The following is a 55,938-nucleotide window of genomic DNA, read 5'->3' as shown; positions in this document are numbered from 1 at the left end:
GCCGAGGCCATCCACGACATCCAGCACTACCTGCGGCCCGCCCACCTCGCGCAGCTGCGCCGGATCATCGACGACCCGGAGGCGTCGGCCAACGACAAGTTCGTCGCGCTGGACCTGCTGAAGAACGCGAACATCGCCGCCGCGGGCGTCCTGCCGATGTGCCAGGACACCGGTACGGCCATCGTGATGGGCAAGCGCGGCCAGAACGTCCTCACCGAGGGCGGCGACGAGGCGGCCCTCTCGCGCGGCATCTACGACGCGTACAAGAACCTGAACCTGCGCTATTCGCAGATGGCCCCGCTGACCATGTGGGACGAGAAGAACACCGGCTCCAACCTGCCGGCCCAGATCGAGCTGTACGCGACCGACGGCGGCGCGTACAAGTTCCTCTTCATGGCCAAGGGCGGCGGCTCGGCCAACAAGTCGTTCCTGTACCAGGAGACGAAGGCCGTCCTGAACGAGTCCTCCATGATGAAGTTCCTGGAGGAGAAGATCCGTTCGCTCGGCACGGCCGCCTGCCCGCCGTACCACCTGGCGATCGTCGTCGGCGGCACCAGCGCCGAGTACGCGCTCAAGACCGCCAAGTACGCCTCCGCGCACTACCTGGACGAGATCCCGGCCGAGGGCTCCGAGCTCGGGCACGGCTTCCGGGACAAGGAGCTGGAGGAGAAGGTCTTCGAGCTGACGCAGCGCATCGGCATCGGCGCACAGTTCGGCGGCAAGTACTTCTGCCACGACGTGCGCGTGGTCCGGCTGCCGCGGCACGGCGCGTCCTGCCCGGTCGCGATCGCGGTGTCCTGCTCCGCCGACCGGCAGGCCGTCGCGAAGATCACCGCCGAGGGCGTCTTCCTGGAGCAGCTGGAGACCGACCCGGCGCGCTTCCTCCCCGACACGACCGACGAGCACCTCGACGAGGCCGCGGACGTGGTCCGGATCGACCTCAACCAGCCGATGGACGACATCCTCGCCGAGCTGACCAAGTACCCGGTCAAGACCCGGCTCTCGCTCTCCGGGCCGCTCGTCGTGGCGCGCGACATCGCGCACGCCAAGATCAAGGAGCGCCTCGACGCGGGCGAGGAGATGCCGCAGTACCTGAAGGACCACCCGGTGTACTACGCCGGTCCCGCGAAGACGCCCGAGGGGTACGCGTCCGGCTCCTTCGGGCCGACCACCGCCGGGCGGATGGACTCCTACGTCGAGCAGTTCCAGGCGGCGGGCGGCTCCAAGGTCATGCTCGCCAAGGGCAACCGGTCCCAGCAGGTCACCGACGCCTGCGGCACGCACGGCGGCTTCTACCTCGGGTCGATCGGCGGTCCGGCCGCGCGGCTCGCGCAGGACTGCATCAAGAAGGTCGAGGTCGTCGAGTACGAGGAGCTCGGCATGGAGGCCGTCTGGAAGATCGAGGTCGAGGACTTCCCGGCGTTCATCGTCGTCGACGACAAGGGCAACGACTTCTTCAAGGACCCGGCGCCCGCGCCGACGTTCACGACGATCCCCGTGCGGGGCCCCGGACTCGGCTAGCCGCGCGCGGGCCGTTTCCGGCCCCTCGCGGCCCGCGAGGGCACCACGAATGGGCGGACGGGGGAACATCCCCCGTCCGCCCCACGCTGTACCGGTTATGAGTGACTACCGCATCGAGCACGACTCCATGGGTGAGGTCCGCGTCCCCGCGCACGCCAAGTGGCGGGCCCAGACGCAGCGCGCCGTGGAGAACTTCCCGGTCTCCGGGCAGCACCTGGAGCGCGCCCACATCGAGGCACTCGCCCGGATCAAGGCGGCCGCCGCGAAGGTGAACGCCGAACTGGGGGTGCTCGACAAGGACGTGGCCGAGGCCATCGCGGACGCCGCCGCCGAGGTGGCCGAGGGACGCTGGGACGAGCACTTCCCGGTGGACGTCTTCCAGACGGGCTCCGGGACCTCGTCGAACATGAACACCAACGAGGTCGTCGCCACCCTCGCCACCGAGCGGCTCGGCCGGGACGTCCACCCCAACGACCACGTGAACGCCTCCCAGTCGTCCAACGACGTCTTCCCCTCCAGCATCCACATCGCCGCCACCGCCGCCGTCACCCGCGACCTCGTCCCCGCCCTGGAGCACCTCGCCGCCTCCCTGGAGCGCAAGTCCGGGGAGTTCGCCGACGTGGTGAAGTCCGGGCGCACGCACCTGATGGACGCGACGCCGGTGACGCTGGGCCAGGAGTTCGGCGGTTACGCGGCGCAGGTGCGGTACGGCGTCGAGCGGCTGCGGGCCTCACTGCCGCGGCTGGCCGAACTGCCCCTGGGGGGAACGGCGGTGGGGACCGGGATCAACACCCCGGTCGGGTTCGCCGCCGCCGTGATCGAGGAGGTCGCCCGCACGACGGGACTGCCGCTCACCGAGGCGCGCGACCACTTCGAGGCGCAGGGCGCGCGGGACGGCATCGTCGAGACGAGCGGGCAGCTGCGGACCATCGCGGTCGGGCTGACGAAGATCGCCAACGACCTGCGGTGGATGGCGTCCGGGCCGCGCACCGGGCTCGCCGAGATCAACCTGCCCGACCTCCAGCCGGGGTCCTCGATCATGCCGGGCAAGGTGAATCCGGTCATTCCCGAGGCCGTGCTGATGGTCGCCGCCCAGGTGACGGGGAACGACGCGACCGTGGCCGCCGCGGGCGCCGCCGGCAACTTCGAGCTCAACGTCATGCTCCCGGTCATCGCCAAGAACGTGCTGGAGTCCGTCCGGCTGCTCGCCAACGTCAGCCGCCTGCTCGCCGACCGGACCGTCGACGGCATCACCGCGAACCGCGAACGGGCCCGCGAGTACGCCGAGTCGTCGCCGTCCGTCGTGACCCCGCTGAACAAGTACATCGGGTACGAGGAGGCCGCCAAGGTCGCCAAGAAGGCCCTGGCGGAGCAGAAGACGATCCGTCAGGTGGTGCTGGAGTCGGGCTACGTGGACCGCGGCGACCTCACGGGTGAGCAGCTCGACGAGGCCCTCGACGTGCTGCGCATGACGCACCCGTGACACCGTCAGGCCCGCGCGAACCGTGACGCCCGCCGCAGCGTCGTATGCCTGTGGCACCTAATATCTGGTCATGGCGGACGGTGGAGCGGTGAGACGGGAAGAGGACGGACCGACGGCGCGCTGGGCCCCCGGCAGCCGCATCCTGTGGCGGTACCGGGAGAACGCGGGCGAGCGCTTCCACATCTGCCGGCCCGTGACGGTCGTGCGGGACGACGAGGAGCTGCTCGCGGCGTGGATGGCTCCCGGCACGGAGTGCGTGCGGCCGGTGCTCGCCGACGGCACGCCGGTGCACTCCGAGCCGCTGGAGTCGCGGTACACCAAGCCGCGCGCGGTGCGCCGCGACCGCTGGTTCGGCACCGGCGTTCTGAAGCTGGCGCGGCCGGGCGACCCGTGGTCGGTGTGGCTCTTCTGGGACCAGGGCTGGCGGTTCAAGAACTGGTACGTGAACCTGGAGGAGCCGCTGGCCCGCTGGTCCGGCGGCGTCGACTCCCGGGACCACTTCCTGGACATCTCGGTCCATCCGGACCGGACGTGGCGTTGGCTGGATGAGGACGAGTTCGCACAGGCGCAGGCGGCCGGTCTGATGGATACTCAACTCTCGGAACGGGTGCGGGAAGCGGGTCGCTCCGCGGTAGAGGTGATCCGTGCCTGGGGGCCGCCGTTCTCGGACGGCTGGCAGCACTGGCGCCCGGACCCGTCGTGGGGCGTACCGTCATTGCCGGACGACTGGGACCGTACGCCCGCGCACGTGTCCACGTGAGACCCTTGATGCGCCCCCGTGGTACAAACGTAGGATCGTCCTCCGCATCAGATCGGGTCAAGGCCGGTGCGCGGCACCGACGTTGAGGGGTGGTGGCCGGGTGACGGGAGGGTGCACAGCAGCAACTCCCGCAGCACACGCTGGGCTTGGCCATACGTCACCGAGGGGCGGCAGGACGTGAGCGAGGGGTACGAGGGCCACACGGGTACGGCCCGGCGCCGGCCGGACGGGCTGTCCGCGCCGATCGCGGGCCGGTCCGAGGCTCATGACGCGGAAATCCCGTTCCCGGGACACGTATTCCGGGTATCGGCACTTCTGCGGGACGAACTGCACGCACGGCGCGCAGCCCCGGACGGATGGATTCGACACGCGTGACGGAGCACCCGACCTCGCACGAGCGCCACCGGCCCAGCGCCGGCCGGCCGCCCACCCCCGCGGACCCCCGCGGGGCGCTTCTGCGTACCCCCGAGCAGGTGAGCACTCCCCCGGCCGCGGCGTTCGACCGCGGCGACCCCCACGGCCCCGTGGCGTTACCTGCGCAGGCCCGCACGGGCGACGGTCCGGCCGGTCCCGGCACGACCGCCCAGTGCGCCAAGCAGGGCCCCTCCGGCGGCACCGGCACGCCCGCGTCCGGTCCGGGCGCGCCCGCCTCCGCGGGCCCCGAGCACGCGCAGCCGACGGCCGCCGAGCAGGACCCGCACCGGCCGCGCCCCGCCCCGGAGAGCATTCCGGTCCAGCCGGGCGGCGAGCAGGAGCGGACCCCGGCGGGCAAGGACCGGCGCACCGGCCAGGGGCTGCCGCCGAGCGGCCCGATGCCGATGCGCCGCGACGGCGACCGGCTGCGCTTCGTGGGCGCCGCGACCCGGCGGATCGCCCGCGGCATAGACCTGGACGAGATCGTGATGGGCCTGTGCCGGGCCACCGTGCCGACCTTCTCCGACGCGATCCTCGTCTATCTGCGCGACCCGCTGCCCGTGGGCGACGAGCGGCCCACCGGGCCCGTCGTGCTGCGGCTGCGGCGCACCGACCGGATCCCCGAGGAGCGGGACACCGAGGGCGGCTTCATCGCCGCGCTCCAGCCCGAACCGAGCGACCTGTCGGCGATGACCGCCGAACTGTGCGAGGTCCGCCCCGGCGGCGCCCTCGCCGAGGTGCTGCGCGGCGTGCGGCCCGTCTTCGCGGACGCGCCCGCCGCCCGGGCCGCGCTGCCGGAGCTGCTCGGCGACGACCTGTCCGTGCCGAACGGCCAGCGCGCCATCCTGGCCCCGCTGCGGGGCCGGCGCCGGGTGATCGGCGCCGCCCTGTTCCTGCGCCGCCCCGAGCGCCCGGCCTTCGAGACCGACGACCTGCTGGTGGCGGCCCAGCTCGCCACGCACAGCGCGCTGGGCATCGACAAGGCGGTGCTGTACGGCCGCGAGGCGTACATCGCCGACGAGCTGCAGCGCACGATGCTGCCCGAGACGCTGCCGCGCCCCACCGGCGTACGGCTGGCGTCCCGCTACCTGCCGGCCGCCGAGACGGCCCGCGTGGGCGGCGACTGGTACGACGCGATCCCGCTGCCGGGCAGCCGCGTCGCCCTCGTCGTCGGCGACGTCATGGGCCACTCGATGACGTCCGCGGCCATCATGGGCCAGCTGCGCACCACCGCGCAGACCCTCGCCGGACTCGACCTGCCGCCGCAGGAGGTCCTGCACCACCTGGACGAGCAGGCCCAGCGGCTGGGCACCGACCGCATGGCGACCTGCCTGTACGCCGTCTACGACCCGGTCGCGCACCGCATCACCATCGCCAACGCGGGCCATCCGCCGCCCGTCCTGCTGCACCTGGGCGGCCGGGCGGAGGTGCTGCGGGTGCCGCCGGGCGCCCCGATCGGCGTGGGCGGGGTCGACTTCGAGGCCGTCGAGCTGGACGCGCCCGCCGGAGCCACGCTGCTCCTCTACACGGACGGCCTGGTGGAGTCCCGGCTGCGGGACGTGTGGACCGGGATAGAGCAGCTGCGGGAGCGTCTCGCCGCCACCGCGCAGCTGACCGGACCCGACCATCCGCCGCCGCTCGAAGCCCTCTGCGACGAGGTGCTCGACATGCTCGGCCCGGGCGACCGGGACGACGACATCGCCCTGCTCGCCGCCCGGTTCGACGGGATCGCGCCGAGCGACGTCGCCTACTGGACCCTGGAGCCCGAGGACTCGGCACCCGGGCGGGCCCGGCGGCTCGCGCGCCGCGCGCTGTCCCGCTGGGGCCTGGAGGACATGAGCGACTCCGTGGAACTGCTCGTCAGCGAGGTCGTGACCAACGCGGTCCGCTACGCCTCGCGGCCGGTCACCCTGCGCCTGCTGCGCACGGACGTGCTGCGCTGCGAGGTCGGCGACGACGTGCCGCAGCTGCCGAGGCTGCGCCAGGCACGCGCCACGGACGAGGGCGGCCGCGGCCTCTACCTGGTGAACCGGCTGGCCCGGCGGTGGGGCGCGACCAGGCTGAGCACCGGCAAGGTCGTCTGGTTCGAGCTGAACCGCAGCTGACAGGCGCCCCCAGGGACCGCGGGAAGCACGCACGAACGAGGAGGGCGCCCGGCCGGCCGGCGGGGCGCCCTCCTCGCGTGCTCAGCGTTCCTCGCCGCCGGGACGCAACGGGTTCTCGGGCAGCCCGTCGGACGCCGACGGGCTCGGCGAGACGGACGGCTTCGTCGGCGGCTTGGTGGTCGGCTTGTCCGTGGGCGTCGCACTGTCGCTCGTCGGCGGCTCGGTGGTCGGCTCCTTGGTCGTCGGCGTCGACGACGGGGTCTCGCTCGGCGACGGCGTGGCCGACGGGGTCTCGGTCGGCGCGACCGCGGCGCCCTGGGTGGTCTCCAGGTCGAACCGGGTGACCTTGCCCATGGCGTCGAAGGTGTACGAGGCCCAGATCTGGGCCGGGTAGCCGCCGCCGTTGATGCGGCCGGTGCCCGGGATCAGTCCGGTGGCGCCCTTCAGGGAGACCTGGGTGTGCTTCTTCGCGTCCTCGCCGAAGAGGCCCACCGAGGTGACCAGGTTCGGCGTGTAGCCCGTGAACCAGGCCGACTTGTTGTTGTCGGAGGTACCGGTCTTGCCGGCGACCTGCTGGCCGTTGCGGTGCACCGCCTGGGCCACCGACACCCGGGCCGTACCGTCGTCGACCACGCCGGTCAGCACGGAGGTGACGGTGTCGGCGGCCTCCCGGCTGATCACCCGCTCGCCGATCGCGGCCGGGAACTCGACCCCGTAGTCCTTGTGCTCGGCCGTCTTCACGACGGCCGGGGTGACCTTCTTGCCGTGGTTGTCGAGGGTGGCGTAGACGCCGGCCATCTCCAGCGGGCTGGCCCCCATGGTGCCGAGGGTCTGCGCGGGCACCGCCTGAAGTCCCTCGGTGTCCATGCCGAGGTCGCCCGCGGTCTCCAGGACCTCGTCCATGCCGACGTCGACGCCCATCTGCGCGAAGACGGAGTTGACGGACTTGTTCATCGCGGTCTGGACGGTGACGTCGCCGTAGCTCTGGTTGTCCTCGTTCGGCGGGGCGAACCCGACCTTGGCGCCGTTGTCCACGACGGGGCGCCTGCTGGTGCCGTCGTAGACCGTGCTCGCGTTGATCGGCTTGCCCGACTGCGTGGTGGCGCCCTGGTCGAGGGCGGCGGCGAGGATCAGCGGCTTGAAGGTGGACGCCGGCTGGTAGTCGCGCCGGGTCGCGTTGTTCACGAAGTGCTTGACGTAGTTCTTGCCGCCGTACAGCGCGAGGACCTCGCCCGTCTTCGGGTCCACGGACGCGGCGCCCGCCTGGACGTCGCCGTCGACCGGGCGCTTCTTGGCGTTCAGCTTGCTGGTCAGCTCGGTCTTGACGGCGTCTTCCAGCTGCTCCTGCTTCTTCTTGTCGATGTTCAGGGTGAGCGTCCAGCCGCCCGCCTCGACCTTCGCCTCGGCGTCCTCCAGGCTGCTGGCGGAGCCCTGGGCGACGAGCTGCTTCATGAGCGCCTTGTTGGCCGCGTCGACGAGGTAGCCGGTCTGGCCCTCCATGCCGGGCGCGCCCTTGGGGTCCTTCGGCACGGGGAACGTCATGTCCTGGCGGTCGCCCGCGTCCAGCCAGCCCTGCTCGACCATGTTGTCGAGGGTGTAGTTCCAGCGGTTCTTGACCAGCTTCCTGCCGGTGTCCGTGGCGACCGTCCAGTCGTACTGGCTCGGTGCCTGGAGGAGCGAGGCGAGGTACGCGCCCTGCTCGACCGACAGGCGCTTGGCGTCCACCTGGTAGTAGGCCTGCGCCGCGGCCTGGATGCCGTAGGCGCCGCGGCCGTAGTAGCTGGTGTTGATGTAGCCCGCGAGGATGGCGTCCTTGGACTTCTGGCGGTCCACCTTGAGCGAGATGACCAGTTCCTTCAGCTTGCGCGTGACGGTCTGGTCCTGCGTGAGGTAGTAGTTCTTGACGTACTGCTGGGTGATCGTCGAGCCGCCCTGCTTGCCCTTGCCGGAGAGGGTGTTGACGATGCCGCGGGCGGTGCCCTTGAGGTCGACGCCCGAGTCGTTGTAGAAGGACTTGTTCTCGGCGGCGACGAAGGTCCGCTGGACCTTCTTGGGGACCTTGGCGAGGTCCACGATCTCGCGGTTGATGTCGCCCGTGCGGGCCAGGACCGAGCCGTCCTCGTACTCGTAGACGTTGCTCTGGAGCTTCGCGGCCGCGTTGCCCTCGGGGACGTCGACGACCAGGTACAGCACGACGAACGCGCCCATGCCCAGGAGGCACAGGCCGAAGAACGTGCCGACGATCTTCTTCCAGGTGAAGAAGCGGCGTATGCCTCCGCGGGTGCCCTTGGCCCCGGACGAGCTCCGGGGCGCCGCGCGGCGGCCACCACGCTGCCGCGCTCGTCTCTCTTCCGCTCGTCCCATGGGTCCGATCCGCTCCGCTTCGGTCTCGTGGCGCGTGGTCGTGCCGCGCTCGTGTGGCGCGTTCACTCTCGTGCGTCACACAGGTTCGTCGCTCAGGTCAGCTCAGAAAGCTAACACCGCGCGGTATGACAAAGCGCTGCCGATCCGGTCTTTTACGGACGTGAGAATCAGCACCCGCTTCTCACTCAACCGACGATTCAGGGGTGCGGAAGGTTGCCGGACGCGTTAAAGTGATATCACTTAGCTAGACCGAAGCTTTCACATCTGCGCCGTACGGCCACGGCCGCGCGGCGCGAGACGGGGGGACGACCATGTCCGCACACGACACCGCACAGGGCGCGCCGGCCGACGCCGACCTGCCCGACATGCCCGCGCCGCGGGTCCGGGAGTTCGCCGCGCACAGCATCGGGGGCGGGCTGGCCCTGCTGCTGGGGTTGCTCGGGCTGCTGGCGGGCGCCGGGGCGATCGCCGGCGGGGCGGCGGTCACGGACACCGGCGCCAAGGCCGCGCTGATCACCGGCGGCATCGTGATCGGCATCGCGGCCTTCTTCGCCATGTGCGGTCTGAACACGGTGGCACCGGGCGAGGCCCGCGTGGTCCAGCTCTTCGGGCGGTACCGGGGGACGATCCGGCAGGACGGGCTGCGCTGGGTGAACCCGCTGACGTCGAGGACCAAGATCTCGACCCGGGTACGCAACCACGAGACCGCCGTCCTCAAGGTCAACGACGCGTACGGCAACCCGATCGAGCTCGCCGCGGTCGTGGTGTGGAGGGTGGAGGACACCGCCCAGGCGAGCTTCGAGGTGGACGACTTCCTGGAGTTCGTCGCCACCCAGACCGAGGCGGCCGTGCGGCACATCGCCATCGAGTACCCCTACGACGCCCACGAGGAGGGCGGCCTGTCGCTGCGGGGCAACGCGGAGGAGATCACCGAGAAGCTCGCGGTCGAGCTGCACGCGCGCGTGGAGGCCGCCGGAGTGCAGATCATCGAGTCGCGCTTCACGCACCTCGCGTACGCTCCCGAGATCGCGTCGGCGATGCTCCAGCGCCAGCAGGCGGGAGCGGTCGTGGCGGCGCGCCGGCAGATCGTCGACGGCGCCGTCGGGATGGTCGAGGCGGCGATCGCCCGGATCAGCGAGAGGGACATCGTGGAGCTGGACTCGGAGCGCAAGGCGGCGATGGTGTCGAACCTGATGGTGGTGCTCTGCGGGGACCGCGCGGCGCAGCCGGTCCTGAACACCGGGTCCCTCTACCAGTGACGACTCCCGCGGAAGGGGCCCCCGGGGAGGGGGCGCCCCGGCGTCGGCCGCAGCAGCGCAAGCAGGTGCTGCTGCGGCTGGACCCGCTCGTGCACGACGCGCTGGCCCGCTGGGCGGGCGACGAGCTGCGGTCCGCCAACGCGCAGATCGAGTTCCTGCTGCGGCGGGCGCTGGCCGAGGCGGGCCGGCTGCCGGGGGCCGCGGGCCCGATCCCCCGCAGGGGCCGGCCGCCGGCCTCCCCCGAGGAGCAGCCGGAGGAGTAGACCGGCCGCAGCGAGCGCCGCCGCCCACCGGCCGGGGCGGGAGCCCCACCGCATACCGGCCGACCCGCGCGCGGGAGCCCAGCGACAGACGGGCCGGAACCCCTGACCCCTCAACGCGGAAGCAGCGGGCGCCCTCCCGTGCACCGGTGGCGGGCGCCCCTCAACGGGCCCCGGCGCCCCGCGGCGGGCAGCCTCCCGGTACCGGCCGCCCGCTATTGCAGAACCGTGACAACAGCCTCCGACCTGCGCCTCACCACACCGATCCATGATCTATTCGCCGCATGTATACGCGGGGTGTATACGCACTGTGTAGAGTGCTCCGCATGTCCATCGGTCACACACTCCTGGGACTCCTCGAGTCCGGGCCCCGCCACGGCTACGACCTCAAGCGGGCCTTCGACGATAAGTTCGGTCACGACCGGTCGCTGCACTACGGCCAGGTCTACTCCACGATGTCCCGCCTGCTGAAGAACGGCCTCGTGGAGGTCGACGGGATCGAGGCGGGCGGCGGGCCGGAGCGCAAGCGGTACGCCATCACCGAGGCCGGCGTCACCGACGTCCAGCGCTGGCTCGCGACCCCCGAACCGCCCGAGCCGTACCTCCAGTCGACGCTGTACACCAAGGTCGTCCTGGCCCTGCTGACCCACCGCGACGCGGCCGGGATCCTCGACACGCAGCGCGCCGAGCACCTGCGCATGATGCGGATCCTGACCGACCGCAAGCGCAAGGGCGACCTCGCGGACCAGCTGATCTGCGACCACGCCCTCTTCCATCTGGAGGCCGACCTGCGGTGGCTCGAACTCACCGCCGCACGCCTCGACAGGCTCGCCGAGGTGGTGACCCGATGACGCCTCCCCCCGGTTCCCTGCTGACGGCGTCGGAACTCCGCAAGACGTACGGCTCCACCGTCGCCCTGGACGGCGCCGAGTTCTCCATCCACCCGGGCGAGGTCGTCGCCGTGATGGGCCCCTCCGGCTCCGGCAAGTCGACCCTGCTGCACTGCCTCGCCGGCATCGTGCCGCCGGACTCCGGCTCGATCAGGTACGACGGCCGGGAGATGGCCGGCATGAGCGACGCCGAGCGCAGCGCGCTGCGGCGCGGCGACTTCGGGTTCGTCTTCCAGTTCGGCCAGCTCGTCCCCGAGCTGACCTGCGTCGAGAACGTGGCCCTTCCGCTGCGGCTGAACGGCACCGCGCGCAAGGAGGCCGAGCGCACCGCCCTGTCCTGGATGGAGCGCCTGCAGGTCGACGACCTGGCGGGCAAGCGTCCCGGCGAGGTCTCCGGCGGCCAGGGACAGCGGGTCGCCGTCGCCCGCTCGCTGGTCACCGGCCCGCGCGTGCTGTTCGCCGACGAGCCGACGGGCGCGCTCGACTCGCTCAACGGCGAGCGCGTGATGGAGCTGCTCACGGACGCGGCCCGGTCGACCAACGCGGCCGTCGTCCTCGTCACGCACGAGGCTCGCGTGGCCGCCTACTCCGACCGCGAGATCGTCGTCCGCGACGGCAGGTCCCGCGACATGGAGCGCGTCGTATGAGCGCCCGCCAGTGGTGCCGGGACCTGGCCATGGGCGCCAGATTCGCGGTCACCGGCGGCCGCGAGGGCTGGGGGCGCGTCCTCCTGACGGCCGTCGGCGTGGGACTCGGCGTGGCTCTGCTGCTGCTCACGACGGCCCTGCCGAGTGCCCTCGGCGCCCGGCACGACCGGGAGCGCGCCCGCAACGACATGACGTACAGCTCGGTGGTCCCGAGGAAGAGCGACCGGACGCTGCTCGTGGGCACCGCCGACACCACCTTCCGGTCCGATGACGTACGCGGCCGGCTGCTCCAGCCCGAGGGCGTACGGGCGCCCCTGCCACCCGGGGTGCGTGCGTTCCCCGGGGCCGGCGAGATGGTCGTCTCGCCCGACCTGAACCGGCTGCTGGCGTCCGACGAGGGCCGGCTGCTGCGCGAGCGGCTGCCCTACCGGATCACCGGGACGGTCGGCGACAGCGGTCTTGTCGGCCCGCACGAACTCGTCTACTACGCCGGCTCCCGGGACCTGGCCGGGGCGGACCGCACGAGCGGTGTCCGCGTCGAGCGCATCGACTCGTTCGGGTCGGTGAACCAGAACGGCGAACAGCTCGACCCGGTCCTGCTGCTGCTCATCCTGATCGTCTTCGTGGTGCTGCTGATGCCGGTTGGCGTCTTCATCGCCGCGGCCGTACGGTTCGGCGGCGAGCGGCGCGACCGCAGGCTGGCGGCCCTGCGCCTGGTGGGCGCCGACGGGCGGATGACCCGCCGGATCGCGGCGGGCGAGGCACTGGCGGGCGCGCTCGTCGGGCTCGTCCTCGGCGCCGTCTTCTTCCTGGCGGGCCGCCAACTCGCGGGGACGATGGAGCTGTTCCGGATCAGCGTGTTCCCCGGCGACCTGAACCCGACGCCCGCGCTGGTGGCGCTGGTCGCCGTCGCCGTCCCGGCCGCGGCGGTCGCGGTGACCCTCTTCGCGCTGCGCGGGGTCGTCATCGAGCCGCTGGGCGTCGTCCGCACGGCCAGGCCCGCACGGCGCCGGCTGTGGTGGCGGCTGCTGCTGCCGCTCGGCGGACTGGCGCTGCTCTACCCGATGGTCGGACAGGGCCGGGACAACGGGGACTTCAACCAGTACATGGTGGTCGGCGGTGTCATCCTGCTGCTGGTCGGCGTCACCGCGCTGCTGCCCTGGGTCGTCGAGTCCGTCGTGGCCCGGCTCAACTCCGGCGGAGTGGCCTGGCAACTGGCGGTGCGCAGGCTCCAGCTGAGCAGCGGCAGCGCGGCGCGCATGGTCAACGGCATCGCGGTGGCGGTGGCCGGCGCGATCGCCCTGCAGATGCTGTTCGCCGGGGTCGAGGGCGACTACACCAGGGAGTCGCGCAACGACCTCTCGCGGGCGCAGATGCAGGTGACCGTGGAGCACGGCGTCCCGCTGGCCGAGGCCGCCGGCCGGTTCGAACGAACCGAGGGCGTACGGCACGTGACGCCGCTGGCCTACGCCGTCATGGGCGACCGCGCCAAGGACCCCGAGTCGTCCGTGAACCTGACCGTCGGCGACTGCGCGTCGCTGCGCGAGGTGGCGCGGCTGCCCTCCTGCCACGACGGCGACGTCTTCGCCGTCAGCGACGCCGAGTACGACAGCGGGACCCTGGACCTGGGCAAGCCGGGCCGGACCCTCTACATCGACCCCTCGTACGACGGCGGTCCCCGGCAGCACCAGGTCGCCTGGACCGTGCCGAAGGATCTCTCGAAGGCGGGGTCGCGCGAGGACCCGACGGGCTGGGAGCGCGGCGGCATCCTGGTCACCACGGGCGCCCTGCCCGCGAAGGCGGCGGCGGCCGTCGAGGGCCAGCTCTTCCTGAAGATCGACGGCTCGGTGCCGGACGCCCGCGAGCACGTCCGCAACACCGCCGCGAAGCTCGGACCGCTGACCAACGCCAACTCCTGGTCGTCCAGCGAGCGTTCAGGACGCTTCACGTCGATCCGCACGGGCCTGTTCGTCGGCGCGACCTGCGTCCTCTTCCTGATCGGCGCGAGCCTGCTGGTCTCGCAGCTGGAGCAGTTGCGCGAACGCAGGAAGCTGCTGTCGGCGCTGGTCGCCTTCGGCACCCGGCGCCGGACGCTGAGCCTGTCGGTGCTGTGGCAGACCGCGATCCCGATCGCGCTGGGACTGCTGCTCGCCACCACGGTCGGCCTGACCCTCGGCACCGTCCTGCTGAAGATGACGAACACCTCGGTGGCCGTGGACTGGTCGAGCGTGCTGTCGATGGCCGGTGTCGGCGCGGGCGTCGTCCTGCTGGTGACGGCGCTCAGCCTGCCGCCGCTGCTCAGGCTGATGCGGCCGGACGGCCTGCGCACGGAGTAGCGCGGCCGGGCCCGTCCGGGGTCAGAGCACCCGGACGGGCAGGGGCCGCAGCGCGTCCCGGAGCGCCGCGGCCAGCTCCTCGTACTCGGCGCCCCGCGCGGCACCCGCGCGCATCGCGAGCGCGATCCGCCGGGTGGGCGCCGGGTCCGCGAAGTACCCGGTGAGGAGCTGGTTGCTGCGGCTCGTCTCGACCTTGACGGCGGTGCGCGGCAGCAGGGTCACGCCGAGTCCGCCGGCCACCAGCTGGACCAGCGTGGAGAGTCCGGCGGCGGTCGTGGTGACGGGCGCGTCGGCGCGTCCGGCCTCGCGGCAGATGTCGAGCGCCTGGTCACGCAGGCAGTGGCCCTCGTCCAGGAGCAGCAGGTTCAGCTCGCGCAGCGCCTGGCGGGGGATGCCCTCGCGGCCGCCGAGCCAGTGGTCGAGCGGGGTGACGAGCACGAAGTCCTCGTCGAACAGCGGGAGTTCGACGACGCCGGGCACGCCGAGCGGCACCGCGAGCAGCAGCAGGTCCAGCCGTCCCACGGCCAGGCCCTCCAGCAGGCTGGCCGTCTGCTCCTCGTGGACCTGGAGGTCGAGGTCGGGATAGCGGTCGTGGACCAGCTTCAGGACGGTCGGCAGCAGGTACGGCGCCACGGTCGGGATCACGCCGAGCCGGAGCACGCCGGTGAACGGGGCGCGTACCGCCTCGGCCTCCTCCATCAGCGCCCCGACCGCGTCCAGCACGGCCTTGGCGCGTACGGCGAGACGCTCACCCTCGGGCGAGAGCAGCACCTTGCGGGTCGTGCGCTCCAGCAGGGTCACCCCGAGGGTCTCCTCCAGGGCCGAGACCGCGCCGGACAGGGCGGGCTGGCTCATGCCGATCGCGGCGGCGGCGTCCCGGAAGTGCAGGTGCTCGGCGACGGCGGCGAAGGCCCGCAGCTGCGCCAGGCTGGGCTGCCGCCGCCCGTTGCCCTTGGCGCCGAGCGCGCCCTTCGCCCCCAGGGAGCCCTTGGCGCCCAAGGGCACCGCGGCACCGGCCGCGCCGCCGAAGACCCCGGGACCCGTCGAGCTCTTGGCGCCCGCCATGGCCATACCCCTTACTCATCGCTACTGATAGCCCACACCGATCAACACGACCGAGTGTAGCTATTTCACTAATCAATGCAGCCTGTGCCAACATCATCAGCGTCCAACCCATGGGAAACATCCCCAAAAGGGGTGTCTCCTCGCTGCAAGGAGAGCGCGTGCTCACTGTCGGTGACAAGTTCCCCGAGTTCGATCTGACCGCCTGCGTCTCGCTGGAGAAGGGCCAGGAGTTCCAGCAGATCAACCACAAGACCTACGAGGGTCAGTGGAAGGTCGTCTTCGCGTGGCCCAAGGACTTCACCTTCGTGTGCCCGACCGAGATCGCCGCCTTCGGCAAGCTGAACAGCGAGTTCGCCGACCGTGACGCCCAGGTCCTCGGCTTCTCCGGCGACTCCGAGTTCGTGCACCACGCCTGGCGCAAGGACCACGAGGACCTGCGCGACCTGCCGTTCCCGATGATGGCCGACTCCAAGCACGAGCTCATGCGCGACCTCGGCATCGAGGGCGAGGACGGCTTCGCCAAGCGCGCCGTCTTCATCGTCGACCAGAACAACGAGATCCAGTTCTCCATGGTGACCGCCGGCTCCGTCGGCCGTAACCCCAAGGAGGTCCTGCGGGTCCTGGACGCCCTCCAGACGGACGAGCTGTGCCCGTGCAACTGGACCAAGGGCGAGAACACCCTCGACCCGGTCGCGCTGCTGGCCGGTGAGTGACCCTCATGGCCCTCGATGAACTGAAGTCCGCCATACCGGACTACGCCAAGGACCTCCGGCTGAACCTCGGTTCGGTGATCGGCAACTCCGAGCTTCCGCAGCAGCAGCTGTGGGGCACGGTGCTCGCCTGCGCCATCGCCTCCCGCTCGCCGCGCGTGCTGCGCGAGCTGGAGCCCGAGGCGAAGGCGAACCTCTCGCCGGAGGCGTACACGGCCGCCAAGTCGGCCGCCGCGATCATGGCGATGAACAACGTCTTCTACCGGACGCGGCACCTGCTCTCCGACCCGGAGTACGGGACGCTGCGGGCGGGTCTGCGGATGAACGTCATCGGCAACCCCGGTGTCGAGAAGGTCGACTTCGAGCTGTGGTCGCTGGCCGTCTCCGCCGTCAACGGCTGCGGACAGTGCCTCGACTCGCACGAGCAGGTGCTGCGCAAGGCCGGCGTCGGCCGCGAGACGATCCAGGAGGCGTTCAAGATCGCCTCGGTGATCCAGGCGGTCGGCACGACGCTCGACGCCGAGGCCGTCCTCGCCGAGTAGTCCCTCCCCCGGCTTCGGAGCCCCGCTCACCTCTGTGGTGGGCGGGGCTCCGGCCGTTCCCGCCGCCGGTGCGCCGTTCCCCGTCTCCGGGTCCCGGTGTCGCGCCCCGCGCCGGACGGGCTCGGCTCCGTCGGTCTCAGGCGTCCGGTGATGGCGGCGGCGTCTGCCGCAGGGCCGTTTCCTCGGCGTAGGAACGGAGGTAGCCGACCACCGTGTTGGTGACCGCGACCAGGGGCACCGCGACGACCGCGCCGCCGATCCCGGCGATCATCCCGCCCGCGGCGACGGACAGGACGACGGCCAGAGGATGCACCCGCACCGCGCGCCCGAGGATGAACGGCTGGAGGATGTGGCCCTCGATCTGCTGCACCGCGAGGACCACGGCCAGCACCATGACGGCCGCGAACACGCCCTGGGTGACGAGCGCGACGACGACGGCGAGCGCTCCCGACACCACCGCGCCCACCAGCGGGATGAACGCGAACAGGAAGATGAACACGGCGAGCGGGACGGCCATCGGGACGTCGAGGAAGTAGATGCCGAGGCCGATGAAGATGGCGTCGATCAGCGCGACGATCACCGTGCCGCGGACGTAGGCCGTGAGCGTGCGCCAGGCGCGCGGTCCGGCGCCGGCGACCCCCGGACGGGCGGCGGCCGGGACGAGCTTGAGCGACCACTCCCAGATCCGCTTGCCGTCGTACAGCAGGAACAGCGTCGAGAACATCGTCAGCAGGATGCCGGTCAGCGCCTCGACGATGACCGTGACGCCCTCCAGGCCGGCGGAGGTGATCTGGTCGGTGTTGGCGCCGACCGCCTCGCGCAGGTTCTTGGCGATCTCGTTGATCTGCTTGTCCGTCACGTGGAACGGGCTGTTGAGGAGCCACTTGCGCAGCTCGTCGATGCCGTCCTGGATCTGGCTGGAGAGGTTGTCGATGTTCTCCATGACCTGCCAGACCACGAACCAGCCGACCAGGCCCATGACGACGAAGCCGAGGATCGCGGTGAGCGCCGTGGCCAGTCCGCGCGGGACGCCGTGCCGGCGCAGCCGCCCCACCGTGGGCTGGAGCAGCGCCGTGACGAGCAGCGCCGTCACGAACGCGAGCACCACCAGCTGCACGGCGCTGATGACCCGCATCAGCACCCAGACGGTGCCCGCGAGGACGAGCAGCCGCCAGCCGGCCTCGGCAGCGACCCGCATGCCCCACGGCACGGCCGCGGCGGGGTCGGGGCGGGCGGCCACGGCGGGGGCGTACAGCGGTGGCGGCGGGACCTGCTCGGGAGCGGAGACCTCGGCGTCCTCGGCTTCCTCCGCTCCGGGAGCGGCCGGCTTCTCGGCGTCGGCTGCCGCCTGGCGGGCCCGGCCGGCCTCGCGGGCGCGGGCGGGCGCCACGACGGCACGCGGGGCGTCCGGTTCGGCTTCCCCCTGCGTCTCCCGCTCCACCTCGGCGCGGCGCTCGTCCAACCGCTCCCCCAACTCGGTCAGTCCCGCACCGATCCGACCGAGCCATCTGGGCACTCGCGACATGATCCGTCCTCTTCCCCCGTTGCTCCCCACCACTCCCCCCGGAGTCGTTCCGTCCGACCGTACAGGGCCGGGCCTCGGCACAGCCGAAGCCCCTCACCCAAGGACGGTGAGGGGCTTCGTGAGGTTGAGCCGCGTGTGCGGCCACCGGCTAGTACCAGTGGTTGGCCTGCCAGAAGGTCCAGGCCTCGCACGGGCTGCCGTAGCGGCTGTCCATGTAGTTGAGGCCCCACTTGATCTGGGTGGCCGGGTTCGTCTGCCAGTCGGAACCGACGGACGACATCTTCGAGCCGGGCAGCGCCTGGAAGAGACCGTAGGCACCGGAAGAGGCGTTGACCGCCTTGTAGTTCCAGCTGGACTCGTGGTCCACGATGTTGCTGAAGCACTGGAACTGGGCGCTCGGCACCATCTGCCGCGCCATCGCCTGGATCTGCGCGATGGTGTACGAGCTCTGGACGGAGAAGCTGCTGACGTCCCGCGTGGCCGAACGGCTGGCCTTGGCCTCGGCCTCCTTGCGGTCCTTCGCGTCCTGCTCGGCCTTCTCCGCGGCCTTCTGCTTGGCGATCGCGTCCTCGGCGGCCTGCTTGCGAGCCGCTTCCTCCGCGTCCTTCTTGGCGCTGGCGTCCGCGGCGATGGCCTGTGCGTCGGCCTGCTGCGTCAGGGATGCGGTCTGCACCTGAGCCTGCTGACCCGCGGGTATGTCCGCGAGGAGCGTGGCGTCGCCGACCGTCGCCTCGGCGTCGTTGGGGGACTGCGCGGTGCTGCCCGCGGCAACACCGGTGACGGCGCCAACAGCGGTGACCGCGGTGGCAGAAGCCACTGCGAATCCCCGGACCGAAATCCGGCTCACTCGGTTTCCTTCCAGCATCGCCCGCTTAGGTGACCCTCGCGGACGCAATCGTGCCCCTTGGCACTGGCCTCCCAACTGCGGGGTCACGGGAGGCGCGGGCCCGGTGGGCAACTCCCTTGCGGGGAGCGCCGCGTGGTGCTCGGGCGGCATACGACGGCTCTATGGAGTTCTGATGTTTCCTGTTGTGCCGTACCGCTGGGGGTACACGTGTGTCGTATGCGGGGCCTGACAGGAGTGAGACTCTGCCGTACCCCGACGCGCAAGGCAATTCTGTCTTGCGTGTGAAAGCTCACACCTCGTTTGCCTCCCGCGTTTCCCGGAAACGTGCACGCGCCAAGACGCCGCCCGGCTAGGCTCTTGGCCTTTGCCGGACGGCGCCAACTGATGTGCGGTCACCCCGGGTTGGTGCTATCGGGGCATGGAGCCCTAGATGTGTCCGTCCTCCAGCATTTCGGTCACAAGGGCGGCAATCTGGGACCTCTCGGACCGGTTCAGGGTGACGTGCGCGAAGAGCGGATGGCCCTTCAGTTTCTCGACGACGGCGACCACTCCGTCGTACCGGCCGACCCGCAGATTGTCCCGCTGTGCCACGTCGTGGGTCAGTACGACCCGCGAGTTGGCGCCGATACGGGACAGGACGGTCAGCAGCACGTTCCGTTCCAGCGACTGCGCCTCGTCCACGATCACGAAGGCGTCGTGGAGGGAGCGGCCGCGGATGTGCGTGAGCGGCAGCACCTCCAGCATCCCGCGCGCGGTGACCTCCTCGATGACCTCGCGGCTGGTGACCGCGGAGAGCGTGTCGAACACCGCCTGCGCCCAGGGGCTCATCTTCTCGGACTCGGAGCCGGGCAGATAGCCGAGCTCCTGCCCGCCCACCGCGTACAGCGGCCGGAAGACCATCACCTTCTGGTGCTGGCGCCGCTCCAGCACGGCCTCCAGACCCGCGCAGAGCGCGAGCGCGGACTTGCCCGTGCCGGCCCGGCCGCCCATGGACACGATCCCGATGTCGGGATCGAGCAGGAGGTCGAGAGCGATGCGCTGCTCGGCGCTCCTCCCCTTGATCCCGAACGCCTCACGGTCACCGCGGACGAGCCGGACGTTGCCCTCGGGCGTGACGCGTCCGAGTGCCTTGCCGCGCTCCGACTGGATCGTCAGACCCGTGTGCACCGGCAGCTCGGCCGCCTCGGGCACGTAGGCGTGCCCCTCCTCGAAGAGGACGTCCACCTGCTCGCCGGGCAGCGTCAGCTCGGACATCCCGGTCCAGCCGGACGAGCCGGTGATGGCGAGTTCCGCCCGGTACTCCTCGGCCAGGAGCCCGACGGAGGACGCCTTGATCCTCAGCGGCAGGTCCTTCGACACGACGGTGACGTCGTAGCCCTCGGCCTGGAGGTTGCGGGCCACCGCGAGGATGCGGGAGTCGTTGTCCCCCAGGCGGTAGCCGCTGGGCAGGATGCTGGGGTCCGAGTGATTGAGCTCGACGCGTACGGTCCCGCCGAGGTCCCCGACCGGGATCGGGGCATCGAGCCGGCCGTGCCGGACCCGGAACTCGTCGAGCAGCCGCAGGGCCTGCCGGGCGAAGTAGCCGAGCTCGGGATGGTGCCGCTTGGCCTCCAGTTCCGTGACCACGACGATCGGCAGCACGACTTCGTGCTCGTCGAAGCGGTTCATCGCGTGCGGATCGGCCAGCAGGACGCTGGTGTCGAGAACATAGGTGCGCCGGTCTGGCTTGTGGCGCTTTGCGCTGGTCACCACGGAAGGACGTACCCCCTCGGATGAGGTCGGGGAGCGACGAAGGAGATCTGGACCGGTCTCGGCCACGCTGCGCGGGCCGGGAACCGGCCCTCCGCTTCGTCCGTGCTGACCGCACGATCGGGCTGGTGCAAGGGGCCTCCCGGGCGGACGGCCCCGTGCCGCCCGCTGAGATCCGACACCCGTGGTTCGGGTGTCGACCTGGAAGCTTTATGCCCTGTAACGAGCGCCGCCATGCCAAAGGGCATGACGGCGCGTTCGTTAACTCCTGGTGACGTACGTCCCTGACGTGCTCGGGGGTCAGCCGCCGTAACGCCGATGTCGCGCCGCGTAGTCGCGCAGCGCCCGCAGGAAGTCCACCTTGCGGAAGGCCGGCCAGAAGACCTCGCAGAAGTAGTACTCCGAGTGGGCCGTCTGCCACAGCATGAATCCGGACAGGCGCTGCTCCCCGCTGGTGCGGATCACGAGGTCCGGATCGGGCTGGTCACCCGTGTAGAGGTGCTTGCCGATGAGGTCGACGTCGACGGAGTCGGCGAGGTCGGTGAGGGCGGTGCCCTGGTCGGCGGCCTCCAGGAGCATGGAGCGCACGGCGTCCGCGATCTCCTGGCGTCCGCCGTAGCCGATGGCGACGTTGACCACTATCCCGTCGACGTGCGCCGTGGTCTCCTCGGCCTCCTTGAGGACCGTCTGCATCTGCGAGGGCAGGATGTCGGGCGTGCCGACGTGGTGGACGCGCCAGCGGCCGTCGGCGGCGAGGGTGCGGACGACGCCCTCGATGATCTCCAGGAGCGGGACCAGCTCCTCCTTCGGACGGTCGAAGTTGTCCGTGGAGAGCAGCCAGAGGGTGACGACCTCGACGTCGGTCTCGGAGCACCAGCCGAGGAACTCCTCGATCTTGTCGGCCCCGGCGCGGTGACCGTGGGCGGCGGTGCTGCCCGCGGCCTTCGCCCACCGGCGGTTGCCGTCCATGATGACGCCGATGTGCTTCGGCACCTGGTCGTGGTCGAGGTGGCCTTCCACCCTGCGTGTGTAGAACCTGACCAGCAGACGGCGCAGGTTGTCGCGCAAGGTCACGTGTTGTCAGCCCCTCCGTGCGGATCAGACAGGCGCGAGCGGGCGCAATCCCTGTCCATATGGCGGTCCCCGGAGGCGAAGCCTACCCCCGCGCAACTGGGGCCCGGCCCACGGGCGTCGGCGCCCGGCCACGGGAGGAGGGGCGCCGGGCGTCCGCGGCCCGGTGGTGCGAGGCGCCCGATGCGGGCCGGAGCGGGGCGCCGGGGCCTACCGGTGCACGGAGGGGCTTGGAGGGCGCCAGGGTCACCCGGGGGTGGAGGGGACCCGAAGGGCGCCACGGCCCGCCGGGCGGGGACGCCGCGCGAGGGCACAAAAAAACGGGCCGGTCCGTGGGGGGGAGACGGACCGGCCCGAGGGGGGGTTTCCACCATAACCCTTCGTAAGTGATGCTGCGTGCATCGGCGTGCGACAACTACTCTCCGGAGTCGTCCAGCAACGCCGCGATTATCGCGGAACCCCTTATTCAGGGGCCGTTCATGGCCGGATCACAGCGGATTCCAAGGGAACTGGGGGGAATGCATGGAGGTTTCGGAGGTCTCAGGGCGTCTGTGAGGTGCCTGGTGCCCGGACGGCGCTGTCCTCCAGGTGGGTGACGCGCGCCGGACGTCCGCTTGACGCCGCCGCTACCTTCACGGCCATGGCGACCTTCACGACCCCTTCCACGCCCGCACCCGTGCCGCTGGAACGCGCGGAGTCGGCGCGGGCCCGACGGCGGGGGCTGCTGGGACGGGACGGCGTCGAGGGGGCGCTGATGCTGAGCCCGGCGAACTCGGTGCACACCATGGGGATGCGGTTCGCCATCGACGTGGCCTATCTGGACCGGACGCTGCGGGTGATCGCGGTGCGGACGATGCGTCCGGGCCGGGTGGGACTGCCCCGCCCGCGAGCCCGGCACGTCCTGGAGGCCGGGGCCGGAGCGATGGAGCGGTGGGGGGTACGGCGCGGGGTGCGCGTCGTCGTACGGGAGGATCCGGCGGACTCGGGGGACCCGATGGACTCGGACGACCTGGACTCGGAGGACCCGACCGGGCCGGTAGGACCGTAGGAACCGAGGGGTCGGCCGGGCCCCGAGGGGATTGGGCGGGCCCCGAGGGCCGCCCGGCTGAGGCCGGAGAAACGGGGTCGGCACCGCGCAGCCCCCTCCACTGCGCGGTGCCACACGCGCAGCTTTGCTCACGCGAATTACCTTGGTCCGAACCTACGTTAGCCGGACAGCCGGGCGCGAGCCGCCCCCGGTAACGATGTGGACAACCTGTGCGGATGTCCGGGATACGGACGGGCGTCTCGCGCAACGGGCGCTCGGTGATCTCGGCTCCGCTGCCCGTACGCGGGGCCGGTCAGCGCTCCGGCCTGCGCGCCTCGATGAGGAAGCGGGTGCTGTGGGAGACGAAGGGGCCGTCGCGCACGATCTCTTCGTGCAGGGTCAGCAGGCGGTCCCGGTACTTGTCGACCGTGAAGCCGGGGACCATCCAGATCACCTTGCGCAGGAAGTGGACCACGGCCCCGATGTCGAGGAACTCGATGCGCAGCCGGGCCGTGCGCAGGTCGACGACCTCCAGTCCGGCGGCCTCGGCGGCGGCGCGGGCGCGGTCGGGGTGCCGTGCCTCCCTGGTCTCCCGCGGCTGCCGCCCGACGAAGTACTCGACGAGTTCGAAGACGCTGGCGGGACCGACCTGCTGGGAGAAGTACGTGCCCCCCGGGCGCAGGACGCGGGCGATCTCCGCCCAGTGCGTGGTGACCGGATGGCGGCTGGTGACCAGGTCGAAGGCGGCGTCCGCGAAGGGCAGCGGCGCGTCCTCCGGGGAGGCCACGACGACGGCGCCGCGCGGGTGCAGGAGGGCGGTCGCCTTCGCGACGTTCGGCGGCCAGCCCTCGGTGGCGACGGTGATCCGGGGCAACTCGGGTGCGGAGGCGAGGACTTCGCCGCCGCCGGTCTGCAGGTCGAGCGCGGCCTCGGCGCGTGCGAGGCGCTCCCCCATCGCGTGCGCGTATCCCCAGGGCGGCCGCTCCTCGGTGGCCCTGCCCGCGAACCAGGAGAAGTCCCAGCCGTCGACGGGGGCGGCGTCCGCCTCGGCGACGAGTTCTTCGAAGGAGCGGTCCTCGGTCATGGACCGATCCTGCCAAGCGGGGGCCGTATCGGCGACCGGGTTTTCGCGGGGCCGGCGGGGCGGCGGGACGCCGGGGCGATGGGAAGCACGGGACAGCACGGACGCGGGGCAGTCCGGGGCGGCGGGGACGCCGGGGCGCTGAGGAGGGCGGGGCGCCGGGGGGGGCGGGGCAGCGGGCCGGTCGGTGTCGGTGCCCGCTGCTACGTTCCGGGGATGACGACCGAATCGGGTGCCGTACCGGTGCCGTACACCGCCGGCGAGAAGGACATCCTGCGCGCGAGCCTCGACCGGCACCGGGACGCGGTCCTGTGGAAGCTGGCCGGGCTCGACGACGAGCAGGTGCGGCGGGTGATGACGCCCTCGGGCACCAGCCTGCTCGGCCTGGTGAAGCACCTGGCGTCGGTGGAGTACGGCTGGTTCTGCCGGGCGTTCGGTCGGGAGGTCGAGCCGCTGTGGTTCGACCCCTACACCGACGAGGACATGAGCGCGGGGCCCGGCGAGACGACGGGGCGGATCACCGACTTCTACGGCCGGGCCCGCACCGCCGCCGACCGCACGATCGCGGAGCTGTCCCTGGACGATGTGGGTACGGCGTGGAGCGGCACGGCCGTCTCCCTGCGCTGGGTCATGGTCCACATGGTCGAGGAGACGGCACGGCACGCGGGCCACATGGACATCTTGCGCGAACTCGTCGACGGCGCCACGGGAGACCACCGCCCTGCCTGAGCGGACCGGCACAGGCCCCGCACCCGGCGGGACCGGCGGCCGCGTACCGGGGTCAGCTCTGCTTGCCCGACTCCGTGGAACCGCTCCTCGGGAACGACACCTCCACCCGGCGGTTCTTGCGCCGCCCCTGCTCGCTGGTGTTGTCGGCGATCGGATAGTCCTCGCTGTATCCGCGCACCTCGAACGTGACGTCGCCTCCGAGGTCGCCCGCCAGTTCGTCGTGGACCACCTCGGCGCGCTTCTTGGAGAGGGTCAGGCCGTGCGCGTAGGAGCCGAGGTTGTCGGTGAAGCCGAACACCCTGACGTTCGTGGCGTTCTGCGCCTTGATCTCGTCCGCGATCGCCTGGATACGGGAGCGGGCCTCCGGGTTCAGCTTCGAGCTGTCCTTGGGGAACAGCACCTCCGCCTGGAGCGCGAACGTCACGTTCTCGTTCGTGTCCTCCCGGCGCTCCTCACCGCCGAGGTCCTCCACGACCGACTTGATGTCCAGGACCTTGGCGGGGGCGAGCGTGGCACCGTCCGCCAGTTTCAGGCCCGGACTGTTGGCGTCCACCTCGGGAGGCGGGGACGTCGTCACGCTGCCCGGCGGGGCGCTCGGATCGTCGTCGTCCGCGTGGGCCGGCCCCGGAAGCCCGAGGGTGACCAGCACGACCAGGGCCGTGAACGTCGTCGCGGTGGTGCGGCTGGGGAGCGGCATGGGTCACTCACCCTCGGAGAGTTCGACGGTGGCGGGGGGCATGGCGCCGACCTGGAAACTGACCTTGGTGGTTCCCTCGGGCGGGGCGGGGAACTGGGCGTACCAGTCGGCGGACTCACCCGAACGGAGGGCCGTGGAGAACCGCGTACACAGGCACCGGCCCGCCGTGTCGCGGAGGATGAGGTACTTCTTCTTGCCCGCCTGGTCCACGAGGCTCGCACCGGCAATGGATCCGCCGTTCTTGGAGAGTTCGCGTTCGTCTCCCCGCCAGTCGGCAGCCACCCAGGACCTGCTTCCACCGTTCGTCACCGACCCCTCGACGGTGACGAACCCTCCGTCGTCACGTGTCGCCGAGGTGATCTTGAGAGTCAGCCCGTCTCCCTTGACTTCCGCCAGGACCTGGTCCGTGGAAGGGGATTCGGACGGCTGCTCCTCGTCGCCGCTGTCACCGTCGTCCTTCGTGGACGCGGACGCCTTGGGCGTTTCGGCCTTGTCGTCGCCTCCCCCACCGCAGCCGGCCACCGTGAGGAGCAGCCCAGCCGTGATCGCCACCGCGCTCAGCGCCCTGCGGCCCTTCATGGTGTGCCGGAGATCCATCGGTACGGCTTCCTCTCACTCGGCCAGATGCACAGAGAACATCACGGACGCGTCGGGAAGGTCGTCCGGATCGAAATCTTCGGGGTCGATGTTCACGTTCTCGCCATCGCAGTCCAGTTCCACGGGCTTCTCGGGGTCCGCTTCGGGGTCGAAGTCGCAGCGCGGTTCGATCACCGCGGTGGCATGGGCTCGCGCCTGCATACTCTCCGTCCCGGGGATGATCGATTCGCCGACCGTGTAGTTGGTCTCGATCTCGGCCTCGTACCCCGGATACCCGTTCACCACAGTGGACTGGATGCCCAGAAGTGCGGAGTCGTTCTCGGCGGCCAACTGCTCGGCCGCGGCGGTGACTCCCGCTCCCGGCGGGGGGTTGTCACCCAGCCAGTCCAGCCAGTCGCCGCCCTCACCGATGGCCACCAGCAGCTCGTCGATCATCTCGTCCCTGGCATCCTGCGCGGCCGCCAACGCCGCAGCGTCCGCCGCGGACTGGGCTCCATTGCGGGCGGACGCTGCCTGCGCGAACGCGAACAGGGCGAGTGCGGCGAAGAGCAGGATCGCCGTCAGCCATATGTAAATGGGGAGGGTCTGCCCTCGGTCTCCGAACCGGCCTTCGCTCAGCCGCCGATGACGTCGTTCACCGCGTCGAATATCGCCTGGGAGATCAGCCCGTCCAACCCCAACCCGTCGATCAGCGTGAAGATCCCCGCGATGATGATCATCAGCCCCGCGTACTCCACGAACCCCGCGCCCGCGTCCCGGTTCTCGTCCCGCATTCGGGAGATCACCGTCCGCGTCCAGTCGTCGAATCCGCTCATCGTCACTGCCCTCCCACCCGACGCCACTTCCGACCCGAGCACCGTACGTGAGAACACGCCTACTCCGGGTGGGTCCAGGGACCCAACTTCCGGTGGACGGACTCACCGGTTCCACCCCCCGGGGGCGGTGCCCAGCCAGTGGGCGATCGCTTCGCTGCGCGAAGAAGCGTGCAGCTTCGCGAAGATGCGGTTGATGTGGTTCTTCACGGTCTTCTCGCTGATGAAGCAGGCGGCGGCGATCTGCTGGTTGTTCATGCCGGACGCGATGAGATCCATGACCTCCACCTCCCTTGAGCTCAGGCCGTGTCGAGCCCGGTCGGGGCCACGGCGGGGCGGCCCGGCCGGGGCCGGCGTCCGCGCCTCCGACGAATGTGTCACAACCGGTTGCATCTGCGAAGAGATTTCGTCCGGTTCGTAGGAAACACCGAGCGATTCCGTGACAGTGGCCCGTCCGTGCCTCATGTCCCGTACGGCGGTGATCAGTTCGGCCGCCGTGAACTCCCCGTGGACGAGGTAGCCGACGGCGCCCCGGCGCAGCGCCTCGGCCACGACCTCGGGTTCCCGGCTGTAGGTCAGCATCATCACGGGGGCCAGACGGGCCAGTTGGGGAAGCGCGGTGAGTCCGTCGGTGCCCGGCATGCGGACGTCGAGCAGGACGACGTCCGGGCCGTGGAGGCTCGCGGCGGTCACGGCTTCCCGGCCGTCCGCGGCCTGCGCGACGACGTCGATGTCCGGATGGGCGCCGAGCAGGGCGGTCAGTCCGGCGCGGACGACCGGGTTGTCGTCGGCCACGAGCACACGCAGGGGCCGTCCGGAGAGTGCCTGGTCAGGCATGGGCTGCCTTCTCTCGGGGGAGGGAGCGGGCCGGCGCGGGCAGCGGGCACGTCAGGGCGATCTCGGTGCCGCCGTGCGCGGGGACGGACAGGTGCAGGCGTCCGCCGAGGGAGGCGGCCCGCTCCACCATGCCGAGCAGGCCGAAGTGGCCGGATTCCGTCAGTTCGTCGAGGACGGCGGTGGGCGGCAGGCCGACTCCGTCGTCCCGGACGGACAGCCGCAGGACCCCGGCGGAGGTGTCGGCGTCGAGGGAGAGGACGACGCGGCGGGCGCGTGCGTGCCGGTGGGCGTTCTCCAGCGCCTCCGAGACGATCGCCAGGAGGTGCTGTGCCGTCGTGCGCGGCAGTACGGGCACGGTGCCCGTGCGGCGCAGCTCCGCCGTGATCGCCGTACGGGCCTCGAAGTCGGCGACGCGCTGGGCCAGTTCGGCAGCCAGGTCCCGGCGGGCCGTGCCGAGGTCCGTGTGGCGGCGCAGGTCCGACAGCAGCTCGCGGGACTCCGTCGCGGCCCGGCGTGCGGCGCCCGCCACCAGGGTCGCCTGCCGCTCCAGCGTGGCGGGGTCGCAGGAGTCGGCGGACGCCGCCAGCGCCTCCGCCGCGAGGGCGAGGCCGTGCAGGGTCTTCGCGACCGAGTCGTGCATCTCCCTTGCCAGGCGCGCCCGTTCGGACTCCACGGCCTCGGCCACCGCGAGGCGTGAGGTGGCCTCCGACAGCGCCTGGCTCGCCGCGCCGAAGCGGAACATGAGGTTGCGCAGGGTGACGCCGATGATGCCGGCGCCGACGCAGAACCCGGCTACGAGCAGGGTGCTGGCGCCGGTGCCGGGCCGGTGCTCCCAGGCCCGGAACACCGTCAGCAGGACGACCAGCTGGAGGCCGGTGAAGATGCCGGAGCCGCGCCAGCCGTACAGCAGGCCGGCGAGGAGCGGGGTGCAGACGGTCGCGTAGGCCAGCGGCGAGGCCGGGGACGCGGTGAGGAGCAGGACCGCGCCGAAGACGAGGTCGACGGCCAGCAGGCTGGGGTGGGCGAGGAGGCGGGGGCCGAAGCGGTCCCAGTCGCGGAGCATGGCGTACGAACCCATGACGCCCAGTACGGCGGCGGCCAGGACCGTGTACCGGGCCGGGCCGTCCGTGGCGTTGGCCATGGCGAAGGGCGCGCCGACGGCGACGGTCGCGAGGCGTACGGCGAACGCCTGGCGGCACAGGGCCTGGAGGGCGCTCAGCTGGAGGCGGACGCTGCCCGGGGCGGGGGCGTCGTCGGCGAGATACCCGGCGCCGGTGCCCCGGGCCCATCCCGCACCCGGTCTCCCGGCCGCGGGCTCGCCGGGGCGGGTGCCCGCGCCGGCGCTCTCGGGGCGGCGCGGCGCCCGGTCGTGCCGGCCGCCGGGACACTCCCGTCCGCGTCCGAGCCGGAGGCTTCTCATCAGCGCCCCAGGATCGAGCCGAAGTTCGTGCCGGAGCCGAGGAACATCCCGGTCGCGATCAGGATCATCGTCGCGGGGAGCATGAAGACGAGGGTCACCATCGTCGCCTTGGGGATGGTCTTCGCGGCGCGGCGGCGGGCGTTCTGCGCGTCGGTCCTGCGCATGTCGGTGGCGAGCTGGATGAGGGTCTCGGCGATCGGGGAGCCGAGTTCCTCGCCCTGCTGGAGCGCGGACACGAACTGGGCTACCGATTCGGAGGAGTTGCGGCGGCGCAGCTCGTCGAAGGCCTGGCGGCGGCTGACGCCCATGTCCATCTGGCGCAGGGTGATGCGCAGTTCGTCGGCCCAGGGTCCCTCGTACTTCTCGGCGACCCGGTCCAGGGCCTGCCGGAAGCCGAGGCCCGCCGAGACCACGACCGCCAGCACGTCGAGGAAGTCGGGCAGCGTGCGGTCGATGACGTCCTTGCGCTCCCGGATGGCCTGCCAGATCAGCGCGTCGGCGGCCAGCAGCCCGAAGGCCAGGGTCGCCACGGCGAAGAGGGGCCGCCCGTTGGAGAGGAAGACCAGGCCGAGTACGAGGCCGAAGGCGCCGTAGACCGCGCGGCGGGCGGCGTAGCGGCTGAGCGTGAGGCCGCCGGGGTTGCCCGCCATGTCGATGCGGCGGCGTTTGGCGTCGACGCGGCGGGGGCCCATCAGGCGCAGCACGGCGGGCGCGAAGCGCATGCCGAGGCGGTCGACGGCCGAGTCCGCCTTGGACACCCGGGTCGCGCCGACCTCCAGGGCGAGGACGAGGTCGCTGGGCAGCTTGGCGTCGGCGCGGATCATGCGGACGCCGAGGAGGACGCCCGCGACGGCCGCGCCCATCAGGACGGCGAGCAACAGGGCCTGCAAGGGAATCTCCTCCTCACACTTCGATCTTGCCGAGGCGGCGGATGACGAAGAAGCCGACGGTGTAGAGCCCGAGCGAGAGCAGGACGAGGGCCTGGCCGAGCGGGGAGCCGGTGACGCGGGCCAGCGCGCCCTCGTTCGAGGAGTTGATCAGGAGCAGTGAGCCGAGGCCGAGCAGCGGGACCGTGAAGGCCGTCGCGTTGACCTCGGAGAGCATGGTGCGGACCTCGCGGCGGGTCTCCTTGCGGTCCTCCAGCGTCTGGGTGAGGTTGCGCAGCGAGCTGACGACCGAGCCGCCCGCCTTGTTGGCGAGGACGAGGGTGGTGACCAGGACGACGAGTTCGCGGGACGGGAGGCGTTCGGCCAGCTCGCCGAGCGCGTCGTCGATGGATCGGCCCAGGGTCAGATGGTCGGCGACCCGGGCCAGCTCCTCGCCCGCGGGCGCCTCCAGTTCCTCGGCGGCCATCGCGAGCGCGGTGCGCAGGGCGAGTCCGGCGGCGGTGGCGTTGGCCAGCAGCCGCGCCACGTCGGGGAGTTGGTTGATGAACGCCTCGATGCGCTTCTGCCGCTGCCAGTTGAGGAAGATGGCCGCGCTCCAGACGCCGACGAGTCCGGCGATCGGGCCGAAGAAGGGGGCCAGGGCCGCGGCGGCGATGAGCCACAGCGCGACGACGACGGCGGTGACGTAGGTGAAGAACTCGCCCGCCGTGAGGTCGAGTCCGGTCGCCGACAGCCGCAGGTGGATGGAGCGGCCGAGCCGGGTGCGGCGCAGCCTGCGGTCGACGGCGGCGAAGCGGCGGACGCGGCCGGACGCCGTACGGACGGGTCCGCCGCCGGAGAGGCGGTCCTCCAGTGCCTGGCGCTGGGCACGGCCGGCGGCGTACGCGTGCACGCCCGCGACGGCGAGGGTGCCGCACAGGAGGGTGGCGCCGAGGGCGGACAGGGCCGGGTTGTTCATTCCTGGCTCCCGTGCGGGGTGGGGGCGGTCATCCGATGGCCCGCCTGGTGTTGAGGACGTCGATGGCCTCGGCGACGCCGAAGGCGGGGGGCAGCGGTTCGCCCGCCACGTACAGCTTCTCGGCGATCTGGCGGGGCAGCGGGAGGTGCTCGAAGCGGCCGTGGACGACCCGGTCGGGGCCGGTGGGGCGGGGGACGAAGCGGGAGACGGTCGCGATGCGGAACTGCTCGCGGCCGTGCGAGACGAGCAGGGCGACCTCGGCGATCTTGCGGGAGCCGTCGGCGTGCCTGGCGAGCTGCACGACGACCTCGACGGCCGAGTTGATCTGGTCCTTGAGCGCCTCGAAGGGGATCTGCACCTCGGACATCGAGCCGAGGGTCTGGAGCCGCATCAGGGCGTCCTCGGCGGAGTTGGCGTGGACGGTGGCCAGGGAGCCGTCGTGGCCCGTCGACATCGCCTGGAGCATGTCGAGGGTCTCCCCGCCGCGCACCTCGCCGACGATGATGCGGTCGGGGCGCATGCGCAGGGAGTTGCGGACCAGGTCGCGGATGGTGATCTGGCCCTTGCCCTCGACGTTCGGGGGCCGCGACTCCAGGCGGATCACGTGCTCCTGCTGGAGCTGGAGTTCGGCGGAGTCCTCGATGGTGATGATGCGTTCGTGGGCCGGGATGAGTCCGGACAGCGCGTTGAGCAGGGTCGTCTTGCCGGTGCCGGTGCCGCCGCTGACGATGACGTTGAAACGGGCGCGGACGAAGGCCGCCAGCAGCATGAGCATCTGCTCGTCGAGTGAGCCGAGGTCGATGAGCTCCGGGAGCGTGTAGGCGCGCGGGAAGCGGCGGATGGTGAGGGTGGGGCCGGTCAGGGCGAGCGGCGGGATGATCACGTTGACGCGCTCGCCGGTGGGCAGGCGGGCGTCGACCATCGGGTTGGACTCGTCGACCCGGCGGTTCACGGTGGAGACGATGCGCTCGATGGTCTGCATGAGCTGCTCGGTGGACGCGAAACGCAGCGGGAGCTGTTCGACGCGGCCGGCCCGTTCCACGAAGATCGAGTCGGGGCCGTTGACCATGATCTCGGTGATGGACGCGTCGGCGAGGAGGGGTTCGAGGACGCCGAGGCCGAGCGCCTCGTCCACGACCCGCCGGATCAGCTGGGAGCGCTCGGCGGAGGACAGGACGGGTCCCTCGCGGCTGATGATGTGGCCGAGGACGCGCTCCAGCCGGGCGCGCCGTTCGGTGGCGGCCAGGCTGGACATCTCCGCGAGGTCGATCTCCTCCAGGAGCTTGGCCCGGTAGACGGCGACGAGGTGTCCGTCCTCGCGGGCGGGGCCCCCCTCCTCGGGGGCGGCGGCGATACGGGAACGCAGGCTCATGTCTTCGGCTCCTCCCGGTCAGTCGTCCTGGTCGTTCGGCATGGTGGCCCGGCGTTCGGCGGTGAAGCCGTCCATGAAGGGGATGACCGAGGGGATCTCGACCTGGACGGTGGCCACCACGGTGTCTCCCCCGCCGCCGACCGAGACGCTCGCGCCGAAGCGGCCGTCCATCGCCGCCTGGCCCGCGGCCTGGCCCGCCGCGGCGTCCTTCTGGGCGGCGACCCGGGCCGCCGCCCGCGCTCCGGACCCGGCCTGGTTGATGCCGTAGCCGACCAGGCCGAGCTGGATGGCGGCCATGCCGATGACCAGCAGGATGGGCAGGAATCCGGCGAACTCCAGCATGGAGACACCGCGGTCGCCCCAGCGCCGGGCCCGCGCCGGGCGGGAACGGGGCAGGACGGCACGACGCCGGCGGGCCCGGACGGCCGCCTCCCGCCGGCATCGGGGCCGGCCGGACGCCCGTCGCCGGCCGGACGCGGGACGTGGCACCGGCCCGTGCGCGGGCGAGGGGCACCGCCGGTCCGGCGCGGGCCGCGCGGACGGCGAGTGCGCCCGTGACGCCGGGTGCGGGGCCGCCGGTCCGCGTCGGCCGGGACGTCCCGGGGCACGGTGCGAGCGTACGAACAGGCTCATCCGTCGTCCCCTTCCACGGCCGCGCCCGCCTCGCCGTCGACCTGCCAGCCGGCGTCGAACCCGGGGAAGAACAGCGGTACTTGGGCGGTGACGCGGGCCTTCCACACGTCGCCTTCGAGGGTGCAGCCGATCTGAGCGCCCTGCCAGGCCCCCGGCAGGTGCTGCTCCCCGGCCGACTGGCAGGCGCCGGCCGCGTCGCCGTCCACCGCGTACGCCGCCGTCGCCGCCCGGGCGGCCTCGTCGGCCGCGTTCCCGGCGAGGGACCAGGTGTAGCCGTAGAGCACGCACTGCCACAGGATCGTCATCACGACGAGCAGCAGCGGGAACATCCCGGCGAATTCGAGGGTCACCGCTCCCCGGTCGCCGCCCTTGCGCCGCAGGGCCAGCGCTCCGCGCTCCTGAGCCGGTTTGCGGCGGCGGCCTCCCCCGCCCTCCGGCGCCGGGACGGCGAGGCCCAGCTCACCGGTGAGCGCCCACAGGGCCTGTTTCACCGTGGAGCGGGCGTCGAGGTCCTGGAGCCGGCCCGCGTCGACCACGGACTGCAGTTCCTTGAAGGCGGCGGGCACCGTGGAGCGCGCGACCCGGGTGCCGGTGACGCGCTCGACCAGCGACGGCTGGATCTCCGTACCGCGCGAGTGCCGGTTGACGACCGTCGTCGTCTCCTCGGCCTTGCGGATCTGGAGGCGGTCCCACATCCGGACCATGCGCTTGGCGGCGCGGACGGCGACCACGTCCGGGGTGACGAGGAGCAGCGCCTGGTCGGCCATCTCCACGGCGGCGGCCGTCGCGGAGGTCATCTGGGAGCCGCAGTCCACGACCACCACGTCGTGGCGGGAGCGCAGGGCTGCGACGACCTGGCGGGCGACCCGGTCGGTGACCTCCTCGCCGCGCTCGCCCTCGGCGGGGGCGAGCAGCAGGCCGACGCCGCTGTCGTGGGTGTAGACGGCGTCCTGGAGGACGCGCGGGTTGATGTCGCTGATCCCGGCGAGGTCGGCGATGGACCGGCGGAACTGGACGTCCAGGTAGGAGGCGACGTCCCCGGACTGGAGGTCCAGGTCGAGCAGGGCGACCGTACGCCCGGACGCCTGCGCGGCGAGGGCCAGGTGGACGGCGGTGACGGTGGCGCCGACGCCGCCCTTGGCGCCGGTGACCGTGACGACGGTGCCGCCGGGGCCGGTGTACAGCTCGGGTGTGCTGCCGAGGTGGCGGCGCATGCCGAGGGACCAGGCGGCGGCGGCCTGGACGCGCTCGGCGAGGGCGTCGTAGCCGAGCGGCAGGCCGACGATGCCGCGGGCGCCGGAGTCCATGGCGGCGGTCAGCACGCCGTTGCCGGTGTCGGCGGTGATGAGGACGACGCCGACCGCCGGGAAGCGCATGACGACGTCGCGGATCAGGTCGAGGGCCGGCACCGGGCCGATCCGCTCGTGCACGAGGACGACCTCGGGCAGCTCGTCCAGGGACTCCGCCGCGAGGCGGGCGAGGGTGTCGAGGAGGGCCGTCGAGTCGGGGACGGGCGGGGCGGGTTCGGTGTCGGCGAGCTGGCTCAGCAGCGTGGTGAGCGCGCGGGCCGAGTCGATGTCACCGACGGCGGGGAGGATGCGGACGGTCATCGGCGGCACCTCTCACGACGGGCCCCGGCGGGAGCGGTCGGCATGCGCGGCCTCCTACTTGTCCTCGTCGAGGGTGTACGTGCGGTCGCCGGGGGCGACGGCCGTGTCGGAGCCGCCCGCGACCAGGGCGAGTCGGACGTGGGTCGCGAACGACTCGGCGTAGGCGACCCGTTGGGCGTCGGCGGTGTCGAGCGCGAAGGTGATGGGGACGGCCTCGCTCGCGGTGCGGCGCCGGTCGTCGCTCGACTGGCCGGGCTCCAGGGCGGTGAGCTTGCCGACGTCGATGACGCGCGCGTTGGCGACGATGACCTTGGACTGGTTCCTGCCCTTGTCGTTCTCCGCCTTGAAGGTGGCGTAGATGTTGACCCGGGCACCCGGGTTGATCTTTCCGGCGACGCCGGTCGCCGCGTCGATCATGATCGCGATCTCCTGCTGGCCGGCCTCCAGCGAGGGCCGGTCCACGATCATGTCGGCCTGGAGCAGCGATCCCTTCTCCAGCCGGGTGACCGCGATCTTGCCGCGGATCTGCGAGAGGTCCGTGACGGCGGTGGACGACAGCCAGCGCTCGGGCATCGAGACCTTCTCGAACTGGTCGGCCGACAGCTCCCGGTAGGGGGCGACGTCGCTCTTGAGGCGGTACGCCGCCACCTCGGGGCCCACCTTGGAGTTCACGTCGCGGATCACCGAGAGGACTCCGGCGAAGGCGCCCAGGGCGCACAGGACCGAGAGGACCAGCAGGATGACGCCGCGGCGCTGGCGTGAGTTCATGACGCGGACAACCTCGATCGGGGGCGGGGACAGCGGGGTCGGGCGGTCGTGCCTGGTTCTCCGTGCTGTGCGGTGGTGCCGGCGGTGCCTAGGTGACGCCCGGGGGCAGGGCGCGTACGGAAGAGGCTGCCCGCGCGGGAGCGCCGGGAAGCTCCCCGGGCGGTGGCAGCGCGGCGGCGCAGAACCCGCAGCGGTCGCCGATGAGTTCGAGGCCGCACCAGTGGCAGGTCTCGCGCCGGACGGACGAGACGAGCTGGTAGAGCACGGACACGTCGTACAGCCCGGCGGCGAACTCGGCGAGTTTCGCGGTTCCCCACCAGCGCGCGGACTGCTCGGGCAGCGGGACGGTCGCGACGCCCTGCACCTGCCAGGCGGGGGCGAGGGTCGTGGTGACCCAGTCGGACGGCGGCTGTTCGGCCGCGACGAGCAGCCGGGTGCCGAACTCGGGGCCGGCCAGGTCCTCCTGGCCGACCCTGACGAGCTGCGGGCGCGGGTTGGCGAGGACGGCGAACTGGGCGCCGGGCACCCAGGACTTGGCGTGCGACTTCAGGGACACGGGGACCCGGTCGAGCTTGGCGACGGAGCCGAGCAGGGCGCCCGCGTAGATGTAGTGGGCGAGGAGCCGGGCGGCGGACGCGAGGACGCCGGGGCTGAAGTCGCAGACGGACAGTTGCCGCAACTGCTGCGCCAGCAGGGCGATTCCGAGCGGCGGGAGGTCGATGCCGAGCAGGGCGATGCGGTCGCTCTCCAGGACCGAGCGGACGGTGTGCAGCCGCCGGGTGAGCTCGCCGGGGGCGGCGGACGGGTACAGGGAGATCACGTAACCGTGCTGCTCGATCAGCGTGTGCATGCCGGTGAGGGAGCTCTCCAGGGTCTCCAGCGGCTGGACCACGGCGGGCGGTGTCTGCCGGTCGTGCGGCGGGAGCACCAGGTCGGGACTGGTGACGGCTATCGCGGTCGGCACGCTCGACACCACCCCGTTCACCGGGGCGGGATGGTCGGTCGCCGCCCTCGGATCGCCCCTGTTTCGCCATGGACCGTCACAGATGGCCACACATCGTCACTGTGACGTCCTCCTGCATCTGCACCATATCCACGGCATGCCCCGCTCAACACCGACTTCGGCAGATCAACTCACCGAAGGTACGGGCTTGATCCACACAGAGTGAATCGCCCGTCCGCAACTCCGCGCCTCCGCAGGGACGTTGGCGGTGACCGGCGACCGGCAGAGGTCTTGACAACCGTATTGGTCTGGACCACCTTGGACCTCCAGCGGTGGCCACCGTTCCGCAACCTCCCCGCCCTCTCCCCCTCACCGGAGGCACCAGTGGACCGCGCACCAGGCATGCCCAGACGCAGACGGACGTGGGCGGCTTTCCTCGCCGCCGCACTGGGGGCGTCCGCCCTCACCCTCACCGGACTCGCCACCGAGGCGCAGGCCGCGGACGTCAACAACGCCAGGAACGGCGGCTTCGAGTCCGGCCTCGGCAACTGGACCTGTACCGCGGGCAGCGGTACGACGGTGTCCTCGCCCGTGCACGGCGGCTCGGCCGCGCTGAAGGCGACGCCCGCCGGGCAGGACAACGCCAAGTGCACGCAGACCGTCGCGGTCAAGCCCAACTCGACGTACACGCTGAGCACCTGGGTCCAGGGCGGGTACGCCTACCTCGGCGCGAGCGGCACGGGGACGACGGACGTCTCCACCTGGACGCCGGACTCCTCCTCCTGGAAGCAGCTGACGACCAGCTTCACCACGGGTTCCTCGACGACCTCGGTGACGGTCTACACCCACGGCTGGTACGGGCAGGCCGCCTACTACGCGGACGACCTGTCGGTGTTCGGCCCCGACGGCGGGGGCGGCACCGACCCGGCGCCCACCGTCCCGGCGGCCCCGGCCGGCCTGAAGGTCGCCTCCACCACGTCCTCGTCGGCGTCCCTCGCCTGGAACACCGTCTCGGGCGCGACGGGTTACAACGTCTACCGGGACGGCACGAAGGTGACGGCGGTGTCCGGCACCTCGGCGACCGTGACCGGCCTGGCCGCCTCCACCTCGTACTCCTTCCAGGTCACCGCGACCAACGCGGCCGGTGAGTCCGTGAAGTCGGCGGCGGTCACCGGCACGACGACCGCCTCGGGCGGCGGCGGGGGCGGCGGAACGGTTCCCGCGCACGCCGTCACCGGCTACTGGCAGAACTTCAACAACGGCGCCAAGGTCCAGAAGCTGTCCGAGGTCCAGTCGCAGTACGACATCATCGCCGTCTCCTTCGCGGACGCCACGAGCACGCCGGGCGCGGTCACCTTCAACCTGGACTCGGCCGGGCTCGGCGGCTACACCGTCGACCAGTTCAAGGCCGACGTCCGGGCCAAGCAGGCCGCGGGCAAGAAGGTCATCATCTCCATCGGCGGCGAGAAGGGCACGATCTCCGTCAACGACGCGTCGTCCGCGACGAACTTCGCCAACTCCGTCTACTCCCTGATGCAGACGTACGGCTTCGACGGCGTCGACATCGACCTGGAGAACGGCCTCAACGCCACCTACATGACGCAGGCGCTGCGGTCCCTGTCGGCGAAGGCGGGCTCGTCGCTCGTCATCACGATGGCCCCGCAGACCATCGACATGCAGTCGACGTCGAACACCTACTTCCAGACGGCCCTGAACATCAAGGACATCCTCACGGTCGTCAACATGCAGTACTACAACAGCGGTTCGATGCTGGGCTGCGACGGCAAGGTCTACAGCCAGGGCACGGTGGACTTCCTCACCGCCCTCGCCTGCATCCAGCTGGAGGGCGGTCTCGCCCCGTCCCAGGTGGGCCTCGGCGTCCCCGCCTCCACCAGCGGCGCGGGCAGCGGCTACGTCTCTCCCACCATCGTGAACAACGCCCTCGACTGCCTGGCCAAGGGCACGAACTGCGGCACGTTCAAGCCGTCCAGGACCTACCCGTCCCTGCGCGGCGCGATGACCTGGTCCACCAACTGGGACGCGTCGGCGGGCAACGCCTGGTCCAACACGGTCGGCCCCCACGTCCACGGCCTCTGACCCCGGCCGACACGGACGCCCTCTTCCGGGAGTTTCCGGGGGAGGGCGTTCGGGGTACGCGTTCACATCATTTCGGGTCGAAGGACCAGACCATCCCGACCTCCGTCCCGGACACCAGGACCAGACCGAGATCCCAGTCGTACGAAGAGACGGTCGAACAACCGCTGATTCGCTGGTAATAGTCCATGCTCCGGCTGTTCCGACCGGTGTTGGCGTAGAAGGCCGACCCTTCCGGGAACCGCGACAGGATGACATCGGCGTTGTCCTCCAGCCCCGGCCTGAGTTCCTCGAAATCCGGAACTTTTTCAACATTGAGCCACAGCGTGGAAAGTGCGACGAGAAAGTGACGAGCGGAGGTCCGTGAAATTTCGGTCATGCGGATCTTGAAGCTATCGACCGCACCGTCCACCGGAACTTCGACGAACGGGTAGAAGGGATCGTCGAGCCTTTCGAACTCCTCCGCGAAGGCATCGTTGACGTGCCAGCCGCGAGCGTCCGGCACGTCTCCCCGCATCAGAGTGCCCACGTCGAGCGCCCAGTCCTCGTGCTCTCTGCGCGTCACCTTGGCGATGGTCAGTCGGCGCGCGTACATGCTCAGGGCGTCGGCCCACGCCCTCTCGTGGAGAGCTGCCATCGGTTTCTCCTAGCTCCTCAGTCCTGTCACCAGGCGTGGAACGACCACACCATGCCGACCTCTGTCTCGGAGACCAGGATCAGACCGAGATCCCAGACGTGGACCGAGATCGGGTCGCAACCAGAGATCCGCTTGTAGTAGTCGAGGTTCTTGCTGTGGCGGCCGGTGTTGGCGAAAAAGCGGGAACCGTCCGGAAAGCGGGACAGGATGACGTCGGCCTTGTCCTCCAGGCCCGGCCTGCGTTCCTCGAAGTCCTCCTCGTTCTCGACGTTGAGCCAGAGCGTGGAGAGGGCCACGAGGAACCGCATGGCGGAGGCGCGCGGGATCTCGGCCAGGTGGGACCTCCAAGCGCCCGTCGTAGCGGGGTCGTCGGGCCGTAGGGCGAAGGGGTAGTACGGATCATCCAGCCTCTCGAACTCGCCCACGAGGCAGTCCTCGGTACGCCAGCCGCGGTTGTCGGGTGTATCGCCATGCATCAGGGTGTTCACGTCGAGCGCCCAGTCGTGGTGCTCCCTGCTCGTCACCTTGGCGATGCTGTACCTGCGCGCGTACATGCCGATGGCCTCGGACCACGACCGCTCGGTGAGCTCGGCCACCCCTGTTCTCCTCACACATCCGCTGCCACGCGCGTCGATACGACGAACGGCACGCGAAGCAGCGCCCGTCCACGTTCCGGCAGTTGCGCCGAGGCCACCTTGTCACTGGTCGAAGGCATCCGGCACGTGAGTTGCGCGCCGCCGCTCCGACAGTGGCCCCCTGGTCCGGGTGAGCGGCGCCTCCACCTCCCCGTACGCCGTCGCGCCGACCCTCGGCAGCGTCGCCCACCTGCGGGTTCCACCGCCCGGTTCGCGGGCCTTGCCGAAGCCCCGGTCGCCGTCGCAGACCCGGCAGACGCAGGCCAGGACGCGCAGGGCCGCCCGGCGCCGCGTGGCGCACTCCTCCGCGAGCCGGGGGTGCGCCTTTTCGGGTGCCGGACAGACGGTCCTCTACGCGGAGGGACCCGTGCCGCAGCTTGACACCGTGCAGATCGACAACTCGCACGGGCCCGATTTTCTGCATCTGGACAGCCAGTTGGCCAAGTACCGTGCCCACCTGGACTGGATGGAGCGCATCGCCCTGTCACCAGCGGCGTCACGCGACTTCATCCGCGGTATCGCCAACGAGCTGTGAGGAGAGGTCCGATGGACGACATCACGTGGGAGGAGCCGTTCTGCGGTGAGGGAAACTCCTGCTTCCGCCTCGGCACCGACGGCCACGACAACGCCTACATCGCCATAGCCGGTGCCGAGGACTCCTACCTCACCGACTCCCGCGAAGCGCTCCGTACGCTCATCCGGGACATCAAGGCCGGCAAGGCCGACCACCTGCTCTGAGCCGTCCGGCCCCGTCAGAAGAACTCCGACCACGGCTGGTCCCAGACCTGCTTCACGCACAGCACCAGGAAGAGCAGCCCGGCGACGGACAGCATGGCGTTGCTCAGCATCCCGTTGCGCCATTCGGCGGGCGTGCGCGGCGAGTTGAGCAGCCACAGCAGGGTCAGGGCCAGGAAGGGAAGGAACGCGGCGCCCAGGACCCCGTACAGGATGATCAGGCGGAAGGGCTGGCCTTCGAACAGCAGCAGCATCGGCGGGAAGGTCAGCCAGAGGAGGTACGCCCGGAAGGGCCAGGACTTCTCCCGGGCACCGGACGCCACCTCCTCCGCCGAGGCCCGACCGGCCGGGGACACCGCAGAGGCCGGACCGGCCGGGGACACGGCGGAGGTCCCGGAGCCGGAACCGGCGGCCATCGGGGGCGCCGGGGCACCCGACGCCTCCGGTGAGGTCGACGCCCGTCCCGCCCGGTCCCGCCGGTCCTTGCGGAAGCGTTCCACGAAGTCCGCGAACATCAGGCTCACCCCGTGCCAGACGCCGATCAGCGAGGTGAACGACGTGGCGAAGAAGCCGATCAGGAAGAACTTGGCCGTCGCCGTCCCGTACTCGTCCTCCAGGATGTCGCCGAGCTGGACCAGGCCCTTGTCGCCGGAGGCGATGGCCACGTTCGCGGAGTGCAGCAGCTCCGCGCCGACGAAGAGCATCGCGACGACGAAGATGCCGGTGGTGATGTAGGCGACGCGGTTGTCGAGCCGCATCACCTTCATCCACCCGGTGTTGGTCCACCCCTTGGCGTTGACCCAGTAGCCGTACGCGGCGAGCGTGATCGTGCCGCCGACGCCGCCGATCAGGCCGAGGGTGTTGAGCACCGAGTCCTTCTCGTCGGGCAGGACCGGCAGCAGGCCCGCGAACGCGTCGCCCAGGTTCGGGGTGACGCGGACCGCCAGGTAGACGGTGACGACGAACATGACGCCCACCAGGACCGTCATGACCTTCTCGAACACGGCGTACTTGTTGAACCAGACGAAGACGAGGCCGACCAGCCCGGTGAGGATGGCCCACCACTTGAGGTCCATGACGTCCGGGAACAGCGCTTGCAGGGGCAGTCCCGACGAGGACATCGCCGCGGCGCCGTAGACGAACCCCCAGACGACGACGTACACGACGAAGAACCAGGACGTCCAGCGGCCGAGGCTCGACCAGCCGTCGAAGAGGGTGCGGCCGGTGGACAGGTGCCAGCGGCCCGCCGCCTCGGCCAGCGAGATCTTGACCAGGCAGCCGACGACGGCGGCCCACAGGAGCGTGTAGCCGAAGTTGCTGCCCGCGATGAGCGTCGCGACGAGGTCACCGGCGCCCACACCGGTCGCCGCGACGACGATGCCGGGCCCGATGTACGTCCAACTCGACTTCCGGGGGCGGGAGGTGACCTCCCCTGACGCTGTCTTCCCAGTGGTCTCCGACATGACGTTCAAGGAAGCGCAAAGCGGCCGGGGGCACAAGAGGGCGTGCGGTGAAGAGACGCGGTCGGGCCTGTGCGGCCACCGGGTCCGGCAGTGCCGTCCGCGGGCGGGACGGCCGGGGCGCGGCGGTGCCTTCGAGGGACGGGCGTACGGGGCGGGGCGGGGCCCTCGGCGGGGGTCGCACGGGAGTCGGCCGGGGTCCGCGGGACCGGGGCGCGCCTGCGTCGCCCGGCTGTTCCCCGCGCGTACAGTCCCGGGCCGAGCGTGCCCCCCGCGTACAGTGCCCGGCTGATTTTCGGCCGGTTCCCGACACCGGCCCACCCGACCTTCTTGACCTGCGCATGCCACACGCCCACGATGAGCGCCACACCCGCACCGAGCACGTCGCCATGAACCACCCCCCGCTCCACTCCCCACATCCGGAGACCCCGGACTCCCTGGAGAAACTAGGAGACTTCATGCGACTTCGCATACGAGGCAGCGGCGCCGGCAGAGGCCGCCGCGGCGCGGCACTGGCCACCCTCCTCGCCCTCGCGCTCGCCGCCCCCCTCACCGCCACGGCCACCGACGCCACGGCCACCGGCGGGCGGGCCGCCTCACCCTCGGCGGACGACATCCGCCAGTACGAGATCCACCAGAGCACCACCCCGGTGACCCGGACGGCCATCCAGCGCACCGGCGTGACCGTGGACGAGGCCGACGAGGAGACCGTCGTCGTCTCGGGCCGCGCGGACCAGATCAAGAAGCTGCGGCAACTCGGCTACGACGTCTCGCTGCTGGGATCGGCGCCCGACCGGACCGACGGCTCGGACGTGCGGCTGCTCGACTTCCCGTCGGCGGACTCGAAGTACCACAACTACGCCGAGGCGAACACGGAGATCAACCAGCGGCTCGCCGCCTACCCGGGCATCATGAGCAAGCGCGTGATCGGCAAGTCCTACCAGGGCCGGGACATCGTCGCCATCAAGGTCAGCGACAACGTCGCGAGCGACGAGGCCGAACCCGAGGTGCTGTTCACCTTCCACCAGCACGCGCGCGAGCACCTGACCGTCGAGATGGCGCTCTACCTGCTGCGCGAACTCGGCGCGGGCTACGGCTCCGACTCCCGCGTGACGAGCATGGTGAACAACCGCGAGATCTGGATCGTCCCGGACCTCAACCCGGACGGCGGCGAGTACGACATCGCGTCCGGCTCGTACCGCTCGTGGCGCAAGAACCGCCAGCCGAACAGCGGCAGTTCGTACGTCGGCACCGACCTGAACCGCAACTGGAACTACAAGTGGGGCTGCTGCGGCGGCTCCTCGGGCTCCACCTCGTCCGAGACCTACCGCGGCTCCGCGCCCGAGTCGGCTCCCGAGGTGAAGGTGGTCGCCGACTTCGTGCGCGGCCGGGTCGTCGGCGGGAAGCAGCAGATCACCGCCGGGATCGACTTCCACACGTACAGCGAACTGGTGCTGTGGCCCTTCGGCTACACCTACTCCGACACCGCCGCCGGCATGACGGCGGACGACCGCAACGCCTTCGCGGCCGTCGGCCAGAAGATGGGCGCCAGCAACGGCTACACGGCCGAGCAGTCCAGCGACCTCTACATCACCGACGGCTCGATCGACGACTACCTCTGGGGCAGCCAGAAGATCTTCGCGTACACCTTCGAGATGTACCCGAGGTCCGGTGGCGGCGGCTTCTACCCGCCCGACGAGGTCATCGAGCGGGAGACGTCACGCAACCGGGACGCGGTGCTGCAACTCCTGGAGAACGCCGACTGCATGTACCGCTCGATCGGCAAGCAGGCGCAGTACTGCGCGAGCTGACGGTTCATCAGTCCTGGAAGTAGGCGTCCAGGACGGCATCGAGCTGCTTCTCCCACTCCGGGAAGCGCGACCGGGCCGCCGCCTCGATCTCCAGCGGGTACCAGCGGCGGTCCGGCGTGTGCACGGTGACGGTGAACCGGCGTCCCCATCGGGGCGACTCGGTCTCGACGGCGCCGATCTCGTCCCAGCGGAACTCGGCCTCCTGGTCGTCCAGCCGCAGCACCACGCCGCGGCGGTCGGCCCGGACCGAGGCGCGCCGGTCGGAGGCCTCGAAGACGGGACCTCCGGCGTCCCCGTCCTCGTCCTCGTCGGCGGGGGCGTCGCCCGTCGTCACCGCCTCGGCCGAGGGGACGTCCGCGGCGGCCGTCTCCTCGGGAGCGGCCTCCTCGGACTCCTGCTCGGGCGTCGCGTCGACGGGGTCCGTCCCGGCCTCCTCGGCCGGGTCCTCGGACGTCACGGGCGCGGGTGACGTGATCCCGGGGACGTACGCCGGATCGACCGCTGCGGCGGGGACGACGGGCACGACGGGCACGTCCGGGGACTGGCTGCTCGAACCTATGCGCTGCTCCACAGCGGGCAGTATGGTCGAAGATCCTGTGCCCGGCACAGCCAGCCCCCGTTTAGCTGCACGGCTGTTATACGAAGAGGCTGAGAACCGCCGCCACCGCGAAGCCGGCCACCGACAGCACCGACTCCAGCACCGTCCACGACTTGAGGGTGTCGCGCTCGGTGATGCCGAAGTACTTGGCGACCATCCAGAAGCCGCCGTCGTTCACGTGCGAGGCGAAGATGGAGCCCGCCGAGATGGCCATGATGACCAGCGCGACGAACGCCTGCGAGTGGTCGCCCCCGGCGAGCAGCGGTGCCACGATGCCGGCCGTGGTGACGATGGCGACGGTCGCCGAGCCCTGCGCCACCCGCAGCACCACGGAGATCAGGTAGGCGAGGAACAGCACCGGCAGACCTACGTCGTTGAAGGTGTCCGACAGCGCCTGGGCGACACCGCTCGCCTTCAGCACGGCACCGAAGACGCCGCCCGCGCCGACCACCAGCAGGATGTTGCCGACCGGCTTCAGGGACGAGGTCGACACCCGCTCCAGGGACTTGCGGGACCAGCCGCGCCGGATGCCCAGCAGGTAGTACGCGAGCAGCAGGGCGAGGGTCAGGGCGACGAACGGGCTGCCGAAGAACTCCAGGACCGAGCGGCCGGTGGACGGGTCGAACGCGATCGAGGAGAACGTCGCGGCGAGGATCAGCACCAGCGGCGTACCGATGATGCCGAGGACCGTGCCGAGGGGTACGGGCTTCTCCTGCGGCTCGACGCCCGCGGCGCGCTGCTCCTCCGCCACGGCCCGCTTGGCCTCGTCCGCGGCCTCCACCATGTCCTGCGGTACGGCGACGAAGATGCGCCGGCCGATCCAGGCCGAGAACACCCAGGCGGCGAGGACGGCCGGGATGCCGCAGACGACGCCCATCAGGATGACCCAGCCGAGCTGCACGTGCAGCAGTCCGGCGGCGGCCACCGGGCCGGGGTGCGGGGGCAGGAACGCGTGGGTCATCGACAGCCCGGCGAGCAGCGGCATGCAGTAGAGCAGGATCGATTTGCCGGAGCGCTTGGCGGCGGCGTAGACGATCGGCGCGAGGACGAAGATGCCGACGTCGAAGAAGACCGGGATGCCGAAGATGAGGCCGGTCAGGCCCATGGCCAGGGGCGCCCGCTTCTCCCCGAAGAGGTTCAGCAGGCGGGACGCCAGCACCTCGGCCCCGCCGGAGACTTCGAGGATCGCGCCGAGCATGGTGCCGAGCCCGATGATGATCGCGACGTGGCCGAGGATGCCGCCCATGCCCGACTCGACGACCGAGACGGCCGTGGACTTCTGGACGGTGCCGAAGAGTTCGGTGACGGACAGTCCGGCGGCGAGGCCGACGGCTATGGAGACGGCGAGCAGGGCGACGAACGGCTGGAGTCTGACCTTGATGATCAGCAGCAGCAGGAGGGCGATGCCGAGGGCGGCGACCGTGAGCAGGCCGGCGGTGCCGTCGAGGAGCAGGAGCAGGCCGCCGGTGTGCGGTGGGGTCTCGGGAGCGGGGGGTGCCGCGGCGAGCAGGGGGGACGACATGGTGGTCCTCTGTTTCGTAAGTGCATGAGGCTTTCGGGCAGGGGGTATCGCGGTGCGGCGCCCGGGGATGACGGGCGCCGCACCGTGACGGCGTACGGCGTGCGGGGAGTTGGGGGAGCGTCAGCCGAGGACGGCGAGCGCGTCGATCTCGACGAGGAGTCCGGCCGGCAGTCCGACGTAGACCGTCGTGCGGGCGGCGGGGGGCGCGGTGAGGCCCTGGTCCTCGAAGTAGGTGTTGTAGATGCCGTTCATCTCGGCGAAGTGGTCCACGTCGGTGAGGTAGACGCGGATCATCATCACGTCGTCCCAGCTCGCGCCGCCCTCTTCGAGGATGGCCTTGACGTTGTCGAGGGTCTGCAGGGTCTGCTCGCGCAGGCCGGGGCCGACGGGCGTCGGGGGCTGCCCCTCGACGGCGGGCAGGAAACCGACCTGGCCGGCCACCTGGAGGATGTTCCCCTTGCGGACGCCGTGCGAGAACCTGGCCGGCGGGGTGGTGTGGGTCTTCGGGGTGAGCGCGGTCTTCTCGGTCATGCGGGGTCCTTTGCTGGGGTCTTGCCGGAGTACTCGCGGCTGATGGCGTCCGCGGTACGGCGCACCAGCGGGAGCAGCGTGAGGAGTTCGTCGGCGGTGACGACGACGTTCGGGGCGGACACCGACATCGCGGCGACGACGCGTCCGTCGGCGCCCCTGATGGGGGCGCCCACGCAGTTGATGGACTCCTCGTGGCCACCGAGGTCGGTGGCCCAGCCCTGTTCGCGCACCGTCGCCAGCTCCTTGAGGAAGGCGGGCGCGCTGGGCGTCGAACGGGCCGTGTACATGGGGTAGTCGAACTTCTCCGCGAGCTGGCGGCGTTCGGCCTCGGGCAGGTCGGCGAGGAGCAGCTTGGCCACGGCGGCGACGGTGATGGCCACCGGCTTGCCGATCCGCGAGTACATGCGCACCGGGTAGCGGCTCTCCACCTTGTCGATGTAGAGCACCTCGCTCTCCTCGTACACGGCGAGGTGGACGGTGTGCCCGCAGACCTCGTTCAGCCTGACCAGGTGGGGGTGGGCGATCTCCCGGATGTCCAGGTTCTCGACGGCCTCCTGGGCGAGCGCGAAGAGGCGGGCGCCCAGGCGGTAGCGCTGGTCGGACTGGCGGTAGACGAGACCGTGCTCGTGCAGGGTGCGCAGCAGCCTGAGGGCCGTGGACTTGTGGACGCCGAGGCGGTCGGCGACCTGCCCGAGGTCGGCGGGTCCCTCCGCGAGCAGCGGCAGGATGCTCAGCGCTCGGTCGACGGTCTGGCTCATGGGGTGCGTACCTCCTCGTCGGCCCACGCGACGGCTTCGGTCCAGCCGGGGCCGAGTCGAAGTGTCTCCCATGCCCGGTCGTCCAGAGCGGCCAGCCGGTCCGCGTCCGCGCGGGCGCAGGGCGCGGCCAGGTCGCCGGGGACGGTGAGGGCGGCGGCGGCCGTCAGGTGGCCGTGGCGCAGCCGCTCGCGGGCGGGCAGTCCGCGCAGGGTCGCGGAGAGGAACCCGGCGGCGAAGGCGTCGCCGGCGCCGACGGAGGCGACCACGTCGACGTGCGGGGAGGGGACGAAGGCGGCGGTGTCGCCGTCGAAGAGGGTGGCGCCGCGCTCGCCCTGCTTCACGACCAGGGCGGCGGGCTCGGGCAGCGCGGCGCGCACGGCGGCGGGCCCGCCGGTGACGCCCCAGGCCGCCTCGGCCTCGTCCTCCCCGACGAAGACGAGGTCGCTGCCGCGGGCGAGGTCCAGCAGGACGGCGCCGGCCTCCTGCCGCTGCCACAGGTGCACGCGGTGGTTGACGTCGAAGGAGACGAGGGGGCGTCCGGGGCGGGGCGCGGTGAGTTCGCGGAGCAGGGCCAGGCAGTCGTCGGAGAGCGCGGCGGTGATGCCGGAGAGGTGGAGCACCCGGCCCGAGCGGGCGGCGTCCAGGTCGACGGTGTCGACGGCCATCGCGGAGGCGGCGGATCCGGCCCGGTAGTACGCCACCTCGTGGGCGTCGGTGGCCCGGTCGCCGGCGGTGCGGAAGTAGACGCCGGTGGGGCGTTCGGGGTCGCGCCGTACGGCGGAGGTGTCGACGCCGTAGGAGGCGACGGCCTCGACGAGGTGATCGCCGAAGCCGTCGGAGCCGACCCGGCTGACCCAGCGGGTGCGGTGCCCGGCCGAGGCGAGGACGCAGGCGACGTTGGACTCGGCGCCGCCGATCCCGCGTTCGAAGGAGGGGACGTCCGCGAGGCGGCCGGGGCGGGAGGGCAGGAACGTGACCATGGACTCGCCGAGCGCGACCACCTCGGCCGGGCCGTCGAGGCCGTCGGCGGCGCGGTGCTCGGCGGTTGCCGGTCCGTTGGTGGTCACGTGGGATCAGACTCCTCGCATGCTCCGGGTCCACGGCACCGTTGACCCTGCGTTGGCTGGGATGTTAGACAGCAGCAAGCGACATACGCAATGACCGTTGCAAGTAATGCAACGGAACCCGAGGAGGAGGCTCCATGGCCGCCGACACCACCGCCGCCGAAGCCGTCGCCCGCCTGGCGGCGGAGCGCGTCGACCACCGCTTCAAGGGCCTCCCCCCGGACGCCGACGGCCTGACCGTCGGCGAGCTGGCGGCCCAGCGCCGCAACCTCTTCACCGACGGCTTCACCACCCCCGTCCTCGCCCTCTCCGCCGAGCGCCTGCGGCACAACCTCGCGCTGATGGAGACGTACGCCGCCCGCCACGGCCTGGCCTTCGCCCCGCACGGCAAGACCTCCATGGCACCCCAGCTCTTCCGACGGCAGATCGAGCACGGCGCCTGGGGCATCACCCTCGCGGTGCCCCACCAGGTGCGCGTGGCACGGGAGTTCGGCATCCGGCGGATCTTCCTCGCCAACGAACTCGTCGACACGCCCGCCCTGCGCTGGATCGCCGCCGAGCTGGCCGCCGACCCGTCCTTCCGTTTCGTCTGCTACGTCGACTCGGTGCGCGGCGTCGAGCTGATGGACGCCGCGCTGCGGGGCACGGCGCGTCCCGTGGACGTCGTGGTCGAACTCGCCGCCGGGGAGGGCGCCCGCACCGGCGCCCGCACGGAGGCGGACTGCGCGGCGGTCGCCGACGCGGTGGCCGCCACGTCCACGCTGCGGCTGGTCGGCGTGGCGGGTTACGAGGGCGAGGTCCCGGACGCGACCCCGGACCGCGTGCACGCGTGGCTGCGCCGGCTCACCGCGCTCGCGGCGGACTTCGACCGGGCGGGCCGCTTCGAGGACCTCGCCACGGGCCGCGGCACCACCGGCGAAGGGGACGCAGACCGCAACGGCATCGACGGCGTCGACGGCATCATCGTCAGCGCCGGGGGCAGCGCCTGGTTCGACGCCGTGGCCGACGTCTTCGCCGAACTCCCCGAGTTGTCCCTGCCGGTGCTCAAGCTGCTGCGCTCCGGCGCGTACGTCTCCCACGACGACGGCCACTACAGCAGGCTCACCCCCTTCGGCCGGGTCCCCGAGGAGGGCGCGCTCCAGCCCGCGTTCCGCCTGTGGGCGCAGGTCGTCTCCCGCCCCTCGGCGGAGCAGGCGTTCGCCAACGCGGGCAAGCGCGACGCCGCGTACGACCTGGACCTCCCGACGGCCCAGGTCATCCACCGCGACGGCACCGAGCACCCGGCCACCGGCGTCACGGTCACCGGCCTCTCCGACCAGCACACCTGGCTCACCACGACCCCGGACGCGAACGTGCGCGTCGGCGACTGGCTCGGCCTGGGCCTCTCCCACCCGTGCACGTCCTTCGACAAGTGGCAGCTGATCCCGTTGGTGGAGGAGGACGGCACGGTGACGGAGTACGTACGGACGTTCTTCTGAGCACCGGCTGCCTGCCGTGCGGCTCAGCCGGGCCGCCGCGCCCGTGCGGGCCGCCCGCCCGCCGACAGCACCGCGCGCAGCGCGCCCGAAGGGGTGGAACGGGCCGAGGCCTCCCCACCCCGACGGCACCGCGCGCAACGCACCCCAGGAGGCGAGCCGAACCCCGGTTCGCCCGTCGCCAGCACCGCGCGCAGCGCGCGCAGGAAAGGTGGAACGGGCCGAGGCCTCCCCACCCCGACGGCACGGCGCGCAGCGCGCCCGGAGAGGTGAAACGAGCCCGGGCCTCCCCGCCCCAACGGCACCGCGCAACGCGCCCGGAGAAGCGAGGACGAACCCACGCCTGCCCGTCGACAGCACCGCGCGCAGCGCGCCCGGAAAGGTGGAACGGGCCGAGGCCTCCCCGCCCCGACGGCACCGCGCGCAACGCACCCCAGGAGGCGAGCCGAACCCCGGCTCGCCCGCCGACAGCACCGCGCGCAACGCACCCGGAAAGGTGGAACGGGCCGAGGTCCCCACCTCAACGGCACCGCGCAACGCACCCGAAGAAGCGAGGACGAACCCACGCCTGCCCGTCGACAGCACCGCGCGCAGCGCGCCCGGAGAGGTGGAACGGGTGGTCGTGGGTGGGCAGGCACCGCGCGGAGCGCGGGAAAGAAGCGGCACGGGCGCAGCCCGGAAAGCCGGCGCCGCAAGCGCACGAACAGACAGCACGGGCGCAGCCCGGAAAGCCGGCGCCGCAGGCGCGAGGACGGACAGCGCGGGCGAAGCCCGGAGACACGCGCCGCAGGCGCGGAAGGAGACGCCCACCATGGACCTGGTGATCAGAGACGTCACCGTAGTGGACGGCACAGCCACGCCCCCGTACAGGGCAGACGTAGGCATCCACGACGCCCACATCGCAGAGATCCGCAGGACCGGCACAGGCGCCCCCCTCCCCGGGGGAGCCAGAACCCTGGACGCGGCGGGCCTCGCCCTCTCCCCCGGCTTCATCGACATGCACGCCCACAGCGACCTCGCCCTCCTGACGGACCCCGACCACAGCGCCAAGGCCGCCCAGGGCGTCACCCTGGAGGTCATCGGCCAGGACGGCCTGTCGTACGCCCCCGTCGACGACCGCACCCTCGCCGAGGTCCGCCGCGCGATCACCGGCTGGAACGGCCCCGGCGACGACGTCGACTTCGGCTGGCGCTCGGTCGGCGAGTACCTGGACCGGCTCGACCACGGCTTCGGCGGAGAGGGCATCGCCGTCAACGCCGCGTACCTGATCCCGCAGGGCACGGTGCGGATGCTCGCCGTCGGCTGGGACGACCGGGAGGCCACCCCGGGCGAGCTGGACCACATGCGACGGCTGGTGGCCGACGGCATGCGGGAGGGCGCCGTCGGCATGTCCTCCGGGCTGACGTACACCCCAGGCATGTACGCGAAGGACGCCGAACTCACCGAGCTGTGCCGGGTGGTGGCGGAACACGGCGGCTACTACTGCCCCCACCACCGCTCGTACGGCGCGGGCGCCCTCGCGGCCTACGAGGAGATGGTGGCCCTCACCCGCGAGGCCGGCTGCCCGCTCCATCTCGCCCACGCGACCATGAACTTCGGCGTGAACAAGGGCAAGGCCCCCGACCTGCTCGCCCTGTTGGACGACGCGCTCGCCGCGGGCGCGGACATCAGCCTGGACACGTACCCGTACACCCCCGGCTGCACCACGCTCGTGGCGATGCTGCCGAGCTGGGCGGGCGAGGGCGGCCCGGAGGCGGTCCTGGCGCGGCTCGCGGACGACGAGACGGCCGAGCGGATCCGGTACGACATGGAGGTGGTGGGCGCCGACGGCTGCCACGGCGTGCCGATCGAGTGGGACACCATCGAGATCTCCGGGGTGGGCGACCCCGCTCTCGCCGCGTACGTCGGCAGCACCGTCCAGCGGTCCGCGGACCGGCTCGGCGAGGCACCGTGGGCCACGGCCCGCCGGCTCCTTCTCGCCGACGGTCTCGGCCCGACGATCCTCCAGCACGTCGGCCACGAGGAGAACGTCCGCGCGATCATGCGGCACCGGGTGCACACGGGCGGTTCCGACGGCATCCTGCGGGGCGACAAACCGCACCCGCGCGCGTACGGCACGTTCCCGCACTACCTGGGCCACTACGTGCGGGAACTGGGCGTCCTCTCGCTGGAGGAGTGCGTCGCCCACCTCACCGCACGGCCCGCCGCCCGGCTGCGGCTGCCCGACCGCGGCCTCGTGCGCGAGGGCTACCGGGCGGACCTGGTCCTCTTCGACCCGGACACGGTCGCCGCGGGATCCACCTTCGAAGCCCCGCGCACCCTGCCCGTCGGCGTCCCGCACGTCCTGATCGGCGGCCGTTTCGTGGTCGAGGACGGGCGGCGCACCGACGTCCTGGCGGGGCGGGCGGTCCGCCGTACGGCCTGAACCGCCCGCCCGTCGCCCGAAGCCGTGTCCGCGAAGTCCCTCCGGCCCCGCGACGCCCGGCACGCACTCCCGCCGCACCGGACACAGCCCCGGGCACGCCCGCCGGCGCACCGAGAGCACGCACCGGACGCCGCAGGGCCCGCTCTCCGGGCGGACGGAGGGACTTCGCGGACAGGACCTACGGCCTGGGCAGCGTGCACCCGCTGCGGGTCAGGTCGATCTTGTTGTCGATGCCGACGCAGGGCACGATCTGGTAGGTCTCCTGGCCGTAGTTGATGCCCTGGCGGACGGTGACGTTGCCGCTCGCGTCGACCTCGCACGGGTTGTTGTCCGTGCAGCGGGCGCCGTCCTCGTTGCCGGTGTTGTTGACGGCGACGACCTTGCCGGTGGCGCTGTCGACGACGGGTGAGCCCGACGTGCCGCCGATGGTGTTGCAGGCGGAGGTGTAGCGGACTGAGTCCTTCCACGTCCACTGCCCCTCCTTGAGGCGGTAGACGAACCCGTCGATGCTGCAGCTGTAGATCCGCTTCCAGTACCCGGACACCACCTTGATGGCGGTCCCGGCGACCGGGTGCGCGGCGTCGAGGGTGAGCGCGCCGATCCCGTACGAGCTCCTGATCTGCGCGTAGGTGCGGGTGAGCTGGTAGATCGAGATGTCCGTGTCGGTCATCGTCGCGTACGCGATCTTGCTCGCGCGCAGCGTCGCGACCCGCGTGCCCGCGGAGTTGAGGAGGCCGAAGCTGCGGCTGGAGGGCCGGTCGACGACGACCTCGCCGGCCGCCGGGAAGCCGGTCTCCAGGCAGTGGCCGTTGGAGAGCACGAGGGCGGGGTCGTCGTCCTCGGACCCGGGCATCCGCACGACGGAGCCGGAGCAGTTGCTGAGCGCGACGGTGCCGGCGAAGTCGACCGCCTGCACGGCGGGCGCGGGAGCGGCCTGCGCCGGGGCGGTGGGTGCCGCCGCCGTCCGCCCGGCCGGTGCGGGCGCGGGGTCCGCGACCGCGGGTGCCGCGCCCGTCCCGGTGATGACCAGGGCGAAGAGCGCGGCGACGAGAGGCTTTCTCATGTGGGGGTCCCCTCTGTTTTCTGTTGTCACGACATGAGCGGGCGACCGGAGGTCTTCCGGCCGTCTCCATTTGTCATGCGCATTGTGAGGGGACCCCGTGGGGGCGGCAAGGAGCCGTTTCCGGCCCCGCCCGGCGCTTTTTGGCCGTCCCGGCCGCTACCTCGGCCGCTTGGTGGAGCCGGGTCCGCGGCCGGGCTTGTCGTCCGCGGTGCGCGTCGGCTCGGCCGAGGCGGAGGCCGTGGGCGTCGCCGGGGCCGTCTTCGCGGGCGTCTCCGGCTCCGTGGCCTTCGTGGCACCCGCGGACACGCTCGCCGTCGGGGACTCCGCGGCCCCGGTCCCGAACGGCGAGGCCGACGGCGACCGGTCGGAGGCGGAGGGGCGCTCCGAGGAACCGGCGGGCGAGGACGCCTCGCTCGTGCCGGTGCTCCCGCCCTCGCCGTCGGGCCGCGGCGCCGGCGGGGAGTCGGAGTCGAAGGCCCCGGCGAGCAGCGCCGCGAGCAGCACGGCGCAGACCGCTCCGGCGCCGATCCCCGCGCGGCGCAGCGTGCGCGTGCGGTGCCGCCGCAGCAGCCGGGCGTGGCGGCCCGGCTCCTCGGCGAATCCGTCGCCGTCGAGGACCGAGGCGTCGTAGAGCTCCATCTCCGTACCCGGCCCGTCGTGCGGGTCCCTGCCCGCGGGTCCGTCGTACGGGCCCGTGTCGTCGTACGGGCCCGCGTCGCCGTACGGGTCCGCGTTCCGGTGCGCGTCGCGGGCGCCGTCGCCCCCGTGCGCGTAGGAGTCCTGCCAGCCGTGCGCCGCGGCCGGATCCGCGTACGCCTCATAGGCGGGGGTCGCGCCCGCGTCGCCCTGCGGGAGGTACACGTTCGGTGGACTCTCCGGTCCGCCGCTCTGCCATGACATGGCCGCGCATTGTAGGGACCACAAGGGCTTACGGAGTAGCGGAGCGACAAATCGATCGAAGCCGGGCGTCTCACGTGGTGGAAAACACCCCCCGTGACCGGTTGGGCGGCCGTAAGCTCGCGACATGCAGGTGATCCAGTCCACGAAGCTCGCCAATGTCTGTTACGAGATCCGGGGCCCGGTTCTCGAGGAGGCGATGCGGCTGGAAGCGGCAGGCCATCGCATCCTCAAGCTGAACACCGGCAATCCGGCGGCGTTCGGCTTCGAGTGCCCGCCCGAGATCCTGGAGGACATCCTCCGCAACGTCTCCTCGGCGCACGGCTACGGCGACGCCAAGGGCCTGCTCGCCGCCCGCCGCGCCGTGGTCATGCACAACCAGACCCTCGGCATCGAGACGGACGTCGAGCACGTCTTCATCGGCAACGGCGTGTCCGAGCTGATCGTGATGGCGATGCAGGGCCTGCTGGACGACGGCGACGAGGTCCTCGTACCGGCGCCGGACTACCCGCTGTGGACCGCCGCCGTGTCCCTGTCCGGCGGTACGGCCGTCCACTACCGCTGCGACGAGCAGTCGGACTGGATGCCCGACCTCGCCGACGTCGAGCGCAAGGTCACCGACCGCACCAAGGCGATCGTCATCATCAACCCGAACAACCCGACGGGCGCGGTGTACGACGAGGCGATGCTGCGCGGGCTGACCGACATCGCCCGCCGCCACAACCTGCTGGTCTGCTCCGACGAGATCTACGACAAGATCCTGTACGACGGCGCCACGCACACCCCGACCGCCGCCGTCGCCCCCGACCTGCTGACCCTCACCTTCAACGGCATGTCCAAGGCGTACCGGGTGGCGGGCTACCGGGTCGGCTGGATGTCGATCTCGGGGCCGCGGGCGCACGCCGACTCGTACATCGAGGGACTGACCGTCCTGGCCAACATGCGCCTGTGCGCGAACATGCCGGGGCAGCACGGTGTGGTGGCCGCGCTGAGCGGACGTCAGACGATCAACGAACTGGTCCTGCCCGGCGGGCGGCTGAAGGAACAGCGAGACGTGGCGTACGAGCTGCTCACCCAGATCCCCGGGGTGAGCTGCGTCAAGCCGAAGGGCGCCCTGTACCTGTTCCCGCGCCTGGACCCGAATGTCTTCAAGATCAAGGACGACCGGCGGATGGTCCTGGACCTGCTGCGCCAGGAGAAGATCATGGTCGTCCAGGGGACCGGCTTCAACTGGCCCGAGCCCGACCACTTCCGGGTGGTCACCCTGCCGACGGTGGCGGACCTGACCTCGGCGGTGACCCGGATCGGCACCTTCCTGGACGGCTACGGCCAGGTCTGACGCCCAGCGGGCCTTCCTGGACGGCTGGGGCGAGGTCCGACGCCCGCCGGCGCCTCCCTGGACGGCTGGAGCGACGTCCGACGCCCAGCGGCGCCTGTCCAGAACGGCACGGCGAGGTCCGACGCCCATCCGCACCCTCCAGGACGGTACGGCCGGGCGTGAGGCTCATCGGCACCGCCAGCCGTAGGCGCTACGGCGAGGCCAGACGTAGCCGCTACGGCGAGGCCCGGTGCTCACGCCGCGTGGTCGTCCGCCCGGTCTCCGTGAACCGACTCAACTTTAGACGAAATCCAAGCTAGGATGGTTTCCTGACAGCACAGGAGGCCCTCCCATGTACGAACCGATCCGCACCAAGTCGGTCCACAGCACGGCTGACGGCCCCAACCCCGACTTCCCGCACCGCTCCCGCGAGGAGGAGCTGGACATCCAGCTCGCCGGCCATCTCGGCGCCCTGCTCGCCGTGACGGACGACCTCCGCGCCCTGGCGCCCTCCGCCGATCTCGACCAGGCGGCCGAGCGGCTCGCCGCGCAGGTCGCCCGCCTGTGCCGCGGCCAGGCACCCGTGCGGGCGTCGGTGGCCGCCGCGGTCCACGAACCGCACCTGGTGATGCTCCACCAGCGGGCGCACGCGCTCGCCGGACGCGCTCTCGTCGTCGCCGCCTCCCGCGCCGACACGGCCGCCGCGATCCTGGCGGCCGAGCGGATGGACGCCCACGCGGCGGCCGTCGGCCCCCGCGAGCTCGCCGCCCACTGAGCCCTCCCGGCTCCCCCGATCGGCCCCGGTCCGCGCGCACCCGCAGCGACGTGCGGACCGGGCGCCACCTTTCCCGTCAGCGCCGGCGCACCTCCACCTGCGCCGACGCGGTCGCACCCTCGTGCAGCGCGTCACCCGCGTAGCTCAGGGTGTAGGTGACCGTCCGTGTGGTCCGCGGCAGGTCCTTGACGGTGAACGTGCCGTCGGCCCCGACCGCCACC

General features: G+C 71.7%; 51 protein-coding genes and 1 pseudogene (2 of these 52 cut by a window edge). 21 read left to right on the top strand and 31 right to left on the bottom strand.

All coding sequences use genetic code 11. The annotated features are described in order from the left end of the window. The 4 genes from ACWGIS_RS12210 to ACWGIS_RS12195 form a co-directional block, all read left to right on the top strand. Nucleotides 1-1,521 carry the 3' portion of a fumarate hydratase gene (locus ACWGIS_RS12210; RefSeq protein ID WP_453362312.1) on the top strand. It extends 147 nt beyond the left edge of the window, so the window shows 1,521 of its 1,668 coding nt (coding positions 148-1,668); its start codon lies off the left edge, out of view; its stop codon occupies nt 1,519-1,521. A 97-nt stretch (nt 1,522-1,618) separates the two neighbouring features. After that, the gene (locus ACWGIS_RS12205; RefSeq protein ID WP_453362311.1) at nt 1,619-3,004 is read left to right on the top strand and encodes a class II fumarate hydratase; all 1,386 of its coding nucleotides are present in this window, start codon (nt 1,619-1,621) and stop codon (nt 3,002-3,004) included. Between the two features lie 70 nt (nt 3,005-3,074). Beyond that, the gene (fomD, locus tag ACWGIS_RS12200) at nt 3,075-3,764 is read left to right on the top strand and encodes a cytidylyl-2-hydroxypropylphosphonate hydrolase (RefSeq protein ID WP_453362310.1); all 690 of its coding nucleotides are present in this window, start codon (nt 3,075-3,077) and stop codon (nt 3,762-3,764) included. 356 nt (nt 3,765-4,120) lie between these two features. Further along, complete coding sequence (locus ACWGIS_RS12195) at nt 4,121-6,283, top strand: SpoIIE family protein phosphatase (RefSeq protein WP_453362309.1); 2,163 nt, start codon at nt 4,121-4,123, stop codon at nt 6,281-6,283. An 81-nt stretch (nt 6,284-6,364) separates the two neighbouring features. Here ACWGIS_RS12195 and ACWGIS_RS12190 read toward each other — a convergent pair whose 3' ends face one another. Beyond that, nucleotides 6,365-8,647, bottom strand: coding sequence for a transglycosylase domain-containing protein (locus tag ACWGIS_RS12190; protein WP_453362308.1), 2,283 nt, complete (start codon nt 8,645-8,647; stop codon nt 6,365-6,367). A gap of 311 nt (nt 8,648-8,958) precedes the next feature. Here ACWGIS_RS12190 and ACWGIS_RS12185 point away from each other — a divergent pair, with 311 nt between their 5' ends. From ACWGIS_RS12185 to ACWGIS_RS12165, 5 genes are all read left to right on the top strand, one after another. Then, complete coding sequence (locus tag ACWGIS_RS12185) at nt 8,959-9,906, top strand: SPFH domain-containing protein (protein ID WP_453362307.1); 948 nt, start codon at nt 8,959-8,961, stop codon at nt 9,904-9,906. Next, nucleotides 9,903-10,169 carry a hypothetical protein gene (locus ACWGIS_RS12180; protein ID WP_453362306.1) on the top strand — a complete coding sequence of 89 codons (267 nt, stop codon included), beginning with the start codon at nt 9,903-9,905 and terminating at the stop codon, nt 10,167-10,169. Before ACWGIS_RS12185 ends, ACWGIS_RS12180 begins: the two co-directional genes overlap by 4 nt. Before the next feature lie 323 nt (nt 10,170-10,492). Then, on the top strand, nt 10,493-11,017 hold the full coding sequence (locus ACWGIS_RS12175) for a PadR family transcriptional regulator (protein ID WP_453362305.1): 525 nt from the start codon (nt 10,493-10,495) through the stop codon (nt 11,015-11,017). Beyond that, the gene (locus ACWGIS_RS12170) at nt 11,014-11,703 is read left to right on the top strand and encodes an ABC transporter ATP-binding protein (protein WP_453362304.1); all 690 of its coding nucleotides are present in this window, start codon (nt 11,014-11,016) and stop codon (nt 11,701-11,703) included. Before ACWGIS_RS12175 ends, ACWGIS_RS12170 begins: the two co-directional genes overlap by 4 nt. Then, complete coding sequence (locus ACWGIS_RS12165) at nt 11,700-14,039, top strand: ABC transporter permease (protein ID WP_453362303.1); 2,340 nt, start codon at nt 11,700-11,702, stop codon at nt 14,037-14,039. Before ACWGIS_RS12170 ends, ACWGIS_RS12165 begins: the two co-directional genes overlap by 4 nt. Nucleotides 14,040-14,060: 21 nt before the next feature. Here ACWGIS_RS12165 and ACWGIS_RS12160 read toward each other — a convergent pair whose 3' ends face one another. Further along, nucleotides 14,061-15,104, bottom strand: a complete 1,044-nt coding sequence (locus tag ACWGIS_RS12160) for a LysR substrate-binding domain-containing protein (protein ID WP_453362302.1) — start codon at nt 15,102-15,104, stop codon at nt 14,061-14,063. Nucleotides 15,105-15,262: 158 nt separating this feature from the next. Here ACWGIS_RS12160 and ACWGIS_RS12155 point away from each other — a divergent pair, with 158 nt between their 5' ends. Together ACWGIS_RS12155 and ACWGIS_RS12150 are read left to right on the top strand one after the other, a co-directional pair. After that, on the top strand, nt 15,263-15,817 hold the full coding sequence (locus ACWGIS_RS12155; RefSeq protein WP_453362301.1) for a peroxiredoxin: 555 nt from the start codon (nt 15,263-15,265) through the stop codon (nt 15,815-15,817). 5 nt (nt 15,818-15,822) lie between these two features. After that, nucleotides 15,823-16,356, top strand: coding sequence for an alkyl hydroperoxide reductase (locus ACWGIS_RS12150; RefSeq protein WP_453362300.1), 534 nt, complete (start codon nt 15,823-15,825; stop codon nt 16,354-16,356). A gap of 136 nt (nt 16,357-16,492) precedes the next feature. Here the strand turns inward: ACWGIS_RS12150 and ACWGIS_RS12145 are convergent, their stop codons facing one another. The 4 genes from ACWGIS_RS12145 to ACWGIS_RS12130 all read right to left on the bottom strand — a co-directional run bounded on the left by ACWGIS_RS12145 (nt 16,493) and on the right by ACWGIS_RS12130 (nt 21,551). After that, nucleotides 16,493-17,881 (bottom strand): AI-2E family transporter, encoded by a 1,389-nt coding sequence (locus tag ACWGIS_RS12145; protein ID WP_453362299.1) that lies wholly within the window; start codon nt 17,879-17,881, stop codon nt 16,493-16,495. A gap of 148 nt (nt 17,882-18,029) precedes the next feature. Continuing rightward, nucleotides 18,030-18,746 (bottom strand): aggregation-promoting factor C-terminal-like domain-containing protein, encoded by a 717-nt coding sequence (locus tag ACWGIS_RS12140; protein WP_453362298.1) that lies wholly within the window; start codon nt 18,744-18,746, stop codon nt 18,030-18,032. Nucleotides 18,747-19,154: 408 nt separating this feature from the next. Next, a complete protein-coding gene (locus ACWGIS_RS12135; protein WP_453362297.1) occupies nt 19,155-20,480 on the bottom strand; it encodes a PhoH family protein in 1,326 nt (441 codons plus the stop codon). A 297-nt stretch (nt 20,481-20,777) separates the two neighbouring features. Beyond that, the gene (locus tag ACWGIS_RS12130) at nt 20,778-21,551 is read right to left on the bottom strand and encodes an isoprenyl transferase (protein WP_389390539.1); all 774 of its coding nucleotides are present in this window, start codon (nt 21,549-21,551) and stop codon (nt 20,778-20,780) included. Nucleotides 21,552-22,188: 637 nt separating this feature from the next. On the opposite strand from ACWGIS_RS12130, the gene ACWGIS_RS12125 reads away from it, so the two are divergent. Further along, on the top strand, nt 22,189-22,596 hold the full coding sequence (locus tag ACWGIS_RS12125; RefSeq protein ID WP_453362296.1) for a DUF192 domain-containing protein: 408 nt from the start codon (nt 22,189-22,191) through the stop codon (nt 22,594-22,596). 292 nt (nt 22,597-22,888) lie between these two features. Here ACWGIS_RS12125 and ACWGIS_RS12120 read toward each other — a convergent pair whose 3' ends face one another. Next, on the bottom strand, nt 22,889-23,659 hold the full coding sequence (locus tag ACWGIS_RS12120) for a class I SAM-dependent methyltransferase (protein ID WP_453362295.1): 771 nt from the start codon (nt 23,657-23,659) through the stop codon (nt 22,889-22,891). Nucleotides 23,660-23,872: 213 nt separating this feature from the next. On the opposite strand from ACWGIS_RS12120, the gene ACWGIS_RS12115 reads away from it, so the two are divergent. Then, entirely contained in the window at nt 23,873-24,385 is a 513-nt protein-coding gene (locus ACWGIS_RS12115; RefSeq protein ID WP_453362294.1) for a DinB family protein, read from the top strand. A gap of 52 nt (nt 24,386-24,437) precedes the next feature. On the opposite strand, the gene ACWGIS_RS12110 is transcribed toward ACWGIS_RS12115, so the two are convergent. The 13 genes from ACWGIS_RS12110 to ACWGIS_RS12050 form a co-directional block, all read right to left on the bottom strand. Next, a complete protein-coding gene (locus ACWGIS_RS12110) occupies nt 24,438-25,082 on the bottom strand; it encodes an OmpA family protein (RefSeq protein ID WP_453362293.1) in 645 nt (214 codons plus the stop codon). A gap of 3 nt (nt 25,083-25,085) precedes the next feature. Next, nucleotides 25,086-25,679 carry a hypothetical protein gene (locus ACWGIS_RS12105; protein WP_453362292.1) on the bottom strand — a complete coding sequence of 198 codons (594 nt, stop codon included), beginning with the start codon at nt 25,677-25,679 and terminating at the stop codon, nt 25,086-25,088. Nucleotides 25,680-25,694: 15 nt separating this feature from the next. After that, a complete protein-coding gene (locus ACWGIS_RS12100; RefSeq protein ID WP_453362373.1) occupies nt 25,695-26,297 on the bottom strand; it encodes a pilus assembly protein TadG-related protein in 603 nt (200 codons plus the stop codon). Then, on the bottom strand, nt 26,294-26,494 hold the full coding sequence (locus tag ACWGIS_RS12095) for a hypothetical protein (protein WP_453362372.1): 201 nt from the start codon (nt 26,492-26,494) through the stop codon (nt 26,294-26,296). Before ACWGIS_RS12095 ends, ACWGIS_RS12100 begins: the two co-directional genes overlap by 4 nt. A 102-nt stretch (nt 26,495-26,596) precedes the next feature. Further along, nucleotides 26,597-27,328, bottom strand: coding sequence for a response regulator (locus ACWGIS_RS12090; RefSeq protein WP_453362291.1), 732 nt, complete (start codon nt 27,326-27,328; stop codon nt 26,597-26,599). Next, nucleotides 27,321-28,748, bottom strand: a complete 1,428-nt coding sequence (locus ACWGIS_RS12085) for a sensor histidine kinase (RefSeq protein WP_453362290.1) — start codon at nt 28,746-28,748, stop codon at nt 27,321-27,323. Before ACWGIS_RS12085 ends, ACWGIS_RS12090 begins: the two co-directional genes overlap by 8 nt. Continuing rightward, entirely contained in the window at nt 28,748-29,638 is an 891-nt protein-coding gene (locus tag ACWGIS_RS12080) for a DUF5936 domain-containing protein (RefSeq protein ID WP_453362289.1), read from the bottom strand. Before ACWGIS_RS12080 ends, ACWGIS_RS12085 begins: the two co-directional genes overlap by 1 nt. A gap of 13 nt (nt 29,639-29,651) precedes the next feature. After that, nucleotides 29,652-30,593, bottom strand: a complete 942-nt coding sequence (locus ACWGIS_RS12075) for a type II secretion system F family protein (protein ID WP_453362288.1) — start codon at nt 30,591-30,593, stop codon at nt 29,652-29,654. A 28-nt stretch (nt 30,594-30,621) separates the two neighbouring features. Beyond that, nucleotides 30,622-31,965, bottom strand: a complete 1,344-nt coding sequence (locus tag ACWGIS_RS12070; protein ID WP_453362287.1) for a CpaF family protein — start codon at nt 31,963-31,965, stop codon at nt 30,622-30,624. Nucleotides 31,966-31,983: 18 nt separating this feature from the next. Beyond that, on the bottom strand, nt 31,984-32,307 hold the full coding sequence (locus ACWGIS_RS12065) for a TadE/TadG family type IV pilus assembly protein (RefSeq protein WP_453362286.1): 324 nt from the start codon (nt 32,305-32,307) through the stop codon (nt 31,984-31,986). 287 nt (nt 32,308-32,594) lie between these two features. Then, the gene (locus tag ACWGIS_RS12060; RefSeq protein ID WP_453362285.1) at nt 32,595-34,208 is read right to left on the bottom strand and encodes an AAA family ATPase; all 1,614 of its coding nucleotides are present in this window, start codon (nt 34,206-34,208) and stop codon (nt 32,595-32,597) included. Nucleotides 34,209-34,262: 54 nt separating this feature from the next. After that, nucleotides 34,263-34,976, bottom strand: coding sequence for a Flp pilus assembly protein CpaB (gene cpaB, locus ACWGIS_RS12055; protein WP_453362284.1), 714 nt, complete (start codon nt 34,974-34,976; stop codon nt 34,263-34,265). Between the two features lie 88 nt (nt 34,977-35,064). Next, complete coding sequence (locus ACWGIS_RS12050; RefSeq protein WP_453362283.1) at nt 35,065-35,940, bottom strand: hypothetical protein; 876 nt, start codon at nt 35,938-35,940, stop codon at nt 35,065-35,067. A gap of 381 nt (nt 35,941-36,321) precedes the next feature. On the opposite strand from ACWGIS_RS12050, the gene ACWGIS_RS12045 reads away from it, so the two are divergent. Continuing rightward, on the top strand, nt 36,322-38,016 hold the full coding sequence (locus tag ACWGIS_RS12045; RefSeq protein ID WP_453362282.1) for a chitinase: 1,695 nt from the start codon (nt 36,322-36,324) through the stop codon (nt 38,014-38,016). A 67-nt stretch (nt 38,017-38,083) separates the two neighbouring features. On the opposite strand, the gene ACWGIS_RS12040 is transcribed toward ACWGIS_RS12045, so the two are convergent. Then, nucleotides 38,084-38,650, bottom strand: a complete 567-nt coding sequence (locus tag ACWGIS_RS12040) for a hypothetical protein (RefSeq protein WP_453362281.1) — start codon at nt 38,648-38,650, stop codon at nt 38,084-38,086. Between the two features lie 26 nt (nt 38,651-38,676). Beyond that, nucleotides 38,677-39,246: a hypothetical protein gene (locus ACWGIS_RS12035; RefSeq protein WP_453362280.1), complete on the bottom strand. Its 570-nt coding sequence runs from the start codon at nt 39,244-39,246 to the stop codon at nt 38,677-38,679. A 361-nt stretch (nt 39,247-39,607) separates the two neighbouring features. Between ACWGIS_RS12035 and ACWGIS_RS12030 the strand changes: the two are divergent. Beyond that, nucleotides 39,608-39,820, top strand: a pseudogene (locus ACWGIS_RS12030) (Scr1 family TA system antitoxin-like transcriptional regulator); the annotation flags it as partial. A gap of 11 nt (nt 39,821-39,831) precedes the next feature. Then, nucleotides 39,832-40,023: a hypothetical protein gene (locus ACWGIS_RS12025; RefSeq protein WP_453362279.1), complete on the top strand. Its 192-nt coding sequence runs from the start codon at nt 39,832-39,834 to the stop codon at nt 40,021-40,023. A 14-nt stretch (nt 40,024-40,037) separates the two neighbouring features. On the opposite strand, the gene ACWGIS_RS12020 is transcribed toward ACWGIS_RS12025, so the two are convergent. After that, entirely contained in the window at nt 40,038-41,483 is a 1,446-nt protein-coding gene (locus ACWGIS_RS12020; RefSeq protein WP_453362278.1) for an Nramp family divalent metal transporter, read from the bottom strand. Nucleotides 41,484-41,938: 455 nt separating this feature from the next. Between ACWGIS_RS12020 and ACWGIS_RS12015 the strand changes: the two genes are divergently transcribed. Further along, entirely contained in the window at nt 41,939-43,291 is a 1,353-nt protein-coding gene (locus ACWGIS_RS12015; protein ID WP_453362277.1) for a M14 family metallopeptidase, read from the top strand. Between the two features lie 7 nt (nt 43,292-43,298). On the opposite strand, the gene ACWGIS_RS12010 is transcribed toward ACWGIS_RS12015, so the two are convergent. The 5 genes from ACWGIS_RS12010 to ACWGIS_RS11990 form a co-directional block, all read right to left on the bottom strand. After that, nucleotides 43,299-43,862 carry a hypothetical protein gene (locus tag ACWGIS_RS12010; protein ID WP_453362276.1) on the bottom strand — a complete coding sequence of 188 codons (564 nt, stop codon included), beginning with the start codon at nt 43,860-43,862 and terminating at the stop codon, nt 43,299-43,301. Between the two features lie 64 nt (nt 43,863-43,926). After that, nucleotides 43,927-45,411: a GntP family permease gene (locus ACWGIS_RS12005; protein WP_453362275.1), complete on the bottom strand. Its 1,485-nt coding sequence runs from the start codon at nt 45,409-45,411 to the stop codon at nt 43,927-43,929. Between the two features lie 120 nt (nt 45,412-45,531). Next, nucleotides 45,532-45,942 carry a RidA family protein gene (locus ACWGIS_RS12000; protein ID WP_453362274.1) on the bottom strand — a complete coding sequence of 137 codons (411 nt, stop codon included), beginning with the start codon at nt 45,940-45,942 and terminating at the stop codon, nt 45,532-45,534. Then, nucleotides 45,939-46,700: an IclR family transcriptional regulator gene (locus tag ACWGIS_RS11995; RefSeq protein WP_453362273.1), complete on the bottom strand. Its 762-nt coding sequence runs from the start codon at nt 46,698-46,700 to the stop codon at nt 45,939-45,941. The genes ACWGIS_RS12000 and ACWGIS_RS11995 overlap by 4 nt, the downstream gene beginning before the upstream one ends. Continuing rightward, nucleotides 46,697-47,701, bottom strand: a complete 1,005-nt coding sequence (locus ACWGIS_RS11990; RefSeq protein WP_453362371.1) for a sugar kinase — start codon at nt 47,699-47,701, stop codon at nt 46,697-46,699. Before ACWGIS_RS11990 ends, ACWGIS_RS11995 begins: the two co-directional genes overlap by 4 nt. 200 nt (nt 47,702-47,901) lie before the next feature. On the opposite strand from ACWGIS_RS11990, the gene ACWGIS_RS11985 reads away from it, so the two are divergent. Together ACWGIS_RS11985 and ACWGIS_RS11980 are read left to right on the top strand one after the other, a co-directional pair. Next, on the top strand, nt 47,902-49,242 hold the full coding sequence (locus tag ACWGIS_RS11985; protein WP_453362272.1) for an amino acid deaminase: 1,341 nt from the start codon (nt 47,902-47,904) through the stop codon (nt 49,240-49,242). Nucleotides 49,243-50,050: 808 nt separating this feature from the next. Then, on the top strand, nt 50,051-51,664 hold the full coding sequence (locus tag ACWGIS_RS11980; RefSeq protein ID WP_453362271.1) for an N-acyl-D-amino-acid deacylase family protein: 1,614 nt from the start codon (nt 50,051-50,053) through the stop codon (nt 51,662-51,664). A 178-nt stretch (nt 51,665-51,842) separates the two neighbouring features. Here ACWGIS_RS11980 and ACWGIS_RS11975 read toward each other — a convergent pair whose 3' ends face one another. Together ACWGIS_RS11975 and ACWGIS_RS11970 are read right to left on the bottom strand one after the other, a co-directional pair. Beyond that, nucleotides 51,843-52,727, bottom strand: coding sequence for a S1 family peptidase (locus ACWGIS_RS11975; protein ID WP_453362270.1), 885 nt, complete (start codon nt 52,725-52,727; stop codon nt 51,843-51,845). Between the two features lie 156 nt (nt 52,728-52,883). Continuing rightward, nucleotides 52,884-53,627 (bottom strand): hypothetical protein, encoded by a 744-nt coding sequence (locus tag ACWGIS_RS11970; RefSeq protein ID WP_453362269.1) that lies wholly within the window; start codon nt 53,625-53,627, stop codon nt 52,884-52,886. Nucleotides 53,628-53,751: 124 nt separating this feature from the next. Between ACWGIS_RS11970 and ACWGIS_RS11965 the strand changes: the two genes are divergently transcribed. Both ACWGIS_RS11965 and ACWGIS_RS11960 read left to right on the top strand, forming a co-directional pair. Continuing rightward, the gene (locus tag ACWGIS_RS11965; RefSeq protein WP_453362268.1) at nt 53,752-54,963 is read left to right on the top strand and encodes a pyridoxal phosphate-dependent aminotransferase; all 1,212 of its coding nucleotides are present in this window, start codon (nt 53,752-53,754) and stop codon (nt 54,961-54,963) included. 331 nt (nt 54,964-55,294) lie between these two features. Next, the gene (locus ACWGIS_RS11960; RefSeq protein WP_453362267.1) at nt 55,295-55,717 is read left to right on the top strand and encodes an SCO4983 family protein; all 423 of its coding nucleotides are present in this window, start codon (nt 55,295-55,297) and stop codon (nt 55,715-55,717) included. A gap of 76 nt (nt 55,718-55,793) precedes the next feature. On the opposite strand, the gene ACWGIS_RS11955 is transcribed toward ACWGIS_RS11960, so the two are convergent. Then, a protein-coding gene (locus ACWGIS_RS11955) for an Ig-like domain repeat protein (RefSeq protein WP_453362266.1) crosses the window boundary here: on the bottom strand, nt 55,794-55,938 show its 3' portion. The gene runs 1,553 nt beyond the window's last position; 145 of the gene's 1,698 nt are visible here — the last part of the coding sequence; its start codon lies off the right edge, out of view — the gene reads right to left on this strand; it ends in the stop codon at nt 55,794-55,796.

Source organism: Streptomyces sp. NPDC054842 (assembly GCF_053611025.1).
Note: the sequence above shows the minus strand (reverse complement) of the source record. Positions and strands in the feature narration are given on the sequence as shown.

Coding starts and splice junctions, on each gene's coding strand:
- ACWGIS_RS12070 (WP_453362287.1), bottom strand. CDS start 31,965: ATGAGCCTGCGTTCCCGTATCGCCGCCGCCCCCGAGGAGGGGGGCCCC.
- ACWGIS_RS12145 (WP_453362299.1), bottom strand. CDS start 17,881: ATGTCGCGAGTGCCCAGATGGCTCGGTCGGATCGGTGCGGGACTGACC.
- ACWGIS_RS11980 (WP_453362271.1), top strand. CDS start 50,051: ATGGACCTGGTGATCAGAGACGTCACCGTAGTGGACGGCACAGCCACG.
- ACWGIS_RS11970 (WP_453362269.1), bottom strand. CDS start 53,627: ATGTCATGGCAGAGCGGCGGACCGGAGAGTCCACCGAACGTGTACCTC.
- ACWGIS_RS12075 (WP_453362288.1), bottom strand. CDS start 30,593: ATGAACAACCCGGCCCTGTCCGCCCTCGGCGCCACCCTCCTGTGCGGC.
- ACWGIS_RS12015 (WP_453362277.1), top strand. CDS start 41,939: ATGCGACTTCGCATACGAGGCAGCGGCGCCGGCAGAGGCCGCCGCGGC.
- ACWGIS_RS12175 (WP_453362305.1), top strand. CDS start 10,493: ATGTCCATCGGTCACACACTCCTGGGACTCCTCGAGTCCGGGCCCCGC.
- ACWGIS_RS11995 (WP_453362273.1), bottom strand. CDS start 46,700: ATGAGCCAGACCGTCGACCGAGCGCTGAGCATCCTGCCGCTGCTCGCG.
- ACWGIS_RS12160 (WP_453362302.1), bottom strand. CDS start 15,104: ATGGCGGGCGCCAAGAGCTCGACGGGTCCCGGGGTCTTCGGCGGCGCG.
- ACWGIS_RS12045 (WP_453362282.1), top strand. CDS start 36,322: ATGCCCAGACGCAGACGGACGTGGGCGGCTTTCCTCGCCGCCGCACTG.
- ACWGIS_RS12095 (WP_453362372.1), bottom strand. CDS start 26,494: ATGAGCGGATTCGACGACTGGACGCGGACGGTGATCTCCCGAATGCGG.
- fomD (WP_453362310.1), top strand. CDS start 3,075: ATGGCGGACGGTGGAGCGGTGAGACGGGAAGAGGACGGACCGACGGCG.
- ACWGIS_RS12085 (WP_453362290.1), bottom strand. CDS start 28,748: ATGAGAAGCCTCCGGCTCGGACGCGGACGGGAGTGTCCCGGCGGCCGG.
- ACWGIS_RS12090 (WP_453362291.1), bottom strand. CDS start 27,328: ATGCCTGACCAGGCACTCTCCGGACGGCCCCTGCGTGTGCTCGTGGCC.
- cpaB (WP_453362284.1), bottom strand. CDS start 34,976: ATGAACTCACGCCAGCGCCGCGGCGTCATCCTGCTGGTCCTCTCGGTC.
- ACWGIS_RS12120 (WP_453362295.1), bottom strand. CDS start 23,659: ATGACCGAGGACCGCTCCTTCGAAGAACTCGTCGCCGAGGCGGACGCC.
- ACWGIS_RS12025 (WP_453362279.1), top strand. CDS start 39,832: ATGGACGACATCACGTGGGAGGAGCCGTTCTGCGGTGAGGGAAACTCC.
- ACWGIS_RS12020 (WP_453362278.1), bottom strand. CDS start 41,483: ATGTCGGAGACCACTGGGAAGACAGCGTCAGGGGAGGTCACCTCCCGC.
- ACWGIS_RS12125 (WP_453362296.1), top strand. CDS start 22,189: ATGGCGACCTTCACGACCCCTTCCACGCCCGCACCCGTGCCGCTGGAA.
- ACWGIS_RS12150 (WP_453362300.1), top strand. CDS start 15,823: ATGGCCCTCGATGAACTGAAGTCCGCCATACCGGACTACGCCAAGGAC.
- ACWGIS_RS11985 (WP_453362272.1), top strand. CDS start 47,902: ATGGCCGCCGACACCACCGCCGCCGAAGCCGTCGCCCGCCTGGCGGCG.
- ACWGIS_RS12110 (WP_453362293.1), bottom strand. CDS start 25,082: ATGCCGCTCCCCAGCCGCACCACCGCGACGACGTTCACGGCCCTGGTC.
- ACWGIS_RS12140 (WP_453362298.1), bottom strand. CDS start 18,746: ATGCTGGAAGGAAACCGAGTGAGCCGGATTTCGGTCCGGGGATTCGCA.
- ACWGIS_RS12170 (WP_453362304.1), top strand. CDS start 11,014: ATGACGCCTCCCCCCGGTTCCCTGCTGACGGCGTCGGAACTCCGCAAG.
- ACWGIS_RS12190 (WP_453362308.1), bottom strand. CDS start 8,647: ATGGGACGAGCGGAAGAGAGACGAGCGCGGCAGCGTGGTGGCCGCCGC.
- ACWGIS_RS12000 (WP_453362274.1), bottom strand. CDS start 45,942: ATGACCGAGAAGACCGCGCTCACCCCGAAGACCCACACCACCCCGCCG.
- ACWGIS_RS12195 (WP_453362309.1), top strand. CDS start 4,121: ATGGATTCGACACGCGTGACGGAGCACCCGACCTCGCACGAGCGCCAC.
- ACWGIS_RS11975 (WP_453362270.1), bottom strand. CDS start 52,727: ATGAGAAAGCCTCTCGTCGCCGCGCTCTTCGCCCTGGTCATCACCGGG.
- ACWGIS_RS12005 (WP_453362275.1), bottom strand. CDS start 45,411: ATGTCGTCCCCCCTGCTCGCCGCGGCACCCCCCGCTCCCGAGACCCCA.
- ACWGIS_RS11960 (WP_453362267.1), top strand. CDS start 55,295: ATGTACGAACCGATCCGCACCAAGTCGGTCCACAGCACGGCTGACGGC.
- ACWGIS_RS12040 (WP_453362281.1), bottom strand. CDS start 38,650: ATGGCAGCTCTCCACGAGAGGGCGTGGGCCGACGCCCTGAGCATGTAC.
- ACWGIS_RS12105 (WP_453362292.1), bottom strand. CDS start 25,679: ATGGATCTCCGGCACACCATGAAGGGCCGCAGGGCGCTGAGCGCGGTG.
- ACWGIS_RS12185 (WP_453362307.1), top strand. CDS start 8,959: ATGTCCGCACACGACACCGCACAGGGCGCGCCGGCCGACGCCGACCTG.
- ACWGIS_RS12060 (WP_453362285.1), bottom strand. CDS start 34,208: ATGACCGTCCGCATCCTCCCCGCCGTCGGTGACATCGACTCGGCCCGC.
- ACWGIS_RS12065 (WP_453362286.1), bottom strand. CDS start 32,307: ATGCTGGAGTTCGCCGGATTCCTGCCCATCCTGCTGGTCATCGGCATG.
- ACWGIS_RS12205 (WP_453362311.1), top strand. CDS start 1,619: ATGAGTGACTACCGCATCGAGCACGACTCCATGGGTGAGGTCCGCGTC.
- ACWGIS_RS12115 (WP_453362294.1), top strand. CDS start 23,873: ATGACGACCGAATCGGGTGCCGTACCGGTGCCGTACACCGCCGGCGAG.
- ACWGIS_RS11965 (WP_453362268.1), top strand. CDS start 53,752: ATGCAGGTGATCCAGTCCACGAAGCTCGCCAATGTCTGTTACGAGATC.
- ACWGIS_RS12165 (WP_453362303.1), top strand. CDS start 11,700: ATGAGCGCCCGCCAGTGGTGCCGGGACCTGGCCATGGGCGCCAGATTC.